The following is a 57,671-nucleotide window of genomic DNA, read 5'->3' as shown; positions in this document are numbered from 1 at the left end:
TCAGTGAAGAGTCCGGTCGGATCACCCTAATAGCGAAAGGTGCCCGTCGTAAGCGCTCCAATCTCAAAGGAGCGCTTCAGCCATTTACCCCCCTATTCATCAAATGGACTGGCCGCGGCACTATGCCGGTTCTGACTCACGCCGAACCTATCAGTATCGGGCTGCCCATGCGCAGCTATATCCTGTATTCCGCCTTGTATGTGAACGAGATTCTGGCTCGGGTACTGGAAGTTCAGACGCCTTATCCTGCCTTGTTTCTTGATTATCTCAATGTGCTGAGAGGGCTTGCTCAGGCGGAAAATCCCGAACCCGCACTACGCCGCTTTGAACTGGCGCTGCTGGATCACTTGGGTTACGGTGTGGACTTTCTTCATTGTGCCGGCAGCGGGCTGCCGGTTGACGATGAAATGACGTATAACTACCGGGAGCAAAGAGGTTTTATTGCTTCTATGGTTGCCGGCCAGCTGACGTTTACCGGACGGCAACTGAAAGCCATTGCCGCCCGGCATTTTGAATCCCAGGATCAGCTCAGGGCAGCAAAGCGCTTTACACGTATGGCCCTGAAACCGTATCTTGGCAGCAAACCATTAAAAAGCAGGGAATTGTTTGTCCCTAGAGGAAGGAGTACCGCTACATGAAGAATATACTGCTCGGCGTCAATATCGACCACGTTGCGACTTTACGTAATGCCCGCGGCACCCGGTACCCGGATCCGGTGCATGCGGCCGAAGTGGCAGAACGCGCAGGCGCTGATGGTATTACCATTCATTTACGCGAAGACCGTCGTCATATTACTGACCGCGATGTCCGCATTCTGCGCGACACCATTCAGACGCGTATGAATCTGGAAATGGCAGTGACCGATGAGATGGTGCAGATAGCGCTGGATACCCAACCTGAGTTCGTCTGCCTGGTGCCGGAAAAACGAGAAGAGCTGACCACTGAAGGCGGCCTGGATGTGGTGGGTCAACTGGACAAAGTGAAAGCAGCGACCGAGAAACTGAGCTCGGCGGGTATTTTGGTTTCTCTGTTCATTGATGCGGATCGCGCGCAAATCGATGCCGCTGTGGCTTGTGGTGCGCCTTATATCGAGCTGCATACCGGCCATTACGCCGATGCAGCAACGGACACAGAGCAACAGGCCGAGCTGAAGAAAATTGCTGCTGCGGCCAGTTATGCCCATGATCAGGGTATCAAAGTCAATGCAGGCCACGGGCTGACCTATCACAATGTCAAACCCATTGCGGCCCTACCTGAGATTTACGAGCTCAATATTGGTCATGCCATTATCGGCCGTGCCGTGTTTGACGGCCTGCATAAAGCCGTGGCAGACATGAAAGCCGTGATGCTGGAAGCACGCTGGTAACATGGCTATTGTCGGATTGGGGACAGACATTGCTGAAATTGCCCGTGTCGAACATGTACTCGCCCGTGCCGGCGAGACGTTTGCCCGGCGGGTACTGACACCTGAAGAGTTAACCATTTTCAGTCAGCATAAGCAGGCAGGTCGCTATCTGGCTAAGCGTTTTGCCGTAAAAGAAGCGGCCGCCAAAGCGCTGGGAACAGGCATAGCCTGCGGTGTCTCGTTTCAGGATTTTACCGTCACTAATAACGAACGCGGCAAGCCAGAGTTGGCATTGGCCGGTAAAGCGGCCGAGCTGGCCGCGCAGATGGCGGTCCGCCATATTCACCTGACCATTGCCGATGAAAAACACTATGCAGTGGCAACCGTGATCCTGGAGTCGGGCTGAAAGCGCAATCAGTCCGCCGGAGATAAAGAAAGGGAAACGTTGTTTCCCTTTTTTTGACGAAAAAATGTGAGGAGTGAACAAGATTTGACGTAAGAGCCTCAAAGGTGGTGGCTGGTATTGGCATGTCACTCACCTGCCGGCTGCCAAAAGCATGAAACAAAGCAGAAAGGTCATCCTTTCTGCTTGATGGGTGTTACTGCCGGTAAGCCTGCGATGCCCTGACCACATTGTTCATTTCGTCGATTAGCTCGAACAGTTCCGGTTCCAGCTCGGTGGCTGAACTCCCGGCTTTGAGCTGGGTTTCCAGGGTGTAGCAGAGGTTTTTCAGCCTTGGCACGCCACTGTAGGCGCAACTGCCATGCAGTTTGTGGATGGACGGCCACAGGTCAATGTCTTTGCCGTCCAGCACTTCATTGACCAGCATTTCCACTTCGGGCATAAAATCGAGCAGCATCTGCAACATGTCACGGGCCAGGTCTTCTTTGCCTGCGGCTTGTTTCAGCGCCAGATCCCAGTCCCAGCTGACGTTATTATTCACTGTATCAGGTTTAACGGATGGCGCTGCGGAAGCCACGGCAGGTGCTGAACTGTTGCTCTGCGGCTGCGGAATCCATTTGGCCAGCATCTGCTGCAAAATCTGTTCTTCAATGGGCTTGGTCAGGTAATCGTCCATCCCGGCACGAAGCAAGCGTTCACGTTCGCCAGCCATCGCATGGGCTGTGACCGCGATGACGGGCGTATGGCTGTTCAGCGTGGTTTCATGAATCGCCTCACAGGCTCTGACGCCGTCCATCTCAGGCATCTGAATATCCATGAAGACTAAATCAAAGGCTTTCTGCTGCGCGTAATCCACGGCTTTACGGCCGCCGGTGGCGGTAATCACGGTTTCTACCCGTTCACTGAGCAGGGCGGCGATCAGTTTCAGGTTGGCCGGGTTGTCATCAACCGCCATAACGGTGAGCGGCAGCAGGGCATCGTTCGTGACAGCCAGTGGCAGTGGTTCGGGCTCTTCCTGATGATCTGTCTGGCCAATCAAGGCATCAAACAGTTTACGCCGGGCCAGCGGTTTACCCAGACAAGCCGTCACACCGGCACTGAGTAAGCGTTCCGACAAGGCCAGCTCTGTGGTGGGCAGGCACACTAAAACTTTGTCGGCCAGTTGCTCGGCTTTAAAGACTTTATCCAGAATCGTTGCCAGCGGTGGCTGTTCGCCCGGTGACAGGCAGAGCAGGGCAAAGTCGTGATGTTCAACATCGTCCTCCGGCATGTCGGCCCGGTAGGTCACATCCAGTCCGGCTTGCAGCAGGCGTTGCTGCAGCACGTTGGCCGCCTGCAGGTTGGGTTCTATCAGCAGCAGGTGGCGGTTTTTCAGCTCGCTGGTATCGATAGGCTGAGATACCGGCAGGTCAGTTTTGGTCAGTTTGAGGGTGAACCAGAAGGTGGAACCCTGGTGCAGGCGACTGGTCAGGCTGATCTCGCCGCCCATCTGAGTAACCAGTTTCTGGGTGATCACCAGCCCCAGCCCGGTTCCGCCATAGCGGCGTGAAATGCTGGCATCAGCCTGGCTGAAGGCCTGGAATAATTGTGCTTGCTGGCGCTCCGAAATCCCTATCCCGGTATCACGGACCATGAATTGCAATTCGAGGCTCTCATCGCGATCGGCTTTGAGCTCCACGGCAATGTCTATGTTGCCGCGCTCGGTAAATTTCACTGAGTTACCGATCAGATTAGTCAGCACTTGCTGAATACGCAGCGGATCGCCAATCAGACCGGTAGGAATACGCTGATCAACCCGCAGTGTCAGCTCCAGGCCTTTCTCGTGGGCGCTGGGTGCCAGCAAACGCATGACTTCATCCAGCGAGTCGGTGAAGTCGAACGGAATGTTTTCCAGCAGCAGCTTACCGGCTTCCAGTTTGGAAAAGTCCAGGATGTCATTGATGATGGTCAGCAGGTTGTTGGCGGATTTTTCTATCGTTAGCAGGTAATCGTGCTGGCTGGCACTGAGCCGGGTTTTGAGCATCTGGCGGGTAAAGCCGATGACGCCGTTCAGCGGTGTGCGCAGTTCGTGGGACATATTGGCCAGAAATTCGGATTTGACCCGGGCAGCTTCCTGAGCGCGTTTCTTGGCAATATCCAGCTCAACGTTCTGTATTTCCAGCTGCTCAAGGGTTTCACGCAGATCGGACGTGGCCTGATCGATGCTTTGCTGCATTTCGATATGGTAGTCAGACAGCGAAATGGCCATGGCATTGATACCGTTTTTCAGGTTATCCAGCTCACCCAGCAATTCACCTTCAATCCGGATATCGAGATGCCCGCGGCGAATTCTGTCTACGACGCTGATCATGTGCGAAATCGGGCGGGTGACATCTCGCATCAGGCGATAGGCAAACAATCCCGACAGGATCAGGCCCAGCAGCAAGACCATCAGCGCAGTAAAGACTTCCTGATACTGCTGCAGCCGCAGGGGGCTCATGTCCATTTCAATGGCGATGTAACCCAGCGCCCTGGCCTGAAACCCGGGTGCGGACAGGTTACTTTGCTGTGCTTCTGTCAGTATAGGGGCCCGCATGATCATGGTACTGTCATTGATGATGATGTCAGGAAGGAAGGGGATCGGCTGATCATCGGGAAACATCAGCGCCTCAAAATTCCGATGGAAATTTGAGGTCACAAACAGCTCATTATTGCCGTCAAATACCGCGATACTGCGTACAATATCGGAATGCTTGCGATGGGCATAACTGATGATGCGTCTGACCGCTTCACGGTTATGATCTGCCATGCCGTATTCGGTGGCAATCGCCAGCGGCTCTATGATGCTGGTGCCGGTTGCAATCAGCTGATGCTCCAGATCACGGTAGCGGCTCAATGTGAAAAATGCGCTCAATAGCAGGCCAATGATCAGGGTTGGTGCTAATGTCAGGGTGAAAACCCGGGCGCGAAGTCCGTATTTGGTCATGGTTACAAGAATTCGATTCTGTGGGAGAATTGCTGTCTATGCTGGTCACGCAAGCATGTTCCAGCCCTTAGCTTAATGAATCTTTACCGTAGCGACAATTGAAGTCGATCCGGCGTTGCCTTGAAAAGGCGACAGAACACCGTGAGTTACAACATTATGGCACGCTTTTTTAAGCCGACTAAACGAATTGTCAGCGACACCAAACACAAAGAAGTGACGGTTTCACGTCTGGACCATCTGGGATCAGGTATCGCCCATCTCGATCGCAAACCGGTTTTTATTCCGGGATTGCTGCCTGGCGAACGTGCGCTGGTGCAGCTCACTGACAATAAAAAACACTATGCCCGGGCTAAAGTCATCAAACGACTGACTGACAGCCCTGAGCGCATTACACCTCAGTGTCCTGTCTATGACCAGTGTGGTGGGTGTAACTTGCAACATCTCTCTCATTCTGCCCAGGTATCGGCCAAGCGCCAGTCCCTGGGGGAGTTGATGGCGAAGTTTGCCTTGGGTGGTGACAATGAGACTGCAACGGCATTAGTGCAGGACGAACCTGTTACAGGTGAAGAGTGGCAGTACAGGCGGAGCGCGCGTTTCAGCCTTAGGTTTGAATCCGGCAAAGGGCTGTGTTTCGGTTTTCGCCAAGAGCAGAGCAAAGAGATTGTTGATATTGAGCATTGCCCGGTACTGGCGGCTTCGCTGAATGCTCTGCTGCCGCCTTTGCGTGAATTACTGGCGCAATTGCAGGGCCGCCGGAACCTGGGGCACGTCGAGCTGGTCGAAGCCGATAATGGCCCTGTAGTCCTTATCCGGCATCTCAAGCCTTTTTCTGACCAGGATATGACGAGCATTCAGCAATTTGCTGACAGTCATCATGTTATGCTTTTCCTGGCGCCGGAACCTGATGAAGTGATCCAGCTGGCCGGTGATACGCCCTGCTATGCCGTGAATGGTTTGACACTGCAGTTCTCGCCTAAAGATTTCATTCAGGTGAACCGGACGGTGAATACCCGAATGATAGAACAGGCGCTGGACTGGCTGGATATTCAGCCGCAGGACAGAGTGCTGGATCTTTTCTGTGGCCTGGGTAACTTCAGTTTACCGCTGGCTCAGAAAGCACAGCAAGTCGTCGGTGTCGAAGGGGTGGATGAGATGGTGCGTCGAGCCAGTACCAATGCGGCGCTGAATAAGCTGGCGAATACGGCTTTTTATCAGGGCAATCTTGAACAGGGTATTGAGTCGTTCAGCTGGGCCAGCAAAGGTTTCGACAAAGTATTGCTGGATCCGGCACGCGCGGGTGCTGCCGGGGTAATGAAAGAAGTGGCAGCGCTATCACCCAGCCGGATTTTATATGTCTCCTGCAATCCGTCCACACTGGCGCGGGACAGTCAGGTATTGTTGCAACAGGGCTATCAGTTGCAACGGCTGGGAATGCTGGATATGTTTCCCCATACGGGGCACTTAGAATCTATGGCACTGTTTATCCGAACCTGATGCCAGGCTGAGCCGACAAAGGCCGCAGGGAGTAACAGAAAGCCATCCGTAATAACGCTATACAGGACAGAATCATGGTCGCAGTTCGCGGTGCGCATTTGAAGGAAAACGCAAAATTTGAGTTGGTACCCTGGGTAGAGAGTCTGCTGCAGGATGCTAAAACCTCGGACCGTCTGCTCCAAACCTATCAGCGCTGTGAAGCGCATCTGGACAACAAGGAAGCGGGCGGTCAGTTACTGTGGCGTGGCCGGGAAATGGTTGAAATCCTGGTGATGCTCAGTATGGATACCGACACTCTGGTGGCGGCCCTGCTGTTCCCGCTTGTTGAAGGTGGCTTCTACAAGAGTGATGACATCAAAGAGGAATACGGCCAGACCATTCTGCAAATGGTCAAGGGCGTTAAGCAGATGGCGGCAATCAGCCAGTTGAATGCCATCAAAGAAGGCGCGGCACAATCGGCACAGGTCGATAATATTCGCCGCATGCTGCTTTCTATGGTGGATGACTTCCGCTGCGTGGTGATCAAACTGGCCGAGCGCATCTGTAATCTGCGCGAGGTGAAGGACGAGCCGGATAATGTTCGTCGTGCCGCGGCGCGGGAGTGTTCCAATATCTATGCCCCGCTGGCAAACCGTTTGGGTATCGGTCAGCTTAAGTGGGAAATCGAAGATTACGCGTTTCGCTACAAACACCCGGATACCTATAAGCAGATCGCCAGACAGCTGTCTGAGCGCCGTATCGACCGGGAGCACTACATCGACCATTTCGTTAAGGATCTGGATGAGTCGATGAAAGCGTCGAATATCAAGGCGGAGGTGCATGGGCGGCCTAAGCATATCTACAGCATCTGGCGCAAAATGCAGAAAAAGAATCTCGCTTTTGATGAGCTGTTTGATGTGCGAGCGGTGCGTATTATCGCGGATCAGCTTCAGGACTGCTATGCGGCACTGGGGGTGGTGCATACCAAATATCGCCATCTGCCCAAAGAGTTCGATGATTATGTGGCCAACCCCAAACCCAACGGTTATCAGTCGATCCACACTGTGGTGATCGGCCCGGAAGGCAAAGCTATTGAGATCCAGATCCGCACCAAGCAGATGCACGAAGAATCCGAGCTGGGGGTGGCCGCGCACTGGAAATACAAAGAATCCGGCACCTCTGCCGGCGCTCACTCTGCCTATGATGAGAAAATCAACTGGCTGCGTAAGCTGCTGGCCTGGCAGGAAGAAATGTCCGACTCTGGCGAAATGCTCGAAGAGCTGCGCAGTCAGGTCTTCGATGACAGAGTCTATGCCTTCACCCCGAAAGGGGATGTGGTCGATCTGCCCTTGAATGCTACTCCGCTCGATTTTGCCTATCACATTCACTCTGAAGTTGGTCACCGCTGTATCGGGGCCAAAGTGGAAGGGCGAATTGTGCCTTTCACCTATCACCTGCAAATGGGGGATCAGGTTGAAATCATCACCCAGAAAGAGCCGAATCCGTCGCGTGACTGGCTGAATCCGAACCTGGGCTTTGTCAATTCCAGCCGGGCACGAGCCAAGGTGCATGCCTGGTTTCGTAAGCAAGACAGAGATAAAAACATCACGGCTGGCCGGGAAATTCTGGAGCAGGAGCTGCATAAAATCGGCGCCACCATGAAAGATGCCGAGTCCTATGCCCTGAAGCGCTTTAACGTGAACTCGACCGATGAGCTGTTCGCCGGTATCGGTAGCGGTGATCTGCGTATTAATCAGGTGATTAACCACATCAATGCGCTGGTGAACAAGCCCACGGCTGAAGAAGAAGATCAGCAGTTGTTGGAGCGTTTAACCGAGGCGGGCAGCAAAGCCAGCCAGAAAAAGCCGCAGCGCGATGCTGTGGTGGTGGAAGGGGTGGATAACCTGATGACCCACCTGGCGCGTTGCTGCCAGCCCATTCCCGGTGATGACATAGTCGGCTTTGTGACACAGGGGCGGGGGATTTCGGTTCACCGCAGCGACTGTGAACAGCTGGAAGAACTGCGTCATGTGGCGCCGCAGCGGATCATTCATACTGTCTGGGGCGGAAGCTTTGCCGGGCGCTACACGCTGACCGTCAGGGTAACCGCTTCTGAGCGTAACGGCCTGATTAAAGATCTGACCAACACCATGCACAATGAAAAGGTCAAAGTGGCCGGCGTGAAAAGCCGGATCGATTTCAAAAAGCAGATGGCGATCATGGATTTCGATATTGAGCTGACTGATCTCGACAGTCTGGGCAGACTGATCCTCCGCCTGGAGCAGGTGAAAGATGTCTTTGAAGCCAGACGACTGCACTGATCTCATCCTATCGACAAAACGGGCTCCGGCCCGTTTTGTGCCCAATAACAACCTGACACAGAGCACAGGATAACCATCATGAGCGATAAGCCCATCAACACCTTACTTTCCATCATGACGCAGCTGCGCGACCCGCAGCGGGGTTGCCCCTGGGATCTCAAACAGGATTTTGCCTCTATCGTGCCCCACACGCTGGAGGAAGCCTATGAAGTGGCAGATGCCATCGCTGAAGAGAGCTGGGATGATGTGAAGGAAGAATTGGGCGATTTGTTATTTCAGGTAATCTTCTACAGCCAGTTGGCGAAAGAAAAAAGCTTGTTTGATTTTGATGATGTGGTCGGCGCGATCAATCACAAACTGATTCGTCGCCATCCTCATGTTTTTGCAGATAAAGATTTCGCCGATGAAGCAGCAATACATGCGAACTGGGAAGCGGAAAAGGCCAAAGAGCGTGCAGAAAAAGGGCAGGATGACAGTATTCTGGCTAATATCCCTAAGGCAATGCCTGCTTTGAACCGGGCCGATAAAATCCAGAAACGCTGCGCTCAGCTGGGTTTCGACTGGCCAACGCTGGGGCCGGTCGTTGACAAAGTGCAGGAAGAAATCGATGAAGTGATGGAAGAAGCCCATCAGGCGGTACCCAGTCAGGAACGCATCGAAGAGGAGATCGGGGATCTGCTGTTTGCTGTTGTTAACCTGAGCCGGCACCTGAAAGTGAAACCGGAAATGGCCTTGCACAAAGCGAACCGTAAGTTCGAGCGCCGGTTTCGCGAAGTGGAACGTTGTGTGCTGGAACAGGGCAAGTCGATTGACGCATGTTCACTGGATGAGCTGGATGCCGAGTGGGAAAATGTTAAGCGCAAGGAAAAGTCTGTTTCAGCATCAAAGTGAGCACTAACCCGTAAGCGGACTTTCCATCAAGGATACCGGGCTTGATTTGGAACAAAAAGCGTCTGGGTTTACTGTGATAGTTTTCACGTTGTGGCAATAAAATGTGTCTGGTATACTAATTTCCCGTCCAGATACTTTTTATCCTCTACACCAATCTTCCAGGTTAAACATGACAACGAATTACATTTTTGTGACGGGCGGTGTTGTATCCTCCCTAGGTAAAGGTATTGCTGCAGCCTCACTGGCGGCCATCTTAGAGGCCCGTGGTCTGAAAGTGACCATGATGAAGCTAGACCCTTACATTAACGTTGATCCCGGCACTATGAGCCCGATTCAACACGGTGAAGTATTCGTTACGGAAGACGGTGCAGAGACCGACCTTGACCTTGGTCACTATGAGCGTTTTATCCGTACCAAGATGACCAAGCGCAACAACTTTACTGCTGGCCGTGTCTATGAAGACGTGCTGCGTAAAGAGCGTCGTGGTGACTATCTGGGTGCGACCATTCAGGTCATCCCTCATATTACTAACGCTATCAAAGAGCGTGTGATTGCCGGTGCAGAAGGCCACGACGTTGCTATCGTCGAAGTGGGCGGTACGGTCGGTGATATCGAGTCCCTGCCATTTATGGAAGCAATTCGCCAACTGGGCGTGCAGCTGGGCCGTGAGCGTGCAATGTTTATGCACCTGACTCTGGTGCCTTACCTGGCCGCGGCCGGCGAAGTGAAAACCAAGCCTACTCAGCACTCAGTCAAAGAACTGCTGTCTATCGGTATTCAGCCGGATGTGCTGATCTGCCGTTCTGACCGTATGATTCCGGCCAATGAGCGAGCCAAGATTGCCTTGTTCTGTAACGTGCCGGAAAAAGCTGTTATCTCAATGAAAGACGTTGACTCCATCTACAAGATCCCTCAGCTGATCAAGTCGCAGGGTCTGGATGAACTGGTTTGTCAGCGCTTTGGTATTACCGCCCCGGAAGCCGATCTGAGCGAGTGGGAGCGCGTTATCTATGAAGATGCCAATCCTACCGGTGAAGTCACTATCGGTATGGTCGGTAAATACACCGAACTGCCGGATGCATATAAGTCAGTCAACGAAGCACTGAAGCACGCTGGCCTGAAAAACCGCTTGTCTGTGACCATCAAGTACGTAGATTCACAGGATGTTGAATCCAAAGGCGTAGAAATGCTGGCAGGTCTGGATGCGATTCTGGTACCGGGCGGTTTCGGTGGTCGTGGTGTTGAAGGCAAGATCATGACAGCGCAATATGCGCGTGAAAACAAAATTCCATATCTGGGCATCTGTCTGGGCATGCAAGTCGCACTGATCGAATTTGCGCGGAACGTGGCAGGTCTGAGCGGTGCACACTCAACGGAATTTGATGCCAAATCACCGTATCCTGTGGTGGGCCTGATCACTGAATGGGTCGACAGCGAAGGTAACGTTGAAGAGCGCACAGAAGAGTCGGATCTGGGCGGCACTATGCGCCTGGGCTCTCAGCTGTGCCATCTGGAAGAGAGCAGCAAAGCCCGTGAAATGTACGGCAGTGCAACAATTCACGAGCGCCACCGTCACCGTTACGAAGTGAACAACAACCTGCTGCCTCAGCTGAAAGAAGCGGGCCTGAAAATCTCCGGCCTGTCTGCTGACAAGAAGTTGGTAGAGATTATCGAAGTGCCGAATCACCCTTGGTTTGTGGCGGCTCAGTTCCACCCTGAGTTCACCTCAACACCTCGCGATGGCCATCCTTTGTTTGAAGGATTCGTCAAAGCGGCTGGTCAGCACCAGCGTGGTGAGTTCGAAGAGTAATCAGTTACAAACAGCTGTTGCACATGGAGTGCGGCAGCTTTTTTTTCGCTTTTTTAAATCAAAATAAAGCAAGAGGAAACACTATGTCTAAGATCGTTAAAGTTTTGGGTCGTGAAATCATCGACTCACGCGGTAACCCGACAGTGGAAGCTGAAGTCCACCTGGAAGGTGGTTTTGTTGGTATGGCTGCGGCACCATCTGGTGCATCAACGGGTTCCCGCGAAGCTCTGGAGCTGCGTGACGGCGACAAATCTCGTTTCCTTGGCAAAGGTGTACTGAAAGCCGTTGAAGCGGTTAACGGTCCTATTGCTCAGGCGCTGGTTGGTAAAGACGCGAAAAGCCAAGCGGACATCGACCAAATCATGATCGACCTGGACGGTACTGAAAACAAATCTAAGTTTGGTGCTAACGCTATCCTGGCTGTCTCTCTGGCGAACGCAAAAGCAGCCGCGGCTGCAAAAGGCATGCCTCTGTACGAGCACATTGCTGAACTGAACGGCACTCCGGGCAAGTTCTCTATGCCTCTGCCAATGATGAACATCATCAACGGTGGTGAGCACGCTGACAACAACGTAGACATCCAGGAATTCATGATCCAGCCAGTAGGTGCTAAAACACTGAAAGAAGGTCTGCGTATCGGTGCTGAAGTGTTCCATAACCTGGCAAAAGTACTAAAAGCCAAAGGTCTGAGCACAGCTGTTGGTGATGAAGGTGGTTTCGCACCAAACCTGGAATCTAACGCTGCGGCACTGGCTGCTATCAAAGAAGCTGTTGAAGCGGCTGGCTATGTACTGGGTAAAGACGTCACGCTGGCGATGGACTGTGCGGCTTCTGAGTTTTACGACAAAGAAGCAGGCAACTACAACATGAAAGGCGAAGGCAAAATCTTCACGTCTGAAGAGTTTAACTTCTACCTGCAGGATCTGGCGAACCAGTACCCAATCGTGTCTATCGAAGACGGTCTGGACGAGTCTGACTGGGATGGCTTCAAGCACCAGACAGAACTGCTGGGCGATAAACTGCAACTGGTGGGTGACGACCTGTTCGTGACTAACACCAAGATCCTGAAAGAAGGTATCGATAAAGGTATCGCTAACTCTATCCTGATCAAGTTCAACCAGATCGGTTCTCTGACTGAAACGCTGGCTGCTATCAAGATGGCTAAAGATGCCGGTTACACCGCCGTTATCTCTCACCGTTCCGGTGAAACCGAAGATGCAACGATTGCTGATCTGGCAGTTGGTACAGCCGCAGGTCAAATCAAGACAGGTTCTATGAGCCGTTCTGACCGTGTTGCTAAGTACAACCAGCTGATCCGTATCGAGGAAGCGCTGGGCGAGAAAGCACCGTATAACGGTCTGAAAGAAGTGAAAGGCCAGGCATAAGTCTGAAGCTTCACTTTTGTCACTTTGAGTGACCCCGGATGATAAGCCGCTCAACAGAGCGGCTTTTTTCTGTCCGAATGGCGGGTCCGGAACTGGTCACATACGGCGCTTTATGGGATTATTACCGGCTTAGAGGCTGATTAGATAGCCTGTCGACTTGTGTTAATCACCCAAGAATGAGGCTTGCATGCGTGTATTCAGTGCAGTGTTACTGCTGGTATTATCCTGGCTGCAGTACGAATTCTGGTCCGGCAAGAATGGCATGTCTGATTATATGGCGCTTAAAAACAATGTGGCGCTACAGCAAAAAGCGAATGCCGAACTGGTTCAGCGTAACCAGCAGATGTATGCAGAAATCAATGATTTGCATCAGGGCCTGGAAGCGGTAGAAGAGCGTGCCCGGCATGAGCTGGGTATGATCAAGCCCGGAGAAACTTTTTTCCGCATAGTCGGTGATCATTCTTTCTAGGATGGCCACTCAGCGTTAACTTGGCAGTAAACCCATCATGACTCAAACCTTAACGGCGGTAGTGCCTGCTGCAGGTGTCGGCAGTCGTATGCAGGCCGACAGGCCGAAGCAGTATCTGGTTATCGCAGGCAAAACGATACTGGAACATACGGTGGACAGCTTGTTACAACACCCCGCTATTAGCCGGGTAGTGATTGCGATCAGTGACGGCGATCCTTATTTTAATCATTTGTCTCTGGCCCGTCGTCCGGATGTCGTCGTGGTATCAGGCGGTAGTGAACGTGCCGATTCAGTGTTTTCCGGCCTGGCCACACTGGCGGATAATGATTGGGTACTGGTGCACGATGCTGCCCGTCCCTGCCTGCATCAGGATGATTTGTCCCGTCTGATTGAACAGGCACAGCAGCATGCCTTTGGCGCCATTCTGGCCGCACCGGTGCGCGATACCATGAAACGTGGTAACGGCCGGCAAACTATTGCGGCAACAGTGGATCGCACCGACCTCTGGCATGCATTGACCCCCCAGATGTTTCGGGTCAGACAGCTCAGAGATGCCATGGTCAAATCGCTGGCGGAAGGGGCTGTGCTCACTGACGAAGCATCGGCGCTGGAATATTGCGGCTTTTCGCCGCGGCTGGTGCCCGGTCGGGCTGATAACCTGAAAGTCACTCAGCCTGAAGATCTGGCACTGGCTGAATTTTACCTGCAGCAACGACAAAAGGAGCAGGCATAATGCGAATTGGACACGGTTTTGACGTACACAAGTTTGGCGGTGATGGCCCGGTGATCATCGGCGGGGTAGCAGTGCCTTATGAACAGGGTCTGATTGCTCACTCCGATGGTGATGTCGCTCTGCATGCTGTGTGTGATGCGCTGCTGGGCGCGATAGGTGCCGGCGATATCGGCCGTCATTTCCCTGATACCGATGCGGAGTGGGCAGGGGCAGACAGCCGCGTGCTGCTGCGTGATGTGTACGCCAAGGTTAAAGCGAAAGGCTACCGCCTGGGCAATCTGGATGTCACAATTATTGCGCAGGCACCGAAAATGGCGCCTTATATTGAACAAATGTGCCAAACCATTGCCGACGATCTCGACACCACGGTCGATAATATTAATGTAAAGGCCACAACGACTGAACGTTTGGGTTTTACGGGCCGCAAAGAAGGCATAGCCTGCGAAGCGGTCGTTTTGCTGCGCTCGCTCTGACGCCGCCCCTTCCTGTATAACGGAAAGAATATGACAATTGATATGGACAGCCTGAGCTGGCTGAATGGTAAGCCTGTCTGCCAGGGACGAAGCAAAGTTCGCCCGGAAGATTTTATCGTCAAAGAGCAACTGGGTTTTGACTTCACCGGCAGTGGTGAGCATTTCATGGTGAAGATCCGTAAAACCGGCGAGAACACCAAATATGTTGTCAACGAGCTGGCGAAAGCGTGCGGAGTGAAATCCCGCGATGTCAGCTGGGCTGGCCTGAAAGACAGGCACGCGGTGACCGAGCAGTGGCTGAGTGTGCATCTGCCGGGTAAACCAGACCCGGATTTGACGTCATTTGTCGCCGAGCATCCAGGCGTCGAAGTGCTGACGACCGATCGTCACGACAAAAAACTGCGTCCCGGCGATCTGGCCGGCAACCATTTTGAGTTGCGTCTGAGCGAGCTGGATAACCCTCAGGATCTCGACGCGCGGCTGAAGAAGATTCAACAACAGGGCGTGCCGAATTACTTTGGTGCGCAACGTTTCGGCCATGACGGTAATAACGTGGTCAAAGCCAGAGCCTGGGGGAACGATGAATTTCGTGTCCGCGACAAGAGTAAGCGCAGCTTCTACCTGTCAGCTGCCCGCTCCTGGTTGTTTAATCTGGTGTTGTCCCAGCGTATTGCCGACGGCAAGTCAGATACCTTGTTAGCGGGCGACTGTGTTCAGCAGCAGGGCAGGGAAGACTGGCAGCTGGTTGAGCAAATCACGCCTGAATGGCTGGCACAAGTGGCGGCGGGCGAATGGCTGATTACTGCGCCTGTGACCGGCGACAATGCGCTGCCCAGCCAGGGTGAGGTGGCGGCTTTTGAAATGGCGGTGATTGAGCAGGAGCCATTGCTGCTGAAACTGATCCGCGATAACAGGATGCGACACGAACGTCGTCCCCTGATGCTGCGTCCGGCGGACATGCACTGGCAACTGCATGCTGATCAGCTGGAAGTGCAGTTCTCCTTGCCTGCGGGATGTTTCGCCACGGCAGTATTGAGAGAACTGATTGATGAGCCTGAGCAGAAGGATGGCAGATATGCGAATTTTGATCAGTAATGATGACGGCATCTTTGCTGAAGGAATCAATACACTGGCCGATACCCTCAAAGAGCTGGGTGAGGTGTATGTGGTGGCGCCGGATCGTAATCGCAGCGGCGCCTCTAATTCACTGACACTGGAAACCCCTTTGCGTGTTCGTGAAGAAGGTATCAGGCGTATGTCGGTGGAAGGGACGCCAACAGACTGTGTACACTTCGCGCTGAACGAGTGGCTGACCGATAAACCGGATATTGTGGTGGCCGGGATTAATCACGGCGCCAACCTGGGTGATGATGTGCTGTATTCAGGCACAGTGGCTGCCGCGACGGAAGGGCATTTTCTCGGTGTACCGGCCATTGCTGTGTCTTTAGTCGGTCGTGAACATTTTGCTACGGCCGCTCAGGTTGTCAAAGAAGTGGTGGGGCGTTTGATGGCCCAGCCTCTGCCGAGAAATAAAATTCTCAATATCAATGTGCCGGACGTGCCTTTGTCTGAACTGGGCGAATGGCAGGTGACGCGCCTGGGTGCCCGTCACCGCGCGGAAAAAATGGTCAGGGACGTTGATCCCCGCGGCAAAACGATATACTGGCTTGGTCCCCCCGGGAGTTGCCAGGATGCCGGGCCAGGTACAGACTTTTATGCGATAGAACACAAGCAAGTATCAATTACACCGCTTCAGGTTGATCTGACAGCACACGATGCGCTGGACGACTTGGCACAGTGGATGAAACAAGTGGAGAGCAACTGATAATGCGCTATGCGGAACAACGCCATAGCCTGATGGAATATTTGTCTCAGCAGGGGATAGCAGACCGTAGGGTATTGCGGGTAATGGATACGGTTCCCCGTGAGCATTTTATTGATGAAGCCTTGTCGCACAAGGCTTACGAGAATAATGCCCTGCCCATCGGGCGTGGGCAGACCATTTCACAGCCTTATATTGTGGCCAGAATGACAGAGTTGCTTGCCTTGCAACCCGGCACTCGAGTGCTGGAGATTGGTACCGGCTCTGGCTATCAGACCGCGATTCTGTCTCGTATGGTGGAGCATGTTTACTCGGTTGAACGCATTAAGGCTTTGCAGTGGCAGGCCAAACGCCGTTTCAAACAGCTGGACTTACATAATATATCGACCAAGCATGGTGATGGCTGGCAGGGATGGTCAAGTAAAGGGCCATTCGATGCCATCATAGTGACCGCTGCCGCGGAGGTCGTCCCGCCGGCGTTGCTCGAGCAGCTGTCTGAAGGGGGGCGCCTGGTGATCCCTGTCGGTGAGCAGCACCAGATGCTGAAACGCATCCGTTTACTGGATGGTCACTATGTGACAGATGAAATCGCACCGGTTCGTTTTGTGCCTCTGGTGGCAGGGGAGCTGGCGTAGCGCATGAAAGGTTTTAGCGGAAAAAAGCACAAACTCCCGATGGTACTGGCAGCCTGTTTGTTGCTGTCGGCCTGTGCCACTTATCCGCCTGATGGCGCGAACTATGATAACACCCGGCCTGGTAGCTACCGGGGCAGTTACTATGAAGTGCAAAAAGGTGACACCCTTTATTTTATCTCTTACCTTTCAGGTCGTGATGTCAACGATTTGATTGCACTTAATCAGCTGACGCCCCCTTATACGATATATCCCGGCCAGAAATTGTTTCTGTGGAAGTCCAAATACGTAGCCCCTCAGTTTGGCCAGAAAGTGGCAGCTAAGCCTGCGCCATCTATCAATAAAAAACCGCCAGTGTCACCCAAGCGGGAAGCTGTGCCTTACCAACCTGTAGTTGTGGTCGGTCCAGTTGTAGCTGCCGCCGCTTCAGGTACGGCGGCAGCTACAACTGCTGTGGCGGTTGCTAAACCACCAGTAAAATCAACACCCCCGAGTAAACCGGCTAAAACACCGCCTCAGACTAAAGCTAATCCGGCTACAAGACCTGCAAAAACCGTGCAAAAAAGCGTCAATAAAGATGTTGATCGCGCTCCCACAAAAGAGTACTCTCAAGACTCAAAAAGTAACAAAGTTGTTACAAGTAAGGTTGGCACAAGTGACAAGGCAGGCAAGTCGCCTGCACCTGTCGCTGACAAGGTTGATACCTGGGTATGGCCGGCGAAGGGAAGAGTCGTTTCCCGCTTTTCCAGCAGTGATAATGGTAACAAAGGCATTGATATTGCAGGCCAGAGAGGCCAGGACGTCAACGCAACAGCTGCAGGGAAAGTGGTGTATGCCGGCAATGCATTACGGGGCTATGGCAACCTTGTCATTATAAAGCACAATGACGACTACTTAAGTGCATATGCACATAACGACAGAGTACTCGTCAGAGAGCAAGATACGGTAACCGCAGGGCAAAAAATTGCTTTGATGGGCAGCTCGGGAACGAACAATGTCCGACTGCACTTTGAGATCCGTTATAAAGGCAAGTCAGTGAATCCGCTCAAGTACCTGCCAAACTGACAGACTGCTCGGGCGTGGTGAACCGGATTTGCAATACGCTATCTGGGAGGCGCTATGAGCAGAAGTAATGCAGCTACTGATATCGAAAACTATGAAGAGTTTGAAGATGAGATGGAGCTCGATGTTGAAGAACAGGAAGCCGATGTTTCAGCAAAAGCAGACTCAGAGGTTGATGACGCCGACGAAGATTTGGATATCTCGTCCTACAGTGTCACTCAGAAAGCACTGGATGCCACTCAGCTTTATCTCGGTGAAATCGGCTTTTCCCCACTTTTAACCGCCGAAGAAGAAGTTCTCTATGCCCGCCGCGCGCTGCGGGGTGATGAAGTCGCCCGTAAGCGCATGATCGAAAGTAACCTGCGTTTAGTGGTGAAGATCTCCCGTCGTTACAGTAACCGTGGTCTTGCCCTGCTGGATCTTGTTGAAGAGGGCAACCTGGGCCTGATCCGCGCAGTGGAAAAATTCGACCCTGAGCGTGGTTTCCGTTTCTCTACCTATGCAACCTGGTGGATCCGTCAGACCATTGAACGGGCTATCATGAACCAGACCCGGACCATCCGCTTACCGATTCATGTGGTGAAAGAGCTGAATGTCTATCTGCGTACGGCTCGTGAGCTGGCTCAGAAGCTGGATCATGAACCCACAGCGGAAGATATTGCCCTGCAGCTGGATAAGTCGGTGGATGATGTGAACCGCATGCTGCGTCTGAATGAGCGTGTCGGCTCGGTCGATAACCCAATTGGCGGTGATACCGAAAAAGCCCTGCTGGATATCATCCCGGATGAACGTTGTGGCGGCCCGGAAACCTCCACGCAAGATGACGATATGAAAACCTCTATTGTCACTTGGCTGCAGGAACTGAACCCCAAACAGCGTGAAGTGCTGGCCCGACGTTTTGGTCTGCTGGGCTATGAAGCCTCCACTCTTGAAGATGTCGGCCGTGAGATTGGCCTGACCCGAGAGCGTGTGCGTCAGATCCAGGTTGAAGGCCTGCGCCGCCTGCGCGACATGCTGACACATCAGGGCCTGAATATTGAATCCCTGTTCAACCAGGAAATTTGAGGCAAGCGCACTTCTTAAGTGCATGCTGACACAACGAAAGAAGCAACAAGCACAAACAAGAAATAAGAAACAAGATAAAAAGGTAAAAGAAAGGACGCTTCGGCGTCCTTTCTTGATCGTGCCTGATCCGTTACCTGTAACCCGTTACAGCAACGCTTTTAAACGGTACAGCTCATCTAGGGCTTGCCGTGGTGTCAGCTCATCCGGATTCAGGCGCGCCAGCGCTTCTTCTACTTCGCTGGGCTCAGGGATCAGCGAGAGTTGCTGGTTGTCTGCGCGTTGCGCCTGTGGCTGGTCCATGGCGTGCTGGTGGCCCGTGGTCTCCAGTTGCTGCAGCTTCTGCTTGGCTCGCTTAATCACTGATTTAGGGACACCCGCCAGGCTGGCAACCGCCAGACCGAAAGACTTGCTGGCAGCTCCTTCCTGCACGGCGTGCATAAAGGCAATTTCATCACCGTGCTCAATGGCATCCAGATGAACATTGGCCAGCCCGGGTATCAGTGACGGTAATTCTGTCAGTTCGAAATAGTGGGTGGCAAACAGCGTCATGGCTGCGATTTTTTCAGCCAGCCATTCGGCACTGGCCCAAGCGAGAGAAAGTCCGTCATAGGTGCTGGTGCCACGGCCGATTTCATCCATCAGTACCAGGCTGTTTTCCGTGGCGTTATGAAGAATATTGGCGGTTTCCGTCATTTCCACCATGAAGGTGGATCGGCCTGAGGCCAGATCATCAGAGGCACCGATCCGGGTGAAAATGCGATCCAAAGGCCCAATAGTGGCGGAATCTGCCGGTACGTAAGAACCAACATGTGCCATCAGCGCGATCAGCGCGGTCTGACGCATATAGGTGGATTTACCGCCCATGTTCGGACCTGTGATGATCAGCATGCGGCGATCTTGGTGTAACGAGATCGGGTTAGCAATGAAAGGCGCATCCAGCACCTGCTCGACCACCGGGTGCCGGCCGGCATTGATATCCAGGCCGGGTTTATCGCTCAGTGCCGGGCGGCAGTAATTCAGGGTATCTGCACGCTCAGCCAGATTGGCCAGTACATCCAGTTCCGACAGCGCGGCTGCAGTCTGCTGCAACTGAGCCAGATGCGGCAACAGGCTGTCAAAAAGAGCTTCCCAGAGTTGTTTTTCCAGTGCCAGCGCTTTGGACTTGGAGTTAAGCACTTTATCTTCGTGCTCTTTCAGCTCAGGGATAATGTATCGTTCTGCATTTTTCAGCGTCTGACGGCGAACATAATGGCTCGGTACTTTGTGGCTCTGACCGCGACTGATCTGAATATAAAAGCCATGCACCTGATTAAAACCGACTTTCAGGCTGTCGATGTCATGGCGCTCACGCTCGCGCTCTTCCAGTTCAGCCAGAAATTTGGTGGCACCATCGGCCAGATCACGCCATTCGTCCAGTTCGGCATTGTAGCCAGGTGCCAGCACGCCCCCGTCACGGATAATGACAGGCGGGTTTTCAATGATAGCGTGTTCCAGCAGGCTGCAAATCTCGTCCATTGGCTGGCTTTGTTCAGCCAGCTGGCGCAGTGATTCGCTGTTTAACTCGGCCAGCAGCTCAGCCAGTGCGGGCAGGTGCTGCAGTGCCGTACGCATGCGGGCAAGATCCCGTGGCCGGGCCGAGCGCAATGCCAGTCGGGCCAGAATCCTTTCCAGATCGCCCATGTGACGCAGCACGCCGGCCAGCTCGGCGAACATGCCGCTGTCTTTCAGGTTGCCGATGGCATCCAGGCGCAGATTCAGCTGCTGACGGTTTCTGACGGGCTGATGCAGCCAGCGTTTGAGCAGACGGCTGCCCATGGGAGTGGCAGTATGATCCAGCACGGAAGCCAGCGTATTCTCTGTCCCGCCGGCCAGGTTCTGGGTCAGTTCCAGATTACGGCGGGTAGCGGCGTCCAGAATCACCGATTGCTCCTGGGTATCCCGGGTGATGGCACGAATGTGAGGTAGCGCGGTGCGTTGAGTATCTTTCACATATTGCAGCAGGCAGCCGGCCGCACACAGGCCGAACTCATCGTTTTCAACGCCAAACCCCACCAGATCCCGGGTGCCGAATTGCAGCGTCAGCTGCTGACGAGCGGTGTCCAGATCAAACTCCCACACCGGGCGTCGGCGTGCCCCTTTCATATGGCTGAAAAGGCCAGGTAAAGGAAAATCTTCCGGATACAGCAGCTCGACCGGACTGGTACGCTGCAACTCGGCTTGCATGGCTTCTTCGGTATCGGGCTCAATCAGCATGAAACGGCCGGAGGTGATATCCAATGTTGCATAGCCGAAGCGGCCATTCTGACAGAAAATCGCCGCAATCAGGTTATCGCGTCTCTCCTGAAGCAGCGCTTCATCGCTGACGGTACCGGGTGTGACAATACGCACAACCTGGCGTTCAACCGGTCCCTTGCTGGTGGCAGGATCGCCAATCTGCTCGCATATCGCGACGGAAACACCTAACTGAACCAGCTTGGCGAGATAACCTTCAACAGCATGATAAGGCACGCCAGCCATAGGAATGGGCTGACCGTTGCTTGAGCCTCGCTTGGTGAGCGAAATATCCAGCAGTTGAGAAGCTTGCTTGGCATCATCAAAGAAGAGTTCATAGAAATCCCCCATGCGGTAAAACATCAGCACATCAGGGTTTTCAGCTTTAAGCCTCAAATATTGCTGCATCATGGGGGTGTGTGTTTCTAAACCTTTTATTGTCACGCTGTTGCCCGCATCAAACCGAGAAAAATCAGGCTGTCTAGGATACGTGAAAGCGTAATAGTGGCAAAGGGGGGAAGCGCAATTTCATGTCGCGACTAATGCTTGAAGCGCCCATACCATCCTAGTAAGGTGTCGGCATTGACTGTGTACGGAGGAAAGCCGATGGTGACGACATCTATGTCAGCGCAGCTTGGTCAGGCACTGAAAATCCAACAATGGCTCGCCACTACAGCAGAATCCTGTACCGGTGGCGGTGTCTCTGCTGCTATCACGGATATTGCGGGCAGTTCTGCCTGGTTCGACCGAGCATTTATTACCTATAGTAATGAAGCTAAGCAGGAGATGCTGGGCGTTAAACCTGAAACTCTGACTCAGTACGGCGCGGTGAGTGAGCCTGTGGTGCAGGAGATGGCGAAAGGTGCGCTGGCACATTCTCTGGCCTCTATCAGCGTGGCTATCAGCGGTATTGCCGGGCCTGATGGCGGCACGCCGGATAAACCGGTCGGCACTGTCTGTTTTGCCTGGGCGGATACCACAGGCTGGCTTGTTGCCGAAACCTGTCATTTTAGCGGAGACCGGCAGGCGGTACGTGCGCAGGCTGTCGAGCGCGCATTGCAAGGCTTACTGGAGCGCCTGAATACTCTGCAGTGAAGATCACACTCTTGCCCGGCCCGGTAGCTGGTCAGGGAAAAAATGCCATACAGTGCTAGACACTGTATGAATAGACAGTATACTAACCAGTAATTTGAATATTGAATTAGCATCCGTTGGAGAGTCGAATGGACGACAACAAACAGAAGGCTCTTGCCGCTGCCCTGGGTCAGATCGAAAAGCAGTTCGGTAAAGGCTCCATTATGAAGCTGGGTGACAACCGTACGATGGACATTGAGACCATCTCAACCGGTTCACTGTCTCTGGATATTGCACTGGGTGCCGGCGGTCTGCCAATGGGTCGTATCGTAGAAATTTATGGTCCTGAGTCATCAGGTAAAACGACTCTGACACTGGAAACTATTGCCGCCGCACAGCGCAAGGGTAAAACCTGTGCATTTATCGATGCTGAGCACGCACTGGATCCTATTTATGCCAAGAAGCTGGGTGTGGATATTGATCAGCTGCTGGTGTCACAGCCGGATACCGGCGAGCAGGCGCTGGAAATCTGTGATGCACTGGCCCGTTCCGGTGCAGTAGACATGATAGTGGTCGACTCAGTTGCTGCCCTGACACCAAAAGCCGAAATTGAAGGCGAAATGGGTGATTCGCACATGGGCTTGCAGGCACGTATGCTGTCTCAGGCCATGCGTAAGCTGACGGGTAACCTGAAACAGTCTAACTGTATGTGTATCTTCATCAACCAGATCCGTATGAAGATCGGTGTGATGTTCGGTAACCCGGAAACAACCACCGGCGGTAACGCACTGAAATTTTATGCTTCTGTTCGTCTGGATATCCGCCGTACCGGCGCTATCAAAGAAGGCGATGAAGTGGTGGGTAACGAAACCCGCATTAAAGTGGTCAAGAACAAGATTGCAGCACCGTTCAAGCAAGCGGAAACCCAAATACTTTATGGTCAGGGCTTCAACCGTTTAGGCGAGCTGGTTGACCTTGGTGTGAAGAATAAACTAGTAGACAAAGCAGGCGCCTGGTATAGCTATAAAGGCGACAAGATTGGTCAGGGTAAGGCGAATGTTTGTAAGTACCTTGGTGAGCATCCAGAAATTGCTGAAGAGCTTGATAAGAAGCTGCGTGAGTTGCTGCTGAACCCTGCCACTGTTTCAGAAGCCGATGCTGAGCTGGCCAGTGCAGAGACAGATAAAGTCGATGCTCAGGATGAAGCTTTTTAATCACGACGAATGATGTCACGGCTGGATAGCCGAAGCAGTCATTCTTTAACGGGCGCTGTGCAGAGGTGAAACCACCCATGCCAGTGCCCGTTTTGTATTGACGGTTGAGCTACTGAAGTATTCAGAGAGCTCGGTATCAATCAGCAATCTATCTTGCTTGGTAAATGTAAATCGGGGAGGTGTAAAGGTGAGAAGGCAAGCGCCCAAAATCTCGGCCAAAGAAGCAGCTGTGGGGTATCTGTCACGGCGTGACCATGCCCAGCGTGAGTTGCAACAGAAGCTCAAGCAGCGCGGCTACAGCGAGCAGGAGGTCAGTGATGCTGTTGCCTATTGCCAGGATTACAACTGGCTGGATGATGCCCGTTACGCGGCCATGGCAGTGCGTAACGGGGTATCAAAAGGCTGGGGCATGTTGCGTATCAAACAGGAAATGAAAATGAAAGGGGTGCATGACTTGTGTATCAAGCAAGCACTGGAAGATGCCGAAGTGGATTGGTTCGAACAGGCCAGAGCGGTGGCACAGCGCAAGTTTGGTGACACTCAAATGGACACACCGAAAGAAAAAGCCCGCCGGTTACGTTTTATGCAATCAAGAGGTTTTAATTTCGACCAGATTCGGTATGCCTTAGCGGTTGAAGATGAATACTGAGGCTGATTCTGCCATTGTGTTAACAGAACATTTCCCGTCAAACCCGCGTTGTTTTACAATAGCCGGTAAACCTTTTATCTTAGATTGATTAAACCTGCATGTTAGCTGAACTTTGTTGTTCGGCAGCAGGCAACTGGGGCGCAGTTGCAGGCAGGGGGATTAACACAGCATTATTCAGGATTGTCAAATGTACATGAGCACTGATGAGATTCGCCGTGCGTTTCTTACGTTTTTTGAAAGCAAAGGCCACCAGATAGTCGAAAGTTCGTCGCTGGTTCCCGCCAACGACCCGACCCTGCTGTTTACAAATGCAGGTATGAACCAGTTTAAAGATACTTTCCTGGGTCTGGAAAAGCGTAATTACTCCCGAGCGACCACGGCGCAGCGCTGTGTACGTGCTGGTGGTAAACACAATGACCTGGAGAATGTCGGCTTTACTGCCCGTCACCATACCTTCTTTGAAATGCTGGGTAATTTCAGCTTTGGTGATTATTTCAAAGAAGAAGCAATTCAGTATGGCTGGGAATTTCTGACCGGTGTGCTGAAACTGCCGAAAGAGCGTTTGCTGGTCACTGTGTATCAGACCGATGATGAGGCCTTTAATATCTGGCACAAGGTTATTGGCTTACCGGAAGATCGTATTATCCGCATTGGCGACAAAACCGGCGGTAAGGCATACGAGTCTGATAACTTCTGGCAGATGGGCGACACCGGCCCGTGCGGACCTTGCACTGAAATTTTCTACGATCACGGTGATCATATCTGGGGTGGTCCTCCGGGTTCGCCGGAAGAAGACGGCGATCGCTTTATTGAGATCTGGAATATCGTTTTCATGCAGTTTAACCGCCAGGCCGACGGCCAGATGGATTCGCTGCCTAAGCCTTCTGTGGACACGGGGATGGGGATCGAGCGTTTGGCGGCCATCATGCAAAGCGTTCACTCAAACTATGAAATAGATATCTTTCAGGCGCTGATCAAAGAAGCGGCTTCTGTGATTGGCTATGACGATCTGACTAACCAGTCTCTGCGGGTTGTTGCTGACCATATTCGTTCCTGTGCTTTCCTGATTGTGGATGGTGTGATGCCGTCTAACGAAGGCCGCGGTTATGTTCTGCGCCGTATCATTCGTCGCGCGGTACGCCACGGCAACAAACTGGGTGCAACCGGTGCTTTCTTCCACAAGCTTGTCGGTCCTCTGGCTGAGGTCATGGGCAGCGCGGGTGAGACGCTGAAACAGCAACAGGCTATGGTTGAGAAAGTGTTGAAGATCGAAGAAGAAAACTTTGGTCGTACGCTGGATCGCGGTATGTCGATCCTGAATGAAGCGATTGACGCATTGGATGGCAAAGTACTGGACGGTGAAACTGTCTTTAAACTGTACGATACCTATGGTTTCCCTGCTGATCTGACCAACGATGTCGCTCGTGAGCGTGGTTTCAGCATTGATGAAGAAGGCTTCAACAATGCCATGGAAGCTCAGCGTCAGCGTGCCCGTGAAGCCGGTCAGTTCGGCGTTGATTATAACGACAGCGTGAAAGTGGATGCGGAAACTGAGTTTTGCGGCTACGACGGCACTCAGGGTGAAGGTCAGATTGTGGCGCTTTTCCGTGACGGTGAAGCGGTGGACACTGTGGCTGCCGGCGACAAAGCGCTGATCATTCTGGATCACACACCGTTTTATGCTGAATCTGGTGGTCAGTGTGGCGACACAGGACTGCTTTCCGCCAAAGGTGTGGTTTTCACCGTTGAAGACACGCAGAAGTTTGGCGACGCTATTGGCCATCAGGGCACCCTGAGCGAAGGATCTTTGTCTGTGGGTGATCGTGTGAATGCCCAGGTTGATGCTAAGCGCCGTGCGGCTATCAGTCTGAACCACTCTGCCACGCACCTGCTGCATGCGGCACTGCGTCAGGAGCTGGGTGAGCATGTGGCTCAAAAAGGCTCACTGGTGAAACCTGATAGCCTGCGTTTTGACTTCTCGCACCTGGAATCAGTCAAACCTGAGCAATTGCGCAAGATTGAACGCGTTGTTAACGAACAAATCCGCCTGAACCATGTGATTGAAACCAATGTCATGGACATTGAATCCGCGAAATCCAAAGGGGCGATGGCGCTGTTTGGCGAGAAGTACGATGACCAAGTGCGCGTACTGAGCATGGGTGACTTCTCGACTGAGCTGTGCGGTGGTATTCATGCCCGCCAGACCGGTGATATTGGCCTGTTCAAGATAGTGTCGGAAGGGGGAATTGCCGCGGGTGTCCGTCGTATCGAAGCTGTGACAGGTGAAGGCGCCATCGAGGTGCTGCATGAGCAAGACAGTCTGTTGGCCGAAACGGCCAGTCTGGTGAAATCGGATTCAGCGTCTGTTGCCATCAAAGTGAATGCTTTGGTTACCCACAGTAAGCAACTGGAGAAAGAAATCCAGCAACTGAAAGACAAGCTGGCTGCCCAGGAAAGTGCTGATCTGATTAATCAGGTGCAAGAAATTAATGGTACTAAGGTCTTGATTGCTAAGCTGGACGGTGCAGATAACAAAGCACTGCGTGGTATGGTAGACGAGCTGAAAAACCAGCTGGGAAGCGGCGTTGTTGTCTTAGGTAATGTCAGTGACGGCAAGGTTGGCCTGATCGCTGGAGTCACCAAAGATGTGATCGCGAAAGTGAAAGCTGGCGATCTGGTGAATATGGTGGCTCAGCAGGTTGGCGGCAAAGGCGGTGGTCGTCCTGACATGGCTCAGGCTGGCGGTACAGATGCTGGGGCGTTACCCGCCGCGCTGGAAAGTGTGTCGCCTTGGCTGACCGAGCGTCTGTAACGAAGCGCCTTGATTGCAGAACGGCGACTTAAGTGTTGGTGTTGACTGTGGTACAGTCGACATCAATCATTCAAAAAGTGCTATAATTACAGTCAATTGAGTCGTTGAACCTGACAAAGGATGCAATGGCGAGTGGTCGAGTACAGTTTTTGGGTCTGATCTGAGTGGTACGCCAGATGCAGAAAATGTTTGTGGTTGATTGTTAAAGTCTGGATAATCGCCCACTTCTCGCTGTTTCTTGAGCAGTGACCATGAACTATATGGGCTTTTTTGTGTAAAAAAGCTTTATAAACACTAATTACAAGTAAGATTACTCAAGGAGCAATCGAATGCTAATTTTGACTCGTCGCGTAGGTGAGACGCTAATGATCGGTGACGAAGTAACCGTGACCGTACTTGGCGTAAAGGGAAATCAGGTTCGCATCAGTGTTAATGCGCCGAAAGAAGTGTCTGTTCACCGTGAAGAGATCTACATGCGTATACAGGCAGAAAAAGATACCGGAACACAGGGTTCAGGTAACTACTAATTCCTGTTTTATAAAGAGGTCGGCTAATTAGCTGGCCTTTTTTGTTTTTGGCCGCAGACAACGCGCCAGGTCAGTGAAAATTATGACGAAGTCACCACCCGGGAAGCTTTTGATAGCGGTTTGGTGATTAAGTGTTCAGCCAGCGATGGAAAGGCGCTTTTTCTCAATAAAGTGTTTGACTTATTTTTGCCTGACAGTAATATGAGCGACCGCAAGACGGTGAGGTGGCCGAGAGGCTGAAGGCGCTCCCCTGCTAAGGGAGTATACGGTTTATCCCGTATCGAGGGTTCGAATCCCTCCTTCACCGCCATTCCTTTCAACAGCTTGAAAGAAGTGGTATTTGCAAATTGCGCGTCCGTAGCTCAGCTGGATAGAGTACCTGGCTACGAACCAGGCGGTCGGAGGTTCGAATCCTCCCGGACGCGCCATATTTCAGAAGCAGGGCTCAAGGGCTCTGCTGAATAACTGTTTCTGCGCGCTCGTAGCTCAGCTGGATAGAGTACCTGGCTACGAACCAGGCGGTCGGAGGTTCGAATCCTCCCGAGCGCGCCATTATACAGTGTGGTGAGGTGGCCGAGAGGCTGAAGGCGCTCCCCTGCTAAGGGAGTATACGGTTTATCCCGTATCGAGGGTTCGAATCCCTCCTTCACCGCCATTCTTTCTTCAGTGTGATGACTGAAAGCAAGAAGTAAAACCTGCGCGTCCGTAGCTCAGCTGGATAGAGTACCTGGCTACGAACCAGGCGGTCGGAGGTTCGAATCCTCCCGGACGCGCCATTATTTAAATCGCAATGTCAGACATTGTGAAAACACAAGTTTCTGCGCGCTCGTAGCTCAGCTGGATAGAGTACCTGGCTACGAACCAGGCGGTCGGAGGTTCGAATCCTCCCGAGCGCGCCATTATTTGTGTGGTGAGGTGGCCGAGAGGCTGAAGGCGCTCCCCTGCTAAGGGAGTATACGGTTTATCCCGTATCGAGGGTTCGAATCCCTCCTTCACCGCCATTCTTCCCAATAGCTAGAGTCCCTTTAGATATTGTGTGAGACCCTGCGCGTCCGTAGCTCAGCTGGATAGAGTACCTGGCTACGAACCAGGCGGTCGGAGGTTCGAATCCTCCCGGACGCGCCATATTTGATCAAGTATCAATGGACTGCTACTTCAAAAACTGATTCTGCGCGCTCGTAGCTCAGCTGGATAGAGTACCTGGCTACGAACCAGGCGGTCGGAGGTTCGAATCCTCCCGAGCGCGCCATCATCTCAAGTCGTGATTTTTCACGCAGAAAATTCTGCGCGTCCGTAGCTCAGCTGGATAGAGTACCTGGCTACGAACCAGGCGGTCGGAGGTTCGAATCCTCCCGGACGCGCCATATTTGATCAAGTATCAATGGACTGCTACTTCAAAAACTGATTCTGCGCGCTCGTAGCTCAGCTGGATAGAGTACCTGGCTACGAACCAGGCGGTCGGAGGTTCGAATCCTCCCGAGCGCGCCATCATTTCAAGTCGTGATTTTTCACGCATCTGCTCTGCGCGTCCGTAGCTCAGCTGGATAGAGTACCTGGCTACGAACCAGGCGGTCGGAGGTTCGAATCCTCCCGGACGCGCCATCCTTATAAACCCAGCCCCGGCTGGGTTTTTTATTGTCTGTATTTCCCGTTTCTCCGTTTCTCTTCTGAGCCTTGCCTGCAACCACTGGTATTTCTGTGTGGAAAGGGGTAGCTTTGGCTTGCCTTGCAATGATAAGGCTAAGGATTCCACCGGATTTAGAAGGAAAATAACCATGACAACTCAACAGCTTGCTATTACTGCCTTTGGCGATGTCCACTGTCTTCAGCTGCAATCGGTCGAGATCCCTGCGCCGGAAGGGCGGCAGGTGCTGATCGATGTGGCTTATTCGGGCGTCAATCCTATTGATGCCAAAACCCGGGCAGGCTTAGGTTGGGCTGCGCAGCAAAACCGGGACAAGCTGCCTTGGGTGCCGGGCTATGATGTTGCCGGCGTCATCGCCGCCGTTGGCGAGGAGGTCACTGAATGGAGCGCAGGGCAGAGAGTGTGCGGCTTTATCGGGTTTCCTTTGCAAGGCGGTGGATACAGTACGCAGGTACTGGCTGAGGCGGACAGCCTGAGTCCGGTGCCGGATGGTGTACCCTTAGCAGAAGCAGCGGCGTTACCTTTGGCGGGGCAAACGGCCTGGCAGGCACTGGAAAAAACATCAGTGCAGGCCGGTGAGCGGGTCTTGATCTTAGCCGGTGCTGGTGGAGTGGGTCATCTGGCGATACAGCTGGCATGCCACAAAGGTGCTGAGGTCGTGGTCAGTTGTTCGGCGGATAATCAGGATTTCGTCTCCTCTCTGGGCGCACAAGCGGTGGATTACCAAAAAGGTGAGCTGGCAGCTCAGCTACAGGCGGTGGATGTGTTGATCGATCTGGTTGGAGGCGAAATAGGCGTGGCAGCTTTGTCTTGTGTTAAACCGGGCGGTCGTGTGGTGACTGTGCCGACCATCACGGCAGAGAGTGTGACCGCAGCGGCAAAAGTCACCGGCTTGCATGCACAAGGCATGCTGGTATCCCCTTCGGTGGCGCAGAACGATCAGATGCTGGCTATGATGGCAGAAGGTGATCTGACAGTGTTGATAACAGAGCAGTTCCCGCTTGTGCAGGGCGCGGAGGCACACCGTCAGATAGAAACGGGTCGTACCCGCGGCAAAATAGTTCTGGTAATGAAAGACTGACGAATGGATTGGAGTTGGTCTGGCGAAGCTCTGCTGTGGGGGCTGTTTTTCACTGGCTTACTCAGCGCGACCTTGCTGCCGGGAGGCTCGGAAGCCGGCCTTCTGGCGGCTCTCAGTGCTCAGTCACAGCCGGCATGGCTGCTGGTTACCGTTGTCACTGCGGGTAATACTGTCGGGGGCATGGTGAGTTTTTATCTGGGACGTTGCATACCCGATAAAACTTCTGAAGAAAATCAGAGTCATACTAAAGCAGTTGCCTGGATAAAAAAATACGGTTACTGGAGCCTGCTGCTCAGTTGGGTGCCTGTTGTGGGTGATCCGCTTTGCCTGGCTGCAGGCTGGCTGCGGATGCGGGCAGGACTCTGTGCCTTGTTTATTCTCATCGGCAAAGCCGTGCGGTACGTCATACTGGTGCTGCTGTTTTGATTTTTCACTCTGAAACTAATAGAAGGAAGGCGAACGTGCAAAAGCGGATTCTGAGCCTTGTGTTGCTGGTCCTTAGCGGATGCAGCAGTCAGACGCCCCCCGAACAGGCACAGTCATTGCCTGATGGTGTGCATTTTGTCGAAAGTGTATCGGACACCAGCGCTGAAGTCGTGATCCCTTACAGCAAATATGTGCTGGATAATGGCCTGACGGTGATCCTGCATGAGGATAACTCAGATCCTATCGTGCATGTGGATGTGACTTATCATGTGGGATCAGCCCGCGAGCAATTAGGCAAGTCAGGTTTTGCCCATTTCTTCGAACACATGATGTTCCAGGGCTCCAAACATGTCGGCGATCAGGAGCACTTTCGCCTGATCACCGAAGCCGGCGGTACGATGAATGGCACAACCAACCGTGACCGTACCAATTACTTTGAAACTGTGCCGTCGAATCAGCTGGAGAAAGTGCTCTGGCTGGAATCAGACCGCATGGGCTTTTTGCTGAGTGCCGTATCCCAGCACAAATTTGAGATTCAGCGCGCCACGGTAAAAAACGAGCGTGCACAACGCTATGAGAACCGTCCTTACGGCATGGTGAGTGAGCGGATTGGCGAGGCACTTTTCCCGCGGACACACCCTTACTCGTGGCAGCCTATCGGCTATGTTGACGATCTGGACCGGGTTGATGTTAACGATTTGAAAGCCTTCTTTCTGCGCTGGTACGGGCCGAATAACGCCACACTGACCATTGGTGGTGATATTGATAAAGCCGAAACACTGGCATGGGTACAGAAGTATTTTGGTGATATTCCGCGTGGACCGAAAGTTGATAATCCGCCGAAAGCGCCCGTTAAGCTGGATGCTGACCGATACCTGACCCTGGAAGACAATATTCAGCAGCCTATGCTGATGATGGCATGGCCGACCTCGCACAAAGGGGCGCCGGATGATGCATCGCTGGATATGCTGGCGAAAGTCATAGGGGGCGGTAAGAACAGTATCTTGTACCAGGCCTTGGTGAAAACCGGAAAAGTGGTGGATGCCGGAGCCTATCACGACTGTGGTGAGCTGGCCTGTACTATGTATGTCTATGCCATCGGCCAGAGTGGTGAGCAAGGACAGCTGGACCGCATTTATGACGACGTCAGCACAGTGCTCAGCAGTCTGGCTCAGCGCGGTGTCAACCAACAAGAACTTGATGAAATGAAAGGCATGGCTGAAGCCTCTGCCATTTTTGGCCTGCAAAGTGTGCATGGCAAAGTGGCGCAGCTGGCGGCTTACCAGACCTTTTACAGTGATCCAAACCGTTTGGGTACCGAGCTGACCAATCTGCGTAACGTTAAACCCGCTGACGTGGAGGCGGTATACCGGCGTTATGTGGAGAACCAGCCCAAAGTGGTGCTCAGTACTGTGCCAAACGGGCGTACAGAGATGGCCGCTGCCAAAGCCAACTACCGTCCGGCAGATCGCCTTATTCCTGAGCACAAATCCGTTCAGGACAATGAGCTGAACCTGCGCGAGCCACAGCGCGAAGGGTTTGACCGCTCAGTGATGCCACAGCCTTCAGAGCCGGTTACGGCTCAGGTGCCAGAGTTATACCGCTTCACGCTGGCTAACGGTATTGCAGTGCTGGGCACCCAGTACGATGAAACCCCGACCGTGGAATTGCAATTGGTTTTACCGGCTGGCCGCCGCTATGAACCTATTGGCAAAGAGGGGCTGGCCGAGCTCACCGCGGCGATGCTGGCAGAAGACAGCAAGCGCCATTCATCGGAAGATTTGGTGTCCCGCCTTGATACGCTGGGCAGTACTGTGACCTTCTCATCAGGTATGTACGGGTCTGTTGTTTCTGTTACTACCCTGAAGAAGCACCTCAATGAAACGCTGGCTATTATGCAGGAGCGTTTGTTCGAACCAGCCTTCAATGAAGAGGATTTTACCCGGGTGAAACAACAGGCGCTGGAAGGCCTGGTGTATGATCATCAGCGACCGAGCTGGCTGGTCAGTCAGGCCACCCGCGAGGTGTTGTACGGCAAGACTGTGTTTGGTCGTCCTTCGGATGGCACGCTGGCGTCGGTTCAGTCAATGACACTGGACGATGTCAAAGCGTTTTATCAGCGCTTCTACACCCCCAATGGGGCACAATTGGCCGTCGTTGGCGATGTCCAGCCCGCAGAGCTGACATCACATCTGTCATTTCTGTCAAGCTGGCAGGGGGCGCCGGCACCCAGTTATGTTACCCCTGCGCTGCCTGTCCGGTCGAAACCGGCAATCTGGCTGGTTGATAAGCCGGGAGCGCCGCAAAGTACGGTACGCTTAGTGCGTAATGGCCTGCCGTACGATGCCACGGGTGAACAGTTCGAACTCCAGCTGGCTAACTTTAATCTGGCTGGCAATTTTAACAGCCGGATTAATCTTAATCTGCGCGAGGATAAGGCATACACCTATGGTGCCGGTGGTTATCAGAGCGGCAATAAAGAAGCCGGGCTCTCTGTGTTTTATGCCGAAGTGCGTGCCGATGTGACCTTACCGGCGATCAAGGAAATGATGAAAGAGCTGGCGAACTACAGCAGCAGCGGCCTGACGGATGATGAGCTGGCCTTTATGCGTCTGGCGGTAGGTCAGCAAGAGGCACTGAGCTATGAAACCCCGAGTGATAAAGCGGATTTGCTGCGGCAGATCATGACCTATCAGCTTGAGGATGACTTTGTGTCGCAGCGCAATGCGATCACGGCTTCTATCAGTAAAAACAGGCTCAATGAGCTGGCGGAAAAATGGTTTGATCCCAAGGATTACCAAATTATTGTGGTGGGAGATGCACAGTCATTATTGCCGCAATTACAAACACTGAATATGCCGGTTCATCCTTTAAAACCAGTGCAGTAAGATCAGCATAATTACCGGCGTATTAAGCCAGTATTCAGCTTAAGATATCAGCCGATACTCTATGTATCGGCTTTTTTTATTGCTGCCGTTACCACAGGCAGGAAACCCTTTGCTAAATCAACAATAATCATGGTAATCAGCAAGAATTATGATTACCCTAGCTCCCCTGTGATAGTGATGATTGAGAACAGCCTGATGGATTTTTCACAAAGGTTAGAGAGGGTGTCGGCCAATCCGCAAGCGCTGACACAATTCGGTCGTGGCCTGGAAAGGGAAGCGTTACGAATAACCCCGCAAGGGAAGTTATCCACTCAACCGCACCCTGTCGGCCTGGGTTCGGCCCTGACCAATAAGTGGGTAACAACGGACTTTGCTGAGTCTCTGCTGGAGTTTATTACCCCGGTGTCTCGAGATGTCGATGAGCTGTTATCTCAATTGTCCGATATCCATAAATTCAGCTACAGCCAGCTGGGCAGCGAAATGCTCTGGCCTATGTCCATGCCTTGTTATGTCGGTGATGAGTCGGATATCGAACTGGCACAATATGGCAGCTCCAACATTGGTCGGATGAAAACCCTCTATCGTGAAGGGTTGAAACGCCGCTACGGCAGCATCATGCAGATTATCTCTGGTGTACATTTCAACTTTTCCTTTCCGGACAGTTTCTGGCAACAGTTGTTTGGTGATCAGAGCGAAGACGAGCGTCAGGCTTCAGTGTCTGAGTCGTATTTTGCCTTGATCCGAAACTACTACCGGTTTGGCTGGCTGATCCCTTATCTGTTCGGTGCTTCTCCGGCGTTGTGTGGCTCATTCCTGAAAAAAGACGGCGCTAAGCTCGATTTTCAAAAGACAGGTAAAGGCACCTATTTCCTGCTGAAGTCTACCGCACTGCGTCTGAGCGATCTGGGGTATACCAATCATGCCCAGAGTGCACTGAAGATTGGCTTTAATCATCTGGCTCAGTATCTGGACGGTTTACAGAAAGCAATCCATACCCCGTCTGAAGAATTTGCCGATATCGGCGTTAACGTCGACGGTCAATTGCGCCAGCTGAATACCAATGTGCTGCAGATTGAAAACGAGCTTTATGCGCCGATCCGTCCCAAGCGAGTGACCAACAGCGGCGAGAAACCGTCTGAAGCCCTTGAGCGGGGTGGTGTGGAGTACATTGAAGTGCGTTCACTGGATGTCAACCCGTTCAGCCCGATAGGTATCACCTCTGAACAGGTCCGCTTTTTGGATCTCTTCCTGACCTGGGCGGTCTTGTCGCCGTCTGATGATATGGATGATGCCGAACTGGCCTGCTGGCGTGACAACTGGAAGAAAGTGGTACTGCAGGGGCGGGATTCTGAGCTGCAGCTGCAAATCGGTTGCCGTGGCGAACGTTTGCCGCTGCGTGACTGGGCCTTGCGCGTCTTCTCTGAGCTGGAGCAGGTTGCTGTGGCCATGGATCAGGCTAACGGTGGCAACAGCTACCAGCAAACACTGGCAACCCTGACCGGGTGGGTCAATAATCCTGAACTGACATTGTCTGCGCAAGTCTTGCGTCACATTGAAGCCAATGAAGGCATTGGTAAGTTTGGCCTGGAATTAGCTGCAAAGCATGCCGAGTGGCTGGATAAGCAGAGTTACAGCCGGTATTCTCAGTCTGATTTTGAGTCGGAAGCGGCAGCCTCTGTGATGAAACAGCAGCAAATCGAGCAGGCTGATAAGGTGTCTTTTGAAGCGTTTCTGGCTGATTATTTTGCGGATCTGCAACAAAATCCGTTTAAGAAAGCGTAACAGCAGAGATAAAAAAACGGGCAGCGACCTTGCTGCCCAATAAAATTACAATTTCGCAGGGATGACGACAGTTTGCACTGCCAGTCATAATATCAGACCTGCCGTTTTCACTTTGGTTCCAATTCAGGGAGTGAAAAATGCTTTTGGCAACAACAAAAGGGGTGGCGCTGATATTGTTGGTTTTAATAACAACCGGTTGCGCAACACCTCCGCCCCAAAATCAATCAAACTTATGTGACATTTTCCGTGAGAACCCCGACTGGTATCAGGACGCGCTCGACATGGAAAAGCGCTGGGGGACGCCCATTCAGGTTGCTATGGCCTTTGTGCGTCAGGAAAGCGCTTTCCGTCATGATGCCCGTCCTCCCCGTCCCTATGTGTGGGGCGTGATACCCTGGTTCCGCAGCAGCAGCGCCTATGGCTATGCGCAGGCACAAGATCCTGCCTGGGAAGATTACCAGCGCGCGACCGGTAGCTGGAGTTCACGTACCAGTTTTGATGATGCACTGATGTTTATCGGCTGGTATACCGATGAAACACAGCGGCAACTGGGGATATCCAAGTGGGATGCTTATAACCAGTATTTGGCCTATCATGAAGGGCGAGGTGGCTATAGCCGCGGAACTTATCGCCATAAGCCGACTCTGCTGCAAGTGTCCCGTAAAGTGGATCAGCAGGCGAAATCGTATGGCTGGCAATTGAAGCAATGCCGGCAGGAATTGGAAGATAACCGCAGCTGGTGGCCGTTCTGAGCGGAAGGGACTGCCAGGCTACGACACGACAGGCAAAGGAGAAGGACACCATGCCATTATTAGATAGTTTTACCGTCGACCATACCAAGATGCATGCACCGGCTGTGCGTGTTGCTAAAACAATGCAGACACCAAAGGGCGACACTATTACTGTGTTTGACCTGCGTTTCTGTCGCCCCAATCAGGAAATCCTCTCCGAGCGCGGTATTCACACCCTGGAGCATTTGTTTGCCGGTTTCATGCGGGCTCATCTGAACTCCGGGGCAGTGGAAATCATCGACCTGTCACCAATGGGTTGCCGTACCGGTTTTTATATGAGCCTGATCGGTGAGCCTGATGAACAGCAAGTGGCAGACAGCTGGCGTGCTGCGATGGAAGATGTGCTGAAAGTGGCTTCACAGGAGCAGATTCCTGAACTGAATGAATATCAGTGTGGTACTTACAGCATGCACTCACTGGACGAAGCCAAACAGATCGCACAGGATATTCTGGATCGCGGCATTGATGTGAATAAAAACCAAGAGTTAGCTCTGCCAGACAGTATGTTGCAGGAATTGAAAGTAAAGTAAGCGTTTACTGACTTTGCATCGACACAAAAAAACCACCGGTAATGCCGGTGGTTTTTTATTGTCACCCCCAAACCACCGCCTGTGACGGCGCTGATTTAGGACGCTGGGTTAACCGGTTTTTTGCAACTGGGCCGGCAGGATTTTGACCAGTTTGATCATGTTATCGGAGATTTCCACTATCTCCATCTGATAACCGGCCACTGACACGCTAAGGATACTGTCCGGGATATCTTCCAGATGCTCCAGAATCAGGCCGTTCAGGGTTCTGGGGCCGTCAGTCGGCAAATCCCAGTTCAGGCTCTTGTTCAGCTCACGGATATTGGCTGTGCCTTCAATCAGCAAACTGCCGTCACTTTGCGGGGTGATCTCTTCGGCTAAGGTCGGAGAGATGGAGGTGGTGAATTCCCCCACTATCTCTTCCAGAATGTCTTCCAGGGTGATCAGACCCTGAATATCGCCGTATTCATCAACAATCAGGCCGATGCGCTCTTTGCGGCGCTGGAACTTCAACAGCTGGATATTGAGCGGCGTGCCTTCCGGAATGAAATACACTTTGTCAGCAGCACGCAGCAGATTTTCTTTGCTGAAATCGTTTTTATCCATCATCAGGCGGTAAGCTTCTCTGACTCGCAGCATACCAACGACTTCATCGATGTTGTCACGATACAGGACGATTCGGCCGTGAGCGGCATGGCTGAGCTGGCGGACAATGGATTTCCAGTCGTCATTGATATTGATACCGACAATTTCATTACGCGGGACCATCAAATCTTCCACTGTGACGTTTTCCAGATCCAGAATCGATAACAACATGTCCTGGTGGCGGCGGGGGATCAGGCTGCCCGCTTCATTGACCACAGTGCGCAATTCTTCCGAACTCAGGGTGGCATCGTTCATATTGTCGACACGCATGCCGAGCAGCCGCAGGAAACTGTTGGTGATGCCGTTGACAAACCAGACCAGCGGATACAGCAGTTTCATGAGTATCCGTAACAGGATACTGCTGGAATAAGCCACTTTTTCAGGGTACAGCGCGGCCAGGGTTTTCGGTGTAACTTCGGCAAACACCAGTACAGCCATAGTCAGCGCGCCGGTGGCGATAGCCACACCCAGATCGCCGTACAGGCGCATACCTAAAATCGTCGCGATGGCAGAGGCAAGGATGTTTACCAGGTTGTTGCCGATCAGAATCAGACCGATCAGACGGTCAGGTCGGTTGAGCAGTTTTTCAACCCGCTTGGCTCCGCGATGGCCCTGGCTTGCCAAGTGGCGCAGTTTGTAGCGGTTTATCGACATCATGCCGGTTTCAGAGCCGGAGAAATATCCGGAAATCAGGAGTAGTAATACCAGAAGGGAGAATAAAGCTCCCGTGGATATATCGTCCAAAAAGTCAGTTCCTTGTATCGCTGTGGATGTGTACTCTGTACTGAATATGAGTAAAGGTGTCAAGGGTGGGTTGTTAAGACGCTAAAGACCCAGCCAGGATTAATCATGCTTAAGCATGGATAGTGTTTATTAAATTGTCATTAGCTGCCAATGATGATTTCTTTGACAAAACGGCTGCCGAAGTAGGCCAGAGTCAGCAGAAAAGCGCCAATCAGGCTGAACCAGACGACTTTTTTACCCCGCCAGCCCATCCGGTAATGGCCCCAGAGCAGAACGCTGTAGACCCCCCAGGCCAGAATGGAGAGTACCGCTTTGTGTGTTTTGCCCTGGGCAAACATATCCTGCAGAAAAATAAAGCCAGTGATCAGCGTGATAGTCAGCAGTATGTGACCGACCAGAATGATTTTAAACAACTGCCGCTCAACCAGCATCAAGGGCGGCAGATTAGGGTTAAAAGCCAGTTTTTTGTGTTTGAGCTTATAGTCCAGCCACGCCAGCTGAATCGCGTACAGTGTAGCGATCATCAGGGTTGAGTAGGCAAATAGCGCCAGAGAAATATGTAACAGGATTTGAGGATGCGCCTCCAGATGCGTAATGAAACCACCAGGTAACACAGCCGCCGCGGCAAGGTTAATGGCGGCAAAGCTGTAAATAACAGGCAGCAGAAACCATATTCGCATTTTGACCATAGCCAGAGTGGTGATGATGGCGATAATCAGACTGATGAGCGAGGCGACATTTAATATACTCAGATTCTGGCCGACGCCCCCCAGAATCAGATCTTTCAGGAACACCACATGCAGGATGATCGCCACTGTGGCACTGATCAGCACTGGCCGGGCTTTTATGCCATTATTATGGCTGAGCCCAGGCACAATAAATGCCAGCGCAAGCAGATAAAAACCAGCAGCAGTAAAGGCAATCAATATGTCCATAACACCTGTAAGGATCGTGAATTCGAACTGGTGAGTATACCTTGTGAACGGATAGCACGACAATGATACAAAGGGAACAATCGTGTGGGACAGAGCGCACTTTGCGGTCTGTTTCAGCGATTTCAGCAGGAATCTCTGTTGGTGCTGCGCGGCAGAAATGACAAGAATTCTGTCACAGGCTGCACGTATGGCATGAAACCGGGTCACTGATTGCGGTATACTGGCACGAAATGAGTGCGTAACGAGCGAGTCACACATGTTTGACAATTTAACCGAGCGTTTGTCGTCAACGCTGAAAAATATCAGCGGCCGTGGCCGTCTGACTGAAGACAACATTAAAGATACCCTGCGTGAAGTGCGCATGGCATTGCTTGAGGCGGATGTCGCGCTGCCGGTTGTCCGTGATTTCGTCAAGCGGGTGAAAGAACGCGCTGTCGGAACTGAAGTCTCTAAGAGCCTGACGCCAGGCCAGGAATTTATCAAAATCGTTCAGGCGGAATTAGAAGCCGTCATGGGCGACACCAACGAAGCACTGGATTTAGCCAGCCAGCCACCTGCGGTCATCCTGATGGCGGGTTTGCAGGGTGCCGGTAAAACCACCAGTGTGGGTAAGCTGGGTAAACTGCTCAAAGAACGTAATAAAAAGAAGGTACTGGTTGTTTCCGCCGACGTATACCGTCCTGCCGCTATCAAGCAGCTGGAAACACTGGCTTCTGATATCGGTATTGATTTCTTTCCGTCCAGCCCGGATCAAAAACCGGTGGCGATTGCCCAGGCGGCTATCGAGCACGGTAAGCGCAAATTCTATGATGTGGTGATTGTCGATACCGCAGGCCGTCTGCATGTCGATGAAGCCATGATGGACGAAATCAAGGCCGTTCATAAAATAGCGAATCCGGTAGAAACTCTGTTTGTGGTCGATGCCATGACGGGCCAGGATGCGGCCAATACCGCCAAAGCCTTTAACGAGGCGTTACCGCTGACCGGTGTGATTCTGACCAAGGTCGACGGTGATGCCCGTGGTGGTGCTGCGCTGTCGGTGCGTCATATTACCGGTAAGCCTATCAAGTTCCTGGGTGTCGGTGAGAAGACTGATGCGCTGGAGCCTTTCCACCCTGATCGTGTGGCGTCCCGTATTCTGGGGATGGGTGATGTCCTGTCGCTGATTGAAGATCTGGAACGTAACGTTGATAAGGAAAAAGCCGAGCAGCTCGCGAAGAAATTCAAAGAGAAGAAAGGCTTTGATTTAGAAGACTTCCGTGGACAGCTTCAGCAGATGAAGAACATGGGCGGTATGATGGGCATGATGGATAAGCTGCCCGGCATGTCCCAGTTGCCCGGTAATATCAAAGACCAGGTCGATGATAAAATCTTTGTCCAGATGGAAGCTATCATTAACTCCATGACCTCGAAAGAGCGTGAGCGCCCGGAGTTGATTAAAGGTTCGCGCAAGAAACGTATTGCTGCCGGTTCCGGTACTCAGGTACAGGACGTCAACCGTTTGCTGAAGCAATTTACCCAAATGCAGAAGATGATGAAGAAAATGCAGAAGGGCGGTATGAAGAACATGATGCGCAATATGAAAGGCATGATGCCGGGTGGCGGCATGTTCCCTGGGCGCTAATTGCTTCAATTGCTTGTTTTTTGGTCTCGGCTGGTGATTTTACTGGTGAAAAAGTAGCTAAAGCAGTTGCATTCGCGGGTTGAAAGAGTAAAATTCCGAGGCTTTATTTGGCACGGGCCCCGTTTTTATGGCGGGGCCACTTTTATTTACAGTAATGCAAAGAGGACGATATGGTAACCATTCGTTTGGCACGTCACGGCGCGAAAAAGCGTCCATTTTATCACATCGTTGTTGCTGACAGCCGCGCTGCGCGCGACGGTCGTAACATCGAGCGTGTAGGTTTCTTTAACCCGCTAGCTACTGGTCAGGAAGAGCGTCTGCGTCTGGACCTGGACCGTGTAAATCACTGGGTTGGTCAAGGTGCAACTGTATCTGACCGCGCAGCTAAACTGATCAAAGACGCTGCTAAAGCAGCTGCTTAAGATTGGTTAATGGGTAGCAGAGAAGCAATGAGTTCACACAACCAAGACCAAGTTGTTGTCGGTAAAATCGGTGCCACTTACGGTATCAAAGGGTGGCTCAAAGTTTTTTCCTACACAGAACAAGCCGAGAGCATTTTCGCTTATCAGCCATGGCTGATAAAGATGAAAGGTGAATGGCAGACCTTCCATGTGGAAGCATGGAAACGTCATGGTCAGGGGTTAGTTGCCAAGTTGCAGGGTCTGGATATCCGAGAGGATGCTCAGGTCATGACCAACGCGGAGATCAACGTACCTGCTGAACAATTACCGGCGCTGTCAGATGAAGAATTCTACTGGCGCGAACTGATGGGCATGGCTGTTGTGACAACCCAAGGTTACGACCTGGGTAAAGTAACGGACATCCTGGAAACCGGTTCTAATGACGTCTTAGTGGTTAAAGCCAACCTTAAAGATGCTTTTGGACAGAAGGAACGTTTAATTCCGTTCCTCGATGAGCAGGTCATCAAGTCGATTGATCGCACTGCTCAACGGATCGAAGTTGACTGGGATCCTGGATTTTAACCCTTCAGTAAGAGCGTAAAGAACCATGCGGGTAGGAATAATTAGCCTATTCCCTGAAATGTTCCGGGCTATTACTGAGTTTGGGGTAACAGGTCAGGCGGTAAAAAAAGGCCTAGTGACTGTAGAGACGTGGAATCCCCGCGACTTTACTCACGATAAGCACCGTACGGTCGATGACCGACCTTATGGTGGCGGACCTGGTATGCTGATGATGGTGCAGCCTTTGCGCGATGCCATTCATGCTGCCAAAACGTCTGCTAAAGGCCAGGCGAAAGTGATTTACCTCTCTCCTCAGGGCCGTAAGCTCGATCAGACAGGTGTTGAGGAACTGGCACAGAACGAGAATCTGATTCTGATCTGTGGTCGGTATGAAGGGGTAGATGAGCGCATTATCCAACAAGAGGTAGACGAAGAATGGTCTATCGGGGATTTTGTGCTGACGGGTGGTGAGCTGCCAGCCATGACCTTAGTTGATGCAGTCGTGCGGTTTGTACCGGGCGTTCTGGGCGACTTTGCGTCAGCAGAAGAAGATTCTTTTGCCAATGGCTTGCTGGACTGCCCGCATTACACGCGTCCTGAAGTGTTAGATGGACAAGCCGTACCTCCGGTACTCTTGTCTGGTAACCACAAGGACATTAGCCGCTGGCGATTGAAACAATCGCTGGGCCGTACCTGGCTGAGAAGACCAGAGCTCCTGGAAAACCTAGCTCTGACTGACGATCAGGAGAGCTTGCTAGCGGAGTTTATTCGCGAACATCGGCAAGCCATGAGTTAATTTAGTATCAGTTTATTCTAGGGTATATACCAATGAGTAATATCATCAAAGCTCTTGAGCAAGAGCAAATGAAAAATGACCTGCCTGAATTCGCACCAGGTGACACTGTTGTTGTTCAGGTTAAGGTAAAAGAGGGTGACCGTGAGCGTCTGCAGGCGTTCGAAGGTGTTGTTATCGCCAAGCGTAACCGTGGTCTGCACTCTGCTTTCACTGTTCGTAAGATTTCTAACGGTGAAGGTGTTGAGCGTGCATTCCAGGCTCACTCTCCAATCGTAGACAGCATTACTGTTAAGCGTCGCGGTGCAGTACGTCGTGCCAAGTTGTACTACCTGCGTGAGCGTTCAGGTAAAGCGGCTCGTATCAAAGAGAAGCTGACCAGAAAATAAGAACGCGACACGAAAGACGCGTATTGAGAGGCCCGCCAATTTGGCGGGCCTTTTTTTTGTTGTGCACAAACCTGTAACCACAGATCGGCAGTGTACCGTCATGCAGTCTTACTCACACTGGTACTTTTGCTTCATCATCTCAATATGCTGGCTCAGCATCGCTCTCAGCACTGACAGGTCGATATCGTCCAGGCGTTTGATATACAGACAGGATTTTCCCAGCTTATGTTGGCCTAGTTGCCTGAGCTGATCCTGATGAGCGGCAAAGCCCAGCATGAAATACAGCGTTAGTTTACCTTTACGGGGTGAGAAGGCGATCATTGGCCAGCTGAAGTGCTTGCGGCGGTGTTGCTGTAAAAGTAGGTACCAAAGCCAATCAGGCTGTCTCCCCACAGCACCGCGTCCTTACCGCTCAGCTCGCTCAAAAGTGTCAATAGCTGACGGCTGTCTTTCTGTTGCTGGCTGTCAGTGAGTCCCTCTATAAAGGAGGTGACGCTGGCTTGGGTGGGACGGGTTTTGAGGGTGCTCACTGTATGACTCCAGAACCGGGATTTGTGTCGAGTATATACAGGCAGGGGAAGGGAGCTAAAGAAAAAAGCATGAACCGGGAGACGGGGGACAAAAAAACCAGCCCGGAGGCTGGTTTTCACAGAAGCACAAGATTAAGCCGTTTCCAGCTTGCCTTTGCCTTCGTTCTCTTTTTCATCCAGATCGATATCGCCTTTACCTTTTGACTTCACAATGACATACACAGTGATGCCAAGTGTCGCAATCAGGCCGATGACAGTCGAGATCATCATTGGCAGACCGAAGCCCAGTGTACTGTTGTTCAGAATAAAGGTGATCACGACTGTGGTCATGAAAATAGCCGGTACTGTGGTTACCCAATGCAGCTTGTTGTGGCGCAGCAGGTAAGCGGAAGCTGTCCACAGCATCATGACAGCTGTGGTCTGGTTAGCAAATCCGAAGTAACGCCAGATAATCCCGAAGTCGACCTGAGTCAAAATGCCACCGATAACAAACAGAGGAACAGCCATCAGCAGGCGGTTACGCAGACTCTTTTGCTCCATGTTGAAGTATTCAGCCAGAATCAGGCGGCTAGAACGGAACGCTGTATCACCGGAGGTAATTGGCAGAATCACGACACCCAGGAAGGCGACCACACCGCCGACAACGCCCAGCAAGCCAAAGGATGCGCTGTAAACCACGTTACCCGGGCCACCGTTGGCCACTGCATCAGACAGGTTTTCCACCGAGCCGAAGAAAGACAGTGCCAGCGCACACCAGATCAAAGCAATCACGCCTTCACCTATCATGGCGCCGTAGAAAATGAAGCGGCCGTTTTTCTCATTTTCCATGCAACGCGCCATCAGTGGCGACTGAGTCGCGTGGAAGCCAGAGATAGCGCCACAGGCAATGGTGATGAACAGGGCTGGCCACAATGGCAGGTCATTCGGGTTCATGTTGGTGAACATCTGGCTGACTTCATAGTCGCCCAGCAGGGTGTATTCGCTGGAAACAGCAATAGCAGTGATCAGGCCAACCGACATGAAGATCAGCAGGAAGCCGAACAGCGGATAGAAGCGGCCGATGATCTTATCAACCGGTACTATGGTGGCGATGATGTAGTAAGCAAAGATGATAGCGACCATGGATCCCATAGAGACCGTCATGTCGGTTTGCTCGTTGACCAGGTTGGTGATCATACCTGCCGGGGCAGAAACAAAGACCACGCCGACCAGCAGCAGCAGCACAATGGCAAAGATGTTCATAAAGTGTTTGGCGCCATTGCCCAGGTAACGACCGGACAGCGTCGGTACTGAGGCGCCGCCATTACGCACCGACAGCATGCCTGAGAAATAGTCGTGCACGGCACCGGCAAAGATACAGCCCAGGACAATCCACAGCATGGCCGCCGGACCGTAAAGTGCGCCCATGATTGGACCAAAAATAGGGCCAACACCGGCAATGTTCAGCAGTTGTACCAGGTACACTTTTTTCTTGGACATCGGCACATAGTCAACGCCGTCCTGCATGGTGTAGGCGGGTGTCTGGCGCTTTTCGTTAATGCCGAAAAGTTTTTCAATAAAGGTACCGTAAATAAAGTAACCGCCAATCAAAGCAGCCACGCAAATCAGAAACCAGGCCATATCTGTGCCTCTCTCAGTGTAGGTAGGTTGTAGGGTTATTAAATCTTTTATCAAGGCTTGCATCTTAACCGGTTGCGGCAAAGACACACGGCCTAAAAGGCTGAGTGGCGGTATGACGTTATTGAGTGGTCGATAAAGAGGTTGAGTGGCGGCAACTGGGACTGAGCGGTTGTCTGTGAACTTGAGTGGTCAGGCGCTAAAGTGGTCATTGTTGAGCGGATAAAGCGAGGAGCAGGCAGAGCGAAATGCAACTGCCCCTGATTATTGGTCAGCTCAGCCCGTAGCGATCTTTGATTTCTTTCAGGTAACGCCGGCTGACCGGAACCTGCTGACCATGCTGGGTTGTGATTTCTGCCAATCCGTTATCCAGCAGTTTGATCTCACGAATCGCCTGCGGGTGGACCAGATACTGGCGATGGCAGCGGATGAGCGGGGTTTTTTCTTCCAGCACTTTAAGGGTCAGTTGTGTGGTTGCCTTAGTGTCTTTGGTGACTATGTGCACACCCGATAAATCAGAATGCGCCAGTTCGATATCTGCCGGGCTGAGCAGCAAGATGCGGTTATGACCACTGCACGGAATAAGTTCGAGCATTTCGCTGATCAAAGGGGTGTAATCAGGCTGGCGCAGCTCACGCTTCAGCTTGGCCAGGGTTTTGTCGAGCCTTGCGGGTTCAACCGGTTTTAACAGGTAATCAAAGGCATTATCTTCAAACGCTTTGATGGCGTAGTCGTCATACGCCGTCACAAAAACAATTTTGGGCATGGTGTCCGGATCCAGCATGCTCAGCAGTTCGATTCCTGTGATTTGCGGCATCTGGATATCCAGAAACACCACTTCGGGCTTGAGCAGATTAATCATCTTCAACCCTTCGATAGCGTTGGCACCGCTGCCTATGATTTCGATGTCGCCGCTGTCATGCAGCAGCTCAATCAGCTCCTCACGGGCATAGGGTTCATCGTCTATGACAAGCGCCTTGATCATGGTTGTCCGTTCTCCTTTGGCAGCGTAATGGTGGCCAGTGTCCATTGATTGGCTTCCCAGCTCATCTGCAGGCCGTATTCTTTGCCATAGCGGTTTTTCAATCGTTTATCGACAATTTTCATGCCCAGACCGCTCTCTTCGCCAACGGGCTGATACAAGCCTGCATTATCGCGGACTTCTAACACAATACGCTCATCATTCTGACACGCGTTGATCGTCAGTTTACCGCTTGCCAGCAAATTAGACGTACCATGCTTGATGGCATTTTCCACCAATGGCTGCAGCGTAAACGTCGGAATAGTGATATTCAATAATGCATCATCAATGTTGACTTCAACCTGCAGCCGGTCGGCAAACCGGGCACGTTCAATTTCCAGATAGGCATGCACGTGCTGCAATTCTTCTTCCAGGGTGACAGTTTCTATATTCTGTTTCAGATTGCGACGGAAAAACTGTGACAAATGCTGAATCAGCTGCCTGGCTTTATCAGGATCACGGCGGATAACCGCATTGATAGTGTTCAGCGCATTGAACAGAAAGTGCGGATTCACCTGTGCCTGCAACAGGCGCAGTTCTGCCTGAGTCAGCAGGGTTTGCTGGCGGTTATAGCGCCCTGTCAGGATCTGGTTTGACAAGAGCTTGGCAATGCCTTCTCCCAGCGTCAGATTGATGGTGGAAAACAGCTTATGCTTGGGCTCATAGAGTTTAATGGTACCTATCACCTCATGGTTGCCGCCAATTAAGGGGATCACCAGCGCAGAGCCTAATTTGCACTTGTCGTAGAGTGAGCAGCAGTAGGGCACTTCATAACCGTCGGCATAGACCAGCTCGCAGTTGTCTATGGCCTGCTTAGTATGCTTGGATGAAATCGGAGTGCCAGGCAGATGGTGATCATCTCCGATACCAATGAAGGCAAGAATCTTGTCTCTGTCTGTAATAGAAACCGCACCGACCCCGGTTTCTTCGTAAACGATACGGGCGATCTGTTTGGAGTTTTCCTGATTAAACCCCTGGCTGAGTATTCCCACAGATCGCTGGGCTATTTTCAGTGCCCGGCTGGAAAACGCGGCGGAGTATTTTTCATAAATGGTTTTTTTATCGCGGATAATGCTCATGAACAGGGCGGCGCCCACTGAGTTGGCGATGACCATAGGCAGGGCAATGGCACTGACCAGGCTGTAGGCTTTATCAAAAGGCTCGGCCACCGCCAGGATGATCAGCATCTGCAGGATCTCCGCAACCAGGGTAATGGCGAACACTGTCAGCGGCCGGAAAATCGCATCAAAGTTACTGCGGCGGACAAAATAGCTGTGCATGATGCCGCCGATCAGCCCTTCAACCGTGGTGGAGATGGCACAGGCGACATCAGTAAATCCGCCCATGCTGTAGCGGTGCATACCGCCGGTCAAACCTACGGCAAAGCCGACCACCGGGCCGCCCAGCAGCCCTCCCATGACAGCACCGATTGCCCGGGTATTGGCAATGGCATCTTCTATGTGGAGTCCAAAATAAGTGCCTAAAATACAGAAAAGAGAAAACAGCACATAGCAGGCAAAACGTTGTGATAAACGGCCAGATACCGTAGTAATAGGCATAAACAGCGGTGTCTTGCTTAACAGGTAAGCCAAAACCAGGTAAACACTAAGCTGTTGCAGCAGAGACAGGATGAGTTCCATGGCGGTATCGGAATAAGCTAAATGGATGTTTATGGTAGCTGTCTTTGCATGAAAGGCAATAATATACGTGAGTGTAAATAATTATTTACGAATGGTATTTTTTCTTTACAGGCTATTGCCCCATAAAAATCCAGTTGTTATTGTCTGTGTATTGACAGGGGGAATCCTGTTGTAACTAAAACTTTACGCCCAGGTGTGGCAAGATCAGGATGGCCCTATGCAGAAAGATGTGTTGAATAATGTCCATATTCAGGATGAACAAGTCCTTATTACGCCGCAACAGTTAAAAGATAAATTGCCTGTCAGTGAATCAGCGCTGTCTTTCATCGAACAATCGCGTAAAACCGTAGCCGACATTATCCATAAGCGGGATCACCGTTTACTGGTTGTCTGCGGCCCTTGTTCTATTCATGACGTCGAAGCGGCAAAAGATTATGCCCGCCGATTTAAAGAACTGGCTGCTGAAGTTGACGATCAGCTGTACCTTGTCATGCGAGTGTACTTTGAAAAACCGCGGACGACTGTCGGTTGGAAGGGCTTGATTAACGACCCGCATCTGGATGGCACTTTCGAGATTGAAGAAGGGTTACATATAGCACGCCAGTTACTGATCGATCTGGTGGAAATGGGTATTCCTCTGGCAACAGAAGCGCTGGATCCTATCAGCCCGCAATACATAGGCGATTTGTTCAGCTGGGCAGCCATTGGCGCGCGCACCACTGAGTCGCAGACCCACCGTGAAATGGCCAGCGGTCTTTCTATGCCGGTTGGTTTCAAAAATGGCACCGATGGCAGCCTGGGAACAGCCATCAATGCCATGCAGGCGGCCGCTTCCGGCCACCGTTTCATGGGGATTAACCGGGAAGGTCAGGTGGCTTTGCTGAACACTCAGGGCAACCCGGATGGCCATGTTATTCTTCGTGGTGGTAAGCAGACCAACTACGATTCAGTGTCGGTTTCCGAATGCGAAACTGAGATGGAGTCGGCGGGTCTCAACCCGGCCTTAATGGTAGACTGTTCCCATGCCAACTCTCGCAAGGATTACCGCCGTCAGCCACTGGTTGCCGAAGATGTGATCCATCAGATCCGGGAAGGGAATCATTCCGTCATTGGCCTGATGCTGGAAAGCCATCTCAACGGCGGCAATCAGAGTGCTGATCTGGATCGCAGCGAAATGGCGTACGGCGTCTCTATCACAGACGCCTGTATTAACTGGGAAGATACCGAAAGCCTGCTGCGCCGCGCTCGTCAGGAATTAACCCCTTTCCTACAACAACGTATTAAATAATGGAATAAGAGTCGAATGGTTGCGGAACTGAGCACACTACGAGATCAAATTGATGAAGTCGATAAGCAGATGGTTGCGCTGTTGGCGCGCCGTCTGGCTTTGGTCGAAGAAGTCGGCCATGTAAAAAGCCAGCACGGTCTGCCGATTTATGCCCCGGATCGTGAAGCTGCCATGCTGGCATCACGGCGACAGGAAGCGGCAGATCAGGGCGTACCGCCCGATCTGATTGAAGATATTCTGCGCCGCACCATGCGTGAATCTTATGCCAGTGAAAATGATTCAGGTTTTAAATGTCTGAAGCCTGAATTGCGTCCGATCGTTGTCGTTGGTGGTCATGGTCAGTTGGGCCGTCTGTTCTGTCGTCTGTTTGAGCTGTCGGGTTATCAGGTACGTACCCTGGGTAGTCAGGATTGGGACAAAGCGGATGAATTGCTAAAAGATGCCGGCATGGTTGTGGTGACCGTACCGATTCATCTGACCGAACAGGTGATCCGCCGTCTGCCTAAGCTGCCGGATGATTGCATTCTGGCTGATCTGACTTCGATTAAGAGCGGACCTGTTCAGACAATGCTGGAAGCGCATCAGGGACCTGTAGTGGGGCTGCATCCCATGTTCGGACCGGATATCAGCAGCCTGGCTAAACAAGTGGTGGTTTACTGTGACGGCCGTAACCCGGAAAGCTACCAGTGGCTGCTGGAGCAGATCCAGATCTGGGGAGCAAGCCTGAACAGGATCAGTGCTATCGAACATGATCAGGGGATGACCCTGATTCAGGCACTGCGGCATTTCACGTCGTTTGTGTATGGTGTTCACCTGGCCGAAGAAGATCCGCGTCTTGATCAGCTGTTGTCGCTCAGCTCACCGATTTACCGCCTGGAACTGGCGATGGTCGGGCGGCTGTTTGCACAGGACGGGCAGCTCTATGCGGATATCATCATGTCTTCGCCGCAAAATCTGGCCATGATTAAGCGTTTTCACCAGCGCTTTGGTGATGCTATCGCTATTCTGGAAAACAAAGATAAAGCCGCGTTCAAGCAGGCATTTGATCAGGTGGAAAGCTGGTTTGGTGACTACGCCGGACGCTTTTTGAAAGAAAGCCAGTCGTTGTTACGGCAGGCGAACGATGCGACTCACAGAGGTTAATTCGCTTCGTTTTTGTCTGCATAATCGTTGCTGTTAATATAAAAAGAAGGCCAGCTTTTGCTGGCCTTGCTGTGTTTATTCTTCCAGATAATCGACTTCGGTCGGTTTGACGTTTTCGCTGGGATAACAGCCTAACACCTTGATAAATTTTGTCAGTCGTGTCAGTTCTTCGAGAGCTTGCTGCATGGCCTCGGACTTCAAATTCGTTTCAACATCGACATAGAACATTTCTTCCCATGGATTGCCGATCACGGGTCGTGACTCCAGTTTCGCCATATTGATGTTGAGATTGCGCAGAACCAGCAGGCATTCAACCAGTGAGCCGGGTTTCTGGCCGGTCGACATGATGAGTGTGGTCTTGGCCGGGATCAGCGGCGTGACATCGACAGCTTTACGGGCAACGACAATAAAACGGGTAAAGTTTTCCTGCTGGTTGGCAATACCGGTTTTCAGCGGGGTTAAGCCATACAGCTCACCGCTGGACGCATTGCCAATGGCGGCGACATTCGGCTGTTTGAGTTCGGCGACCTGCTGCATGGCATCGGCAGTGCTGGATGTATATTCCTGCCTGATGTCGCCCATAGTGCGAAGGTACTCACTGCATTGCTGGTGGGGTTGCGGATGGGAATACAGGGTATCAATTTTATCCAGCGAGGTCGGAACGGCTGTCAGCAGACAGTGTTCAATCGGCTGGGTAATTTCGCCCACAATCGACAGACTGGTGTGCTGCAGCAAATCGTAAACTTCGTTAATCGAACCTGAGCTGGTGTTTTCAATCGGCAGGACACCGTAGTCAGCCTGACCGGTTTCTACCACATTGACCACATCACGGAAATTGGAACAGCTCATCTCAACCAGTTTGGTTTGCTTCCGGCTGAAGTACTGACGGCTGGCCAGGTTGGAATACGATCCTTTGGCACCCAGAAAAGACACGCGAACCACAGGCTGAAGGCTGTCAGGATTGGTTAGTTTTTGCAGATAAGCCTGCTGGAAAAGCACTGAGTCTTCAATAATGGTATGAAAGATCTGAGTGACATAGTTGGCATCCAGTTGGTGTTGGTTGCCTTGATCAATCAGTCTCAGTAACAGTGCTTGCTCTCTTTCCTGATCCCTGACAGGTTTGGTGGTTTTGATTTTGCTTTTGGCGACTTCCAGGCTCAGCTGACGCCGTTCTGCCAGTAGTGCCAGAATTTCATTGTCTATCCGAGTGACATGGGTTCGGATCTCGTCCAGTGAGTGATAGCTTTTGGTCATTCTGGTTTCCTGTCTGTGCGTATTTTATAGTTATGCTTACAAAAAAGCCCCCCGATTGGGAGGCTTGCTGTTCGTCTTTCGCTGCTTTCTTGCGTAACGATAGCCCCCACTTAAGGTGAGCGAAAAAAGAAGTGAAAGAAAAACAGTGCGTATTGAATCATGTGTCAGTCAGTCTCGTGAATATGCTGGCTAAATATTGTCTAGGAATCACCCTATGGCGAGTCGGTGATCTTGTCAAGAATAAAAAGCCCCGCCATGCGGCAGGGCTTGATAGGAAGGGTTCAGGCTTCGAAGTCTTCTTCTTCTGCGATTTCGGCTTCAGTCAATACAGGCTTCTGGCTGTGACTGGCTCGACGGGCTTCCGATTTGTGTGATTGCTTGCTCAGCTGTCGCTCCAGTTTCTGATACATGTCTTTAATGGCGGCGTACATGTTTTCCTGTTCAGAGGATGCCACAATGTTCCCCCCTGGAATGCCGGCTGTTGCTTCCACCTTGAAGTGCCGGTTAGGTTCTTGGCTGATAACAGCATGTTTGCCGATCAGCGGGACTTGAAAGCGCTCTAACTTACTGAATTTCTCTTCAATGCGCTCACGGATAGCAGGGGTGACATCAATGTTTTTGCCTGTGACTTCTACTTGCATAGTCTCTCTCCTGTTTTGCTACCCCTTGGTGGGTTAACTTCAGATTACTCTTCTCAAGCGTGAATAAAGTGATCTGGATCAACTTTGATAAGTAAAATAATTCACCAATTTATTTCTGTGACTTGTTCTGCTTTGTGACAAGAAAATGACTAAAAACCCCTTGTCGAGGGCATTATGAATGCGGCAGTATGGAGTGAGTTGATGACTGGCGGCCAGTGCTGCTCAGGGGTGTTTTTCGGCCTGAAGCTGAGCGTTTCGCCATGAATGATCAGGACCCACTGAAATTAGATTGAGTGCAGTCATCTGCGAGAATAAAAAACGGCAGCCAGATGGCTGCCGTTTGTCGTTTTATCTGTCTTAGGATCAAACCGGATTGAGATCAATCAGTCGCTGAGCATGTTCGGCTGGCGTTTCCAGGCCAAGTTTTTCATACGCGGTTTGCATCAGCGGCAGCGATTGACGGGCTGCTTCAGTATCCGGATACAGACGCTGAATTTGCTGGCAGCGGTTCACAGCGGCCACCCAGGCTTCACGGCGGATATAAAAGTCGGCAGCGGCTAACTCATAATTGGCCAGACGGTTTTTCAGGTAAACCAGTCTTGCTTTGGCATCTGCGGCATACTGGCTGGCCGGGTAGCGATCCAGCAGGCGCTTAAAGTCACGAAAGGCCTGGCGAGCCGGTTCCGGATCCCTGTCGTGGCGATCAATATCAAACACATCGTGCATGAAAGAACGATCCTGGGCCATGTGCGTCAGGCCACGCATATAGAGCACCCAGTCTGCTTTTTCATGGGTCGGGTTCAATCGGGTAAAGCGGTCTATGGTTGCTTCGCCGAGGGCCAAATCATCGTTCTTGTAATAAGCGTAAATCAGATCAAGCTGCACCTGCTCCGAATAAGCGCCGAACGGATAACGTGAATCCAGTGCTTCTAATCGTTCAATGGCTGTTACCCAGCTACCACTTTGTAAGGCTTGCTGAGCACTGCCGTACAGCTCAGAAGGCGGAATATCCGGTACCACTTCCTCTGTACTGGAGCAACCAGACACAATAGCGGCGGCAAGAAATGTCGTGATTATCAGGCGTTTCATTGCGGCGTCAGTTTCCTTGGTCATAATTTATTTCTGTGATCCATTACGGTCAGCGCCGTTAACAGATACAATGACAACTAATATCTGTCATTTTACGCAGCGTTTAGGCTTTAGTCTCACGCTTTTTGAAAAAGTTCTTTATGGCACAGCAAATAGAGTTAAGCAACATAGTAAACGATAGCCAGCTTGGTCAACGTCTTGATCAGGCTCTGGCTGAACTGTTTTCCGATTATTCCCGTTCGCGGATTAAAGACTGGATTCTCAATGGCAGCGTCTGCGTCAATGGCGCAGTGGTGACTAAACCCCGTCTTAAAATGATGGGCGGTGAAAAGCTCACAGTTGTGGCTGAGATTGAAGATGAGGAGCGCTGGATTGCGCAAGACATTCCGCTCAACATTGTTTATGAAGACGAGCATCTGCTGGTGATTAACAAGCCACGTGATTTTGTGGTTCACCCGGGTGCAGGCACGCCGGACGGTACTGTGCTCAATGCACTGTTACATCACTGCCCGTCTCTTGCCGAAGTGCCGCGAGCCGGTATTGTGCACCGTCTTGATAAAGACACGACGGGTCTGATGGTAGTGGCGAAAACGATTCAGGCTCAGACCCGACTGGTTCGCGCGCTGCAAAAACGCAAAATCACTCGTGAATATGAAGCGGTTGCTATGGGCAAAATGACCGGTGGTGGTGTGGTTGAAAAGCCGATTGGCCGTCACTCTACCAAGCGCACTTCAATGGCGGTACATGAGTTGGGCAAACCGGCTATCACACATTATCGTGTCGCTGAGCACTTTCGTGAGCACACCAGTCTGGTGCTGCGTCTGGAAACAGGGCGTACCCACCAGATTCGTGTTCACATGGCGTATCTTTCGCACCCTTTGGTGGGGGATACTCTGTACGGTGGTCGCCCACGCCCGCCACGCAATGCCTCTCAGGAGGTGATTCTCGCGCTTCGTGCCTTTGATCGTCAGGCTCTGCATGCTCGTATGCTGCGGCTTGATCACCCGATTACCGGTGAGTTGATGGAATGGCATGCTGAGACACCGAAAGATATGGTGGCTTTAGTCGAGACTCTGCGTCAGGACAAGCTTGACCATCCAGAGGATGATTACTGATATGTTGATTACCCCAGACTGGCCAGCGCCTGCGAATGTCAAAGCCATCAGTACCACCCGTTTCGGGGGTATCAGTCAGGGGGTCTATGCTGGCCTCAATCTGGGGGACCATGTGGGCGATACGCCGGCGGCTGTGTCACATAATCGTCAGTGGCTGCAGCAACAACTGGGTTTGGCGCATGCGCCTGCCTGGTTGTCGCAGACCCACAGCACAATAGTACAGGCACTGCATGAGCCGCTAGTGGGTATTCCCCATGCGGATGCCAGTATTACCCGGCAGCTGGGATTAGCCTGTACTGTGATGACAGCAGATTGCTTACCTGTATTGCTGTGCGATCGTCAGGGCACTCAAGTGGGAGCCGTGCATGCCGGATGGCGAGGTTTGGCTGACGGTATTATTGAACAAACGGTGACTTGTTTTGCTCAAGCACCGGATCAATTACTGGCCTGGCTGGGACCGGCCATTGGGCCGCAAGCCTTTGAGGTCGGCGGGGAAGTCAGGGAGCAATTTCTGGCCGATGATCCGGCGGCGGAATCTGCATTCCAGCCAAAAGGTGAAAAATGGCTGGCGGATATCTATCAGTTGGCCCGATTGCGTTTACATCGTCAGGGCGTGACTCAGGTTTTCGGTGGCAGTGAGTGTACTGTCAGCGACGCTTCCCGTTTCTTTTCTTATCGCCGGGATGGTGTAACCGGACGTCAGGCCAGTTTAATCTGGCTGGAAAAATAAACCTCTGTCTTACTCTCTTTCAATGCAGCGGCCTTGAGCCGCTTGCTGATATCCCCACAATTTATGCTTGAAAAGCACAAGGCGCGCAACCATATACCAAGATAATGACAAGGTCATATCTAGAGTGGAGGACTTATGCGTCTTGACCGGTTTACAAGCAAATTTCAATTAGCGATTTCTGATGCTCAGTCGCTGGCTTTAGGACGAGACCATCAGTATATCGAACCTGTGCATTTGATGATGGCACTGATGAATCAGGACAGCAGTACCACGCGGCCGCTGCTGACTCTGCTGAATGTAGATATTACCCAATTGCGTTCCAGTTTGTCTGAACAGCTCGACCGTTTACCCAAAGTCAGCGGTATCGGCGGCGATGTGCAGTTGTCCCATGGTATGGGCGTGCTGTTTAACATGTGCGATAAGCTGGCTCAGAAACGCAAAGATAAATACATCTCTTCCGAGCTGTTTATTCTGGCTGCGGTGGACGACAAAGGCCCGCTGGGCGAGCTATTGCGTAAGTTTGGTTTGAGTGCTGAAAAAGTTGAACAGGCGATTGAGAAAATCCGCGGTGGTCAGAAAGTCGATGATCCCAATGCCGAAGAAAATCGTCAGGCGCTGGAAAAGTTCACCATAGATCTGACCGAGCGCGCTGAGCAAGGCAAGCTGGATCCCGTGATCGGTCGCGATGAAGAAATCCGCCGTACTATTCAGGTCTTGCAGCGCCGCACAAAGAACAATCCGGTCCTTATCGGTGAGCCGGGGGTGGGTAAAACGGCGATTGTCGAAGGTCTTGCCCAGCGTATTGTCAATGGTGAAGTGCCTGAAGGGCTGCGCAATAAGCGTGTGCTGTCCTTGGATATGGGCGCATTGATTGCTGGTGCTAAATACCGTGGCGAGTTTGAAGAGCGCCTCAAAGCAGTATTGAACGAACTGGCTCAGGAAGAGGGCAGTGTCATCCTCTTTATTGATGAGCTGCATACCATGGTTGGTGCCGGTAAAGGTGAAGGTGCCATGGATGCGGGTAACATGCTTAAACCTGCGTTGGCCCGCGGTGAACTTCATTGTGTCGGGGCAACAACACTGGACGAGTACCGTCAGTTTATAGAAAAGGATGCTGCGCTGGAGCGCCGTTTCCAGAAAGTGCTGGTGGAAGAGCCGAATGTTGAAGATACCATCGCGATTTTACGTGGCCTGAAAGAGCGTTATGCGCTGCATCATCATGTAGAAATTACCGATCCGGCGATTGTCGCGGCGGCTAGCTTGTCGCACCGGTATATCTCTGATCGCCAGTTGCCAGATAAGGCGATTGACCTTATCGATGAGGCCGCTTCCAGTATCCGTATGCAAATTGATTCGAAGCCGGAATCTCTGGATCGCCTTGAGCGCCGAATCATTCAGCTGAAAATTGAGCAACAGGCGCTGTCGAAAGAAAGTGACGACGCCAGCCAGAAACGTCTGGCCGTGTTAAGTGAAGAGCTGGAAGGCAAAGAGAACGAGTACGCTGAACTGGAAGAAGTCTGGAAAGCAGAAAAAGCAGCGTTGTCTGGCACTCAGCATATTAAAGCGGAGCTGGAACAGGCGAGAACCGACATGGAGATTGCCCGGCGTGCGGGGGATCTGAATCGTATGTCTGAGCTGCAATACGGCAAGATACCTGAACTGGAGAAACAACTGGATCTGGCTGCCCAGGCAGAAATGCAGGAAATGAGTCTGCTGAAAAACCGCGTCACAGATGCTGAGATTGCCGAAGTGCTGTCACGTCAGACCGGTATTCCGGTATCCCGGATGCTGGAAGGCGAACGCGATAAGTTGCTGCGGATGGAAGAAGCGCTGCATCAGCGGGTCATAGGCCAGGACGAAGCTGTTAATTCAGTGGCGAATGCTATTCGCCGCAGCCGGGCAGGATTATCTGATCCAAACCGGCCTATCGGATCATTCCTGTTCCTGGGTCCGACAGGGGTCGGTAAAACAGAACTGTGCAAAGCGCTGGCCAACTTCATGTTTGACAGTGATGACGCCATGGTGCGTATTGATATGTCAGAGTTCATGGAGAAACACTCCGTCGCCCGGCTTGTTGGTGCACCTCCGGGTTATGTTGGCTATGAAGAGGGCGGATACCTGACTGAAGCGGTTCGCCGGCGTCCTTATTCCGTCATTCTGCTGGATGAAGTAGAAAAGGCGCATCCAGACGTGTTTAACATTCTGCTGCAAGTGCTCGATGATGGTCGCCTTACTGATGGGCAGGGCAGAACGGTCGATTTCCGTAACAGCGTCATCATCATGACATCGAATCTGGGTTCTGATCGTATTCAGGAGCATTTTGGTGAGCTTGATTATGCCGGTATCAAACATCTGGTTATGGACGTCGTGGGCCATCACTTCCGCCCTGAGTTCATTAACCGTGTCGATGAAACCGTTGTGTTCCATCCTCTGGGTGATAAACACATCAAAGATATCGCCCGAATTCAGATTGGTCGTCTGAGCGAGCGACTGGAAGAAAAAGGCTTTGAACTGAAAGTAGAAGATTCTGCGTTGGAATTAATTGCAAGCGCAGGTTTTGATCCTGTATATGGTGCTCGTCCGCTGAAACGAGCAATCCAGCAATACATTGAAAACCCATTGGCGCAGGATATCCTTTCCGGGCAATTAACCGTTGATAAGCCAATAGTGCTGGCAGCTAAGGATGAGCATATTTCTGCCAGCCAATAAAATCGTAAAGTAAGAAAAGCCTGCTCGATAGCAGGCTTTTCTGTATTTTTTGGCTTGTGTTGGCTGTTTTTTGCTCTTAAGCGCAGGGTTTGTTCGAAATATGACCTGTTGAAATTTATTTGTGATTTTATGCTTGCCAAGGTGCGCGAACTCTCTATAATGCCGCCTCACTGACACGGAGAACGGCGCTTACAGCCAAGGCCATGTCAGACGCTCTTTAACAATTTGACCATGCAATCTGTGTGGGCACTCGACAATGATACAGT

At 52.0% G+C, this 57,671-nt stretch carries 49 protein-coding genes, 12 tRNA genes and 1 other annotated feature (1 of these 62 running past the window's edge); of the genes, 49 read left to right on the top strand and 12 right to left on the bottom strand.

Features of this window, described 5'->3' with window-relative positions; all coding sequences use genetic code 11:
- The 3 genes in view from recO to acpS are tightly spaced (at most 1 nt apart) and all read left to right on the top strand, a layout consistent with a single transcriptional unit that may run on beyond the window.
- Positions 1-638, top strand: the 3' portion of a protein-coding gene (recO, locus tag KCG43_RS07775) for a DNA repair protein RecO (protein ID WP_218384246.1). The gene continues 73 nt to the left of window position 1, outside the view; only the last 638 of its 711 coding nucleotides appear in the window; its start codon lies beyond the left edge, outside the window; the stop codon is at positions 636-638.
- Positions 635-1,366: a pyridoxine 5'-phosphate synthase gene (gene pdxJ, locus KCG43_RS07770; protein ID WP_192015728.1), complete on the top strand. Its 732-nt coding sequence runs from the start codon at positions 635-637 to the stop codon at positions 1,364-1,366. Before recO ends, pdxJ begins: the two co-directional genes overlap by 4 nt.
- Position 1,367: 1 nt before the next feature.
- Positions 1,368-1,751: a holo-ACP synthase gene (gene acpS / locus KCG43_RS07765; protein ID WP_218384243.1), complete on the top strand. Its 384-nt coding sequence runs from the start codon at positions 1,368-1,370 to the stop codon at positions 1,749-1,751.
- Positions 1,752-1,944: 193 nt separating this feature from the next.
- Here acpS and barA read toward each other — a convergent pair whose 3' ends face one another.
- A complete protein-coding gene (gene barA / locus KCG43_RS07760; protein ID WP_218384241.1) occupies positions 1,945-4,713 on the bottom strand; it encodes a two-component sensor histidine kinase BarA in 2,769 nt (922 codons plus the stop codon).
- 156 nt (positions 4,714-4,869) lie between these two features.
- Here barA and rlmD point away from each other — a divergent pair, with 156 nt between their 5' ends.
- The 13 genes from rlmD (at position 4,870) to rpoS (ending at position 18,849) form a co-directional block, all read left to right on the top strand.
- Positions 4,870-6,207 (top strand): 23S rRNA (uracil(1939)-C(5))-methyltransferase RlmD, encoded by a 1,338-nt coding sequence (gene rlmD / locus KCG43_RS07755; protein ID WP_218384389.1) that lies wholly within the window; start codon positions 4,870-4,872, stop codon positions 6,205-6,207.
- A 74-nt stretch (positions 6,208-6,281) separates the two neighbouring features.
- Positions 6,282-8,507, top strand: a complete 2,226-nt coding sequence (gene relA, locus KCG43_RS07750; RefSeq protein WP_218384239.1) for a GTP diphosphokinase — start codon at positions 6,282-6,284, stop codon at positions 8,505-8,507.
- Between the two features lie 78 nt (positions 8,508-8,585).
- The gene (mazG, locus tag KCG43_RS07745; RefSeq protein ID WP_218384236.1) at positions 8,586-9,398 is read left to right on the top strand and encodes a nucleoside triphosphate pyrophosphohydrolase; all 813 of its coding nucleotides are present in this window, start codon (positions 8,586-8,588) and stop codon (positions 9,396-9,398) included.
- A gap of 169 nt (positions 9,399-9,567) precedes the next feature.
- Positions 9,568-11,208, top strand: coding sequence for a CTP synthase (locus KCG43_RS07740; protein ID WP_192015723.1), 1,641 nt, complete (start codon positions 9,568-9,570; stop codon positions 11,206-11,208).
- An 83-nt stretch (positions 11,209-11,291) separates the two neighbouring features.
- Positions 11,292-12,593 carry a phosphopyruvate hydratase gene (gene eno, locus KCG43_RS07735; RefSeq protein ID WP_192015722.1) on the top strand — a complete coding sequence of 434 codons (1,302 nt, stop codon included), beginning with the start codon at positions 11,292-11,294 and terminating at the stop codon, positions 12,591-12,593.
- Positions 12,594-12,780: 187 nt separating this feature from the next.
- Positions 12,781-13,062 carry a cell division protein FtsB gene (ftsB, locus tag KCG43_RS07730; protein ID WP_218384234.1) on the top strand — a complete coding sequence of 94 codons (282 nt, stop codon included), beginning with the start codon at positions 12,781-12,783 and terminating at the stop codon, positions 13,060-13,062.
- 37 nt (positions 13,063-13,099) lie between these two features.
- Positions 13,100-13,795, top strand: a complete 696-nt coding sequence (gene ispD, locus KCG43_RS07725; RefSeq protein WP_192015720.1) for a 2-C-methyl-D-erythritol 4-phosphate cytidylyltransferase — start codon at positions 13,100-13,102, stop codon at positions 13,793-13,795.
- Positions 13,795-14,268 carry a 2-C-methyl-D-erythritol 2,4-cyclodiphosphate synthase gene (ispF, locus tag KCG43_RS07720; RefSeq protein WP_192015719.1) on the top strand — a complete coding sequence of 158 codons (474 nt, stop codon included), beginning with the start codon at positions 13,795-13,797 and terminating at the stop codon, positions 14,266-14,268. Before ispD ends, ispF begins: the two co-directional genes overlap by 1 nt.
- A gap of 30 nt (positions 14,269-14,298) precedes the next feature.
- Positions 14,299-15,363 (top strand): tRNA pseudouridine(13) synthase TruD, encoded by a 1,065-nt coding sequence (truD, locus tag KCG43_RS07715; protein WP_218384231.1) that lies wholly within the window; start codon positions 14,299-14,301, stop codon positions 15,361-15,363.
- Complete coding sequence (gene surE, locus KCG43_RS07710; RefSeq protein WP_192015717.1) at positions 15,344-16,093, top strand: 5'/3'-nucleotidase SurE; 750 nt, start codon at positions 15,344-15,346, stop codon at positions 16,091-16,093. Before truD ends, surE begins: the two co-directional genes overlap by 20 nt.
- A gap of 2 nt (positions 16,094-16,095) precedes the next feature.
- Positions 16,096-16,725 (top strand): protein-L-isoaspartate(D-aspartate) O-methyltransferase, encoded by a 630-nt coding sequence (locus tag KCG43_RS07705; RefSeq protein ID WP_192015716.1) that lies wholly within the window; start codon positions 16,096-16,098, stop codon positions 16,723-16,725.
- 3 nt (positions 16,726-16,728) lie between these two features.
- The gene (locus tag KCG43_RS07700; protein WP_218384229.1) at positions 16,729-17,787 is read left to right on the top strand and encodes a peptidoglycan DD-metalloendopeptidase family protein; all 1,059 of its coding nucleotides are present in this window, start codon (positions 16,729-16,731) and stop codon (positions 17,785-17,787) included.
- A 54-nt stretch (positions 17,788-17,841) separates the two neighbouring features.
- Positions 17,842-18,849 carry an RNA polymerase sigma factor RpoS gene (gene rpoS / locus KCG43_RS07695; RefSeq protein ID WP_192015714.1) on the top strand — a complete coding sequence of 336 codons (1,008 nt, stop codon included), beginning with the start codon at positions 17,842-17,844 and terminating at the stop codon, positions 18,847-18,849.
- Between the two features lie 144 nt (positions 18,850-18,993).
- Here rpoS and mutS read toward each other — a convergent pair whose 3' ends face one another.
- Complete coding sequence (gene mutS, locus KCG43_RS07690) at positions 18,994-21,564, bottom strand: DNA mismatch repair protein MutS (RefSeq protein WP_192015713.1); 2,571 nt, start codon at positions 21,562-21,564, stop codon at positions 18,994-18,996.
- A gap of 162 nt (positions 21,565-21,726) precedes the next feature.
- Here mutS and pncC point away from each other — a divergent pair, with 162 nt between their 5' ends.
- The 23 genes from pncC to luxS all read left to right on the top strand — a co-directional run bounded on the left by pncC (position 21,727) and on the right by luxS (position 36,539).
- On the top strand, positions 21,727-22,215 hold the full coding sequence (gene pncC / locus KCG43_RS07685) for a nicotinamide-nucleotide amidase (RefSeq protein WP_192015712.1): 489 nt from the start codon (positions 21,727-21,729) through the stop codon (positions 22,213-22,215).
- A gap of 128 nt (positions 22,216-22,343) precedes the next feature.
- Positions 22,344-23,408, top strand: coding sequence for a recombinase RecA (gene recA, locus KCG43_RS07680; RefSeq protein ID WP_192015711.1), 1,065 nt, complete (start codon positions 22,344-22,346; stop codon positions 23,406-23,408).
- A 187-nt stretch (positions 23,409-23,595) separates the two neighbouring features.
- Positions 23,596-24,057 carry a recombination regulator RecX gene (gene recX / locus KCG43_RS07675; protein WP_192015710.1) on the top strand — a complete coding sequence of 154 codons (462 nt, stop codon included), beginning with the start codon at positions 23,596-23,598 and terminating at the stop codon, positions 24,055-24,057.
- 187 nt (positions 24,058-24,244) lie between these two features.
- On the top strand, positions 24,245-26,869 hold the full coding sequence (alaS, locus tag KCG43_RS07670) for an alanine--tRNA ligase (RefSeq protein WP_218384227.1): 2,625 nt from the start codon (positions 24,245-24,247) through the stop codon (positions 26,867-26,869).
- Positions 26,870-27,198: 329 nt separating this feature from the next.
- Positions 27,199-27,396: a carbon storage regulator CsrA gene (csrA, locus tag KCG43_RS07665; RefSeq protein ID WP_218384225.1), complete on the top strand. Its 198-nt coding sequence runs from the start codon at positions 27,199-27,201 to the stop codon at positions 27,394-27,396.
- 218 nt (positions 27,397-27,614) lie between these two features.
- Positions 27,615-27,706: transfer RNA gene (locus KCG43_RS07660), tRNA-Ser, on the top strand.
- 41 nt (positions 27,707-27,747) lie between these two features.
- Positions 27,748-27,824 (top strand) — tRNA-Arg (locus tag KCG43_RS07655).
- Positions 27,825-27,871: 47 nt separating this feature from the next.
- A tRNA-Arg gene (locus tag KCG43_RS07650) sits at positions 27,872-27,948 on the top strand.
- Positions 27,949-27,959: 11 nt separating this feature from the next.
- Positions 27,960-28,051, top strand: a tRNA-Ser gene (locus tag KCG43_RS07645).
- 44 nt (positions 28,052-28,095) lie between these two features.
- Positions 28,096-28,172 (top strand) — tRNA-Arg (locus tag KCG43_RS07640).
- A 46-nt stretch (positions 28,173-28,218) separates the two neighbouring features.
- Positions 28,219-28,295: transfer RNA gene (locus tag KCG43_RS07635), tRNA-Arg, on the top strand.
- A gap of 10 nt (positions 28,296-28,305) precedes the next feature.
- Positions 28,306-28,397, top strand: a tRNA-Ser gene (locus KCG43_RS07630).
- Between the two features lie 47 nt (positions 28,398-28,444).
- Positions 28,445-28,521 (top strand) — tRNA-Arg (locus tag KCG43_RS07625).
- Between the two features lie 47 nt (positions 28,522-28,568).
- A tRNA-Arg gene (locus tag KCG43_RS07620) sits at positions 28,569-28,645 on the top strand.
- A gap of 38 nt (positions 28,646-28,683) precedes the next feature.
- Positions 28,684-28,760: transfer RNA gene (locus KCG43_RS07615), tRNA-Arg, on the top strand.
- A gap of 47 nt (positions 28,761-28,807) precedes the next feature.
- A tRNA-Arg gene (locus tag KCG43_RS07610) sits at positions 28,808-28,884 on the top strand.
- A gap of 37 nt (positions 28,885-28,921) precedes the next feature.
- A tRNA-Arg gene (locus KCG43_RS07605) sits at positions 28,922-28,998 on the top strand.
- 173 nt (positions 28,999-29,171) lie between these two features.
- Complete coding sequence (locus tag KCG43_RS07600) at positions 29,172-30,122, top strand: NADP-dependent oxidoreductase (protein ID WP_218384223.1); 951 nt, start codon at positions 29,172-29,174, stop codon at positions 30,120-30,122.
- Positions 30,123-30,125: 3 nt separating this feature from the next.
- Positions 30,126-30,548 (top strand): YqaA family protein, encoded by a 423-nt coding sequence (locus tag KCG43_RS07595; RefSeq protein ID WP_218384221.1) that lies wholly within the window; start codon positions 30,126-30,128, stop codon positions 30,546-30,548.
- A 35-nt stretch (positions 30,549-30,583) separates the two neighbouring features.
- On the top strand, positions 30,584-33,436 hold the full coding sequence (locus KCG43_RS07590) for a pitrilysin family protein (RefSeq protein ID WP_218384219.1): 2,853 nt from the start codon (positions 30,584-30,586) through the stop codon (positions 33,434-33,436).
- A gap of 192 nt (positions 33,437-33,628) precedes the next feature.
- Positions 33,629-35,218 carry a glutamate--cysteine ligase gene (gene gshA / locus KCG43_RS07585; protein ID WP_218384387.1) on the top strand — a complete coding sequence of 530 codons (1,590 nt, stop codon included), beginning with the start codon at positions 33,629-33,631 and terminating at the stop codon, positions 35,216-35,218.
- Between the two features lie 137 nt (positions 35,219-35,355).
- Positions 35,356-35,970 carry a hypothetical protein gene (locus KCG43_RS07580; protein WP_218384218.1) on the top strand — a complete coding sequence of 205 codons (615 nt, stop codon included), beginning with the start codon at positions 35,356-35,358 and terminating at the stop codon, positions 35,968-35,970.
- A 50-nt stretch (positions 35,971-36,020) separates the two neighbouring features.
- On the top strand, positions 36,021-36,539 hold the full coding sequence (gene luxS / locus KCG43_RS07575) for an S-ribosylhomocysteine lyase (RefSeq protein ID WP_192015704.1): 519 nt from the start codon (positions 36,021-36,023) through the stop codon (positions 36,537-36,539).
- 108 nt (positions 36,540-36,647) lie between these two features.
- Here luxS and KCG43_RS07570 read toward each other — a convergent pair whose 3' ends face one another.
- Both KCG43_RS07570 and KCG43_RS07565 read right to left on the bottom strand, forming a co-directional pair.
- Entirely contained in the window at positions 36,648-37,925 is a 1,278-nt protein-coding gene (locus tag KCG43_RS07570; RefSeq protein ID WP_218384215.1) for an HlyC/CorC family transporter, read from the bottom strand.
- Positions 37,926-38,065: 140 nt separating this feature from the next.
- Complete coding sequence (locus KCG43_RS07565; RefSeq protein ID WP_218384213.1) at positions 38,066-38,860, bottom strand: inner membrane protein YpjD; 795 nt, start codon at positions 38,858-38,860, stop codon at positions 38,066-38,068.
- A 256-nt stretch (positions 38,861-39,116) separates the two neighbouring features.
- Here KCG43_RS07565 and ffh point away from each other — a divergent pair, with 256 nt between their 5' ends.
- The 5 genes from ffh to rplS all read left to right on the top strand — a co-directional run bounded on the left by ffh (position 39,117) and on the right by rplS (position 42,628).
- Positions 39,117-40,484, top strand: coding sequence for a signal recognition particle protein (ffh, locus tag KCG43_RS07560; RefSeq protein WP_027253537.1), 1,368 nt, complete (start codon positions 39,117-39,119; stop codon positions 40,482-40,484).
- 170 nt (positions 40,485-40,654) lie between these two features.
- Positions 40,655-40,906 (top strand): 30S ribosomal protein S16, encoded by a 252-nt coding sequence (gene rpsP, locus KCG43_RS07555; RefSeq protein WP_027253536.1) that lies wholly within the window; start codon positions 40,655-40,657, stop codon positions 40,904-40,906.
- A gap of 27 nt (positions 40,907-40,933) precedes the next feature.
- Entirely contained in the window at positions 40,934-41,467 is a 534-nt protein-coding gene (gene rimM, locus KCG43_RS07550) for a ribosome maturation factor RimM (RefSeq protein WP_027253535.1), read from the top strand.
- Between the two features lie 25 nt (positions 41,468-41,492).
- A complete protein-coding gene (gene trmD, locus KCG43_RS07545; protein WP_192015701.1) occupies positions 41,493-42,242 on the top strand; it encodes a tRNA (guanosine(37)-N1)-methyltransferase TrmD in 750 nt (249 codons plus the stop codon).
- Positions 42,243-42,274: 32 nt separating this feature from the next.
- Positions 42,275-42,628: a 50S ribosomal protein L19 gene (gene rplS / locus KCG43_RS07540; protein ID WP_120513257.1), complete on the top strand. Its 354-nt coding sequence runs from the start codon at positions 42,275-42,277 to the stop codon at positions 42,626-42,628.
- 108 nt (positions 42,629-42,736) lie between these two features.
- Here rplS and KCG43_RS07535 read toward each other — a convergent pair whose 3' ends face one another.
- The 5 genes from KCG43_RS07535 to KCG43_RS07515 form a co-directional block, all read right to left on the bottom strand.
- Entirely contained in the window at positions 42,737-42,949 is a 213-nt protein-coding gene (locus KCG43_RS07535; protein WP_218384211.1) for a DUF1801 domain-containing protein, read from the bottom strand.
- Positions 42,946-43,158, bottom strand: coding sequence for a hypothetical protein (locus tag KCG43_RS07530; RefSeq protein WP_218384209.1), 213 nt, complete (start codon positions 43,156-43,158; stop codon positions 42,946-42,948). The genes KCG43_RS07535 and KCG43_RS07530 overlap by 4 nt, the downstream gene beginning before the upstream one ends.
- Before the next feature lie 132 nt (positions 43,159-43,290).
- Entirely contained in the window at positions 43,291-44,778 is a 1,488-nt protein-coding gene (locus KCG43_RS07525) for a carbon starvation protein A (protein WP_192015699.1), read from the bottom strand.
- 268 nt (positions 44,779-45,046) lie between these two features.
- Positions 45,047-45,760, bottom strand: a complete 714-nt coding sequence (btsR, locus tag KCG43_RS07520; protein ID WP_218384206.1) for a two-component system response regulator BtsR — start codon at positions 45,758-45,760, stop codon at positions 45,047-45,049.
- The gene (locus KCG43_RS07515) at positions 45,757-47,436 is read right to left on the bottom strand and encodes a sensor histidine kinase (protein WP_161456091.1); all 1,680 of its coding nucleotides are present in this window, start codon (positions 47,434-47,436) and stop codon (positions 45,757-45,759) included. The genes btsR and KCG43_RS07515 overlap by 4 nt, the downstream gene beginning before the upstream one ends.
- A 217-nt stretch (positions 47,437-47,653) precedes the next feature.
- Here KCG43_RS07515 and KCG43_RS07510 point away from each other — a divergent pair, with 217 nt between their 5' ends.
- Both KCG43_RS07510 and tyrA read left to right on the top strand, forming a co-directional pair.
- The gene (locus tag KCG43_RS07510) at positions 47,654-48,724 is read left to right on the top strand and encodes a 3-deoxy-7-phosphoheptulonate synthase (protein ID WP_218384204.1); all 1,071 of its coding nucleotides are present in this window, start codon (positions 47,654-47,656) and stop codon (positions 48,722-48,724) included.
- A 15-nt stretch (positions 48,725-48,739) separates the two neighbouring features.
- Positions 48,740-49,867 (top strand): bifunctional chorismate mutase/prephenate dehydrogenase, encoded by a 1,128-nt coding sequence (gene tyrA / locus KCG43_RS07505; RefSeq protein ID WP_192015696.1) that lies wholly within the window; start codon positions 48,740-48,742, stop codon positions 49,865-49,867.
- Between the two features lie 75 nt (positions 49,868-49,942).
- Here tyrA and pheA read toward each other — a convergent pair whose 3' ends face one another.
- The 3 genes from pheA to bamD form a co-directional block, all read right to left on the bottom strand.
- Complete coding sequence (pheA, locus tag KCG43_RS07500; protein WP_192015695.1) at positions 49,943-51,121, bottom strand: prephenate dehydratase; 1,179 nt, start codon at positions 51,119-51,121, stop codon at positions 49,943-49,945.
- Between the two features lie 38 nt (positions 51,122-51,159).
- Positions 51,160-51,280, bottom strand: a sequence feature (Phe leader region).
- Between the two features lie 122 nt (positions 51,281-51,402).
- Positions 51,403-51,762 carry a ribosome hibernation-promoting factor, HPF/YfiA family gene (gene hpf / locus KCG43_RS07495; RefSeq protein WP_192015694.1) on the bottom strand — a complete coding sequence of 120 codons (360 nt, stop codon included), beginning with the start codon at positions 51,760-51,762 and terminating at the stop codon, positions 51,403-51,405.
- Between the two features lie 363 nt (positions 51,763-52,125).
- On the bottom strand, positions 52,126-52,851 hold the full coding sequence (gene bamD / locus KCG43_RS07490; protein ID WP_027253524.1) for an outer membrane protein assembly factor BamD: 726 nt from the start codon (positions 52,849-52,851) through the stop codon (positions 52,126-52,128).
- Between the two features lie 140 nt (positions 52,852-52,991).
- Here bamD and rluD point away from each other — a divergent pair, with 140 nt between their 5' ends.
- From rluD to clpB, 3 genes are all read left to right on the top strand, one after another.
- Positions 52,992-53,966: a 23S rRNA pseudouridine(1911/1915/1917) synthase RluD gene (gene rluD / locus KCG43_RS07485; RefSeq protein ID WP_161443993.1), complete on the top strand. Its 975-nt coding sequence runs from the start codon at positions 52,992-52,994 to the stop codon at positions 53,964-53,966.
- 1 nt (position 53,967) lies between these two features.
- Positions 53,968-54,696, top strand: a complete 729-nt coding sequence (gene pgeF / locus KCG43_RS07480; protein ID WP_218384202.1) for a peptidoglycan editing factor PgeF — start codon at positions 53,968-53,970, stop codon at positions 54,694-54,696.
- Between the two features lie 135 nt (positions 54,697-54,831).
- Entirely contained in the window at positions 54,832-57,405 is a 2,574-nt protein-coding gene (gene clpB / locus KCG43_RS07475; RefSeq protein ID WP_218384200.1) for an ATP-dependent chaperone ClpB, read from the top strand.
- Positions 57,406-57,671 lie beyond the last annotated feature (266 nt).

This window comes from Photobacterium sp. WH24, from assembly GCF_019204055.1.
Taxonomy (GTDB): domain Bacteria; phylum Pseudomonadota; class Gammaproteobacteria; order Enterobacterales; family Vibrionaceae; genus Photobacterium; species Photobacterium arenosum.
The sequence above is the reverse complement of the archived record's forward strand: the minus strand, read 5'-3'. Positions and strand labels throughout refer to the sequence as shown.

Excerpts from the sequence above, each read along its gene's own strand:
- pdxJ (WP_192015728.1), top strand. The coding sequence starts at position 635 with ATGAAGAATATACTGCTCGGCGTCAATATCGACCACGTTGCGACTTTA.
- acpS (WP_218384243.1), top strand. The coding sequence starts at position 1,368 with ATGGCTATTGTCGGATTGGGGACAGACATTGCTGAAATTGCCCGTGTC.
- barA (WP_218384241.1), bottom strand. The coding sequence starts at position 4,713 with ATGACCAAATACGGACTTCGCGCCCGGGTTTTCACCCTGACATTAGCA.
- rlmD (WP_218384389.1), top strand. The coding sequence starts at position 4,870 with ATGGCACGCTTTTTTAAGCCGACTAAACGAATTGTCAGCGACACCAAA.
- relA (WP_218384239.1), top strand. The coding sequence starts at position 6,282 with ATGGTCGCAGTTCGCGGTGCGCATTTGAAGGAAAACGCAAAATTTGAG.
- mazG (WP_218384236.1), top strand. The coding sequence starts at position 8,586 with ATGAGCGATAAGCCCATCAACACCTTACTTTCCATCATGACGCAGCTG.
- KCG43_RS07740 (WP_192015723.1), top strand. The coding sequence starts at position 9,568 with ATGACAACGAATTACATTTTTGTGACGGGCGGTGTTGTATCCTCCCTA.
- eno (WP_192015722.1), top strand. The coding sequence starts at position 11,292 with ATGTCTAAGATCGTTAAAGTTTTGGGTCGTGAAATCATCGACTCACGC.
- ftsB (WP_218384234.1), top strand. The coding sequence starts at position 12,781 with ATGCGTGTATTCAGTGCAGTGTTACTGCTGGTATTATCCTGGCTGCAG.
- ispD (WP_192015720.1), top strand. The coding sequence starts at position 13,100 with ATGACTCAAACCTTAACGGCGGTAGTGCCTGCTGCAGGTGTCGGCAGT.
- ispF (WP_192015719.1), top strand. The coding sequence starts at position 13,795 with ATGCGAATTGGACACGGTTTTGACGTACACAAGTTTGGCGGTGATGGC.
- truD (WP_218384231.1), top strand. The coding sequence starts at position 14,299 with ATGACAATTGATATGGACAGCCTGAGCTGGCTGAATGGTAAGCCTGTC.
- surE (WP_192015717.1), top strand. The coding sequence starts at position 15,344 with ATGCGAATTTTGATCAGTAATGATGACGGCATCTTTGCTGAAGGAATC.
- KCG43_RS07705 (WP_192015716.1), top strand. The coding sequence starts at position 16,096 with ATGCGCTATGCGGAACAACGCCATAGCCTGATGGAATATTTGTCTCAG.
- KCG43_RS07700 (WP_218384229.1), top strand. The coding sequence starts at position 16,729 with ATGAAAGGTTTTAGCGGAAAAAAGCACAAACTCCCGATGGTACTGGCA.
- rpoS (WP_192015714.1), top strand. The coding sequence starts at position 17,842 with ATGAGCAGAAGTAATGCAGCTACTGATATCGAAAACTATGAAGAGTTT.
- pncC (WP_192015712.1), top strand. The coding sequence starts at position 21,727 with ATGGTGACGACATCTATGTCAGCGCAGCTTGGTCAGGCACTGAAAATC.
- recA (WP_192015711.1), top strand. The coding sequence starts at position 22,344 with ATGGACGACAACAAACAGAAGGCTCTTGCCGCTGCCCTGGGTCAGATC.
- alaS (WP_218384227.1), top strand. The coding sequence starts at position 24,245 with ATGTACATGAGCACTGATGAGATTCGCCGTGCGTTTCTTACGTTTTTT.
- csrA (WP_218384225.1), top strand. The coding sequence starts at position 27,199 with ATGCTAATTTTGACTCGTCGCGTAGGTGAGACGCTAATGATCGGTGAC.
- KCG43_RS07600 (WP_218384223.1), top strand. The coding sequence starts at position 29,172 with ATGACAACTCAACAGCTTGCTATTACTGCCTTTGGCGATGTCCACTGT.
- KCG43_RS07595 (WP_218384221.1), top strand. The coding sequence starts at position 30,126 with ATGGATTGGAGTTGGTCTGGCGAAGCTCTGCTGTGGGGGCTGTTTTTC.
- KCG43_RS07580 (WP_218384218.1), top strand. The coding sequence starts at position 35,356 with ATGCTTTTGGCAACAACAAAAGGGGTGGCGCTGATATTGTTGGTTTTA.
- luxS (WP_192015704.1), top strand. The coding sequence starts at position 36,021 with ATGCCATTATTAGATAGTTTTACCGTCGACCATACCAAGATGCATGCA.
- KCG43_RS07565 (WP_218384213.1), bottom strand. The coding sequence starts at position 38,860 with ATGGACATATTGATTGCCTTTACTGCTGCTGGTTTTTATCTGCTTGCG.
- ffh (WP_027253537.1), top strand. The coding sequence starts at position 39,117 with ATGTTTGACAATTTAACCGAGCGTTTGTCGTCAACGCTGAAAAATATC.
- rpsP (WP_027253536.1), top strand. The coding sequence starts at position 40,655 with ATGGTAACCATTCGTTTGGCACGTCACGGCGCGAAAAAGCGTCCATTT.
- rimM (WP_027253535.1), top strand. The coding sequence starts at position 40,934 with ATGAGTTCACACAACCAAGACCAAGTTGTTGTCGGTAAAATCGGTGCC.
- trmD (WP_192015701.1), top strand. The coding sequence starts at position 41,493 with ATGCGGGTAGGAATAATTAGCCTATTCCCTGAAATGTTCCGGGCTATT.
- rplS (WP_120513257.1), top strand. The coding sequence starts at position 42,275 with ATGAGTAATATCATCAAAGCTCTTGAGCAAGAGCAAATGAAAAATGAC.
- KCG43_RS07535 (WP_218384211.1), bottom strand. The coding sequence starts at position 42,949 with ATGATCGCCTTCTCACCCCGTAAAGGTAAACTAACGCTGTATTTCATG.
- KCG43_RS07525 (WP_192015699.1), bottom strand. The coding sequence starts at position 44,778 with ATGGCCTGGTTTCTGATTTGCGTGGCTGCTTTGATTGGCGGTTACTTT.
- btsR (WP_218384206.1), bottom strand. The coding sequence starts at position 45,760 with ATGATCAAGGCGCTTGTCATAGACGATGAACCCTATGCCCGTGAGGAG.
- KCG43_RS07515 (WP_161456091.1), bottom strand. The coding sequence starts at position 47,436 with ATGGAACTCATCCTGTCTCTGCTGCAACAGCTTAGTGTTTACCTGGTT.
- KCG43_RS07510 (WP_218384204.1), top strand. The coding sequence starts at position 47,654 with ATGCAGAAAGATGTGTTGAATAATGTCCATATTCAGGATGAACAAGTC.
- tyrA (WP_192015696.1), top strand. The coding sequence starts at position 48,740 with ATGGTTGCGGAACTGAGCACACTACGAGATCAAATTGATGAAGTCGAT.
- pheA (WP_192015695.1), bottom strand. The coding sequence starts at position 51,121 with ATGACCAAAAGCTATCACTCACTGGACGAGATCCGAACCCATGTCACT.
- hpf (WP_192015694.1), bottom strand. The coding sequence starts at position 51,762 with ATGCAAGTAGAAGTCACAGGCAAAAACATTGATGTCACCCCTGCTATC.
- bamD (WP_027253524.1), bottom strand. The coding sequence starts at position 52,851 with ATGAAACGCCTGATAATCACGACATTTCTTGCCGCCGCTATTGTGTCT.
- rluD (WP_161443993.1), top strand. The coding sequence starts at position 52,992 with ATGGCACAGCAAATAGAGTTAAGCAACATAGTAAACGATAGCCAGCTT.
- pgeF (WP_218384202.1), top strand. The coding sequence starts at position 53,968 with ATGTTGATTACCCCAGACTGGCCAGCGCCTGCGAATGTCAAAGCCATC.
- clpB (WP_218384200.1), top strand. The coding sequence starts at position 54,832 with ATGCGTCTTGACCGGTTTACAAGCAAATTTCAATTAGCGATTTCTGAT.